This is a genomic window from Alteribacter populi (genome assembly GCF_002352765.1).
Lineage (GTDB): Bacteria > Bacillota > Bacilli > Bacillales > Salisediminibacteriaceae > Alteribacter > Alteribacter populi.
This window is the reverse complement of sequence record NZ_NISR01000004.1, coordinates 1-56,958: the sequence shown is the minus strand read 5'-3', so window position 1 is coordinate 56,958 and position 56,958 is coordinate 1. Positions and strand designations below refer to the sequence as shown.

The window sequence follows — 56,958 nt, the reverse complement described above, 5'->3', positions numbered from 1 at the left end:
GTCACACCCGTTCCCATGCCGAACACGGAAGTTAAGCTCTCCAGCGCCGATGGTAGTTGGGGGCTCTCCCCCTGTGAGAGTAGGACGTCGCTGGGCAATGAAGGTAACACTCGCTTTAGGGCGGGTGTTTTTTGCGTTTTGGTGAAAAAAAGCCAAAGAAAGGAAAAGGACACTACTGGCTATTGAGCCAGTAATTCTCGAATTGATTATTAAATGAAGGGGAGTAAGACCAGCCAGTATGAGACCTATCCTTTTTCGTTTAACTATGAGCTTATGTATCTTGTATATAAGACAGCTAAAATTCTTTTTATCTTGTCTTTTGTAAAATTGGGCACAAGGACGAAGAACCCTGCATATAGTGAACCATCTAATAAAAATTGTGCTGAGTGAATAAATCTACCTTTTTTCGTTGATACTGTGAATGGAGGTGGAGAAACGATGAAGGGAATGTTAGCATCGAATAAAACGGCAACATTACAAGAATGCTTGATTTGTAAAGAAGAAAAGAGGCAAGGTATTCATTTGTTGGAATATTTTATTTGCAAATCGTGTGAACAAGATATTGTAACGACAGATACAGATGATCAGCGATATGATGACTATTTGTATCAACTTCGAAAAATTAGAGATTCATTGTTTCAAAACAAACGCTCTATTCACTAAAAGAGGAAAAAACTGTTTAGACTGACCTTTGTGGCTCTTTTCCACGTACTCTTAATTGAATAATAAACTGATAGGCTCCTTTCTAAAATTTTACGAAAATAGCCAACTGATAAAAGCAGATAACGAGTTGCATAGGCAATCGGTGTCTGCTTTTTCGTTTAGGTTGGATAATATTGAAGTTACTGCTAGTTAAAAAAAAGGGGAAGGTCTTGTATAATGAGGGAAGTGATAAAAAAGGATGACGATATAGATGGATCAGCAAAGAATACCCTTACTTGAAAAACTTATAGAACATGCAAATAACAAAACAGATTCTTTTCATGTACCTGGGCATAAAAATGGTACTTTATTTCACGAAGAGGGATTATCGACATTTAAAGAGGTTCTTGGGATTGATGTAACAGAGCTTCCAGAGCTGGATGACCTTCACGATCCAGTAGGGGTTATTCGTGAAGCGGAACAGTTGGCAGCTCAGCTTTATGGAGTGGATTCGACTTCTTTTTTAGTGGGAGGTTCAACGGTCGGTAATTTGGCGATGCTGATGGGGACGCTTCATGAGGGAGACGTTGTATTAGTTCAGAGAAATAGTCATCAGTCTATCATCCATGGCCTTGAGTTATCCGGGGCACAACCAGTGTTCCTTGAACCGATTTATGATGATGCAACTGGGTTAGCTTTGGGAATTACTGTTGAAACTGTTAAGCATGCAGTCAATCAATTTCCTTGTGCGAAGGCGTTGGTGCTAACAAATCCAACCTACGAAGGTTATGGTCATTCCATAAAGGATCACGTGCAAATAGCCCATGAGTCAGGGATGCAAGTGCTTGTTGACGAGGCACATGGTGCTCACCTAACTTATGACCACCAAGACTGGCCACAGTCAGCGATACGTGCAGGGGCTGATGTTGTTGTGCAGTCTGCTCACAAAATACTTCCGGCGATGACGATGAGCTCATTTTTACATATGCGAGGGAAGCTGTGTGACTTCGAAGCTATTAAAGGCTACTTAAGGATGCTGCAATCGAGCAGTCCTTCGTATCCTTTAATGGCCTCACTGGATGCAGCAAGAGCTTATTTAGCGTTAGTAACAGCAGGGGAAAGGAAACGGCTCATTGAAGTAAATCAAAAACTGCGAGAACAATTAAATGTCATACCGCAGTGGGAAGTGAGTCCCCAGCGTCTTTGTGGTTTTTTACAAGATCCGTTAAAAATTGCTCTGATGACGCGTTGTGAGGCTTCAGGGTTTGAACTGCAGAAAGCTCTTATTAACGAGTCCAGCATTTATCCGGAGCTCGCGACAGAGACACATGTGCTCCTTACGTTACCTCTTTCAAGCAATGTATTGAATATTGAATCCTTCGTTTCCAGAGTAGCCACTGCTGTTTCTTCGTTTAAACCTCAAGTGGGTGGCATAGTGGGTGTGGGCAAGGTTGAAATCAGAAGAAAACTAACTGAACTGGCGTTTACATATAAACAGATGAAAACAAAAGAAATTCGCTTTATGTCATGGAGGTCGTGCAGTGGCTGGGTGTCAGCTGAGGATATTGTTCCCTATCCACCTGGAATTCCGCTTTTGATGAAAGGAGAACGAATTGAGCCTTTTCATATAGATAAGCTTGAGAAAATGATAAATGCAGGAACTCGATTTCAAACAGGTAGAGAGTGGATTGAGCGAGGCATAAAAGTATATAAATAAATGAGAAATTAGAGGAGTTTTGATTGTGAAAGGGATTTTTATAACTTTTGAAGGTGGCGAAGGTGCAGGGAAAACAACTGTTCTTCATGCGATAAAAGATATACTCGAAAAACAGGGTAAAAGAGTGGTTGCTACAAGAGAGCCAGGCGGCAGTGAGATTGCAGAGAAAATTAGAAGAATTATTTTAAACCCTGACCATACAGAGATGGATGCACGAACGGAGGCCTTGCTCTATGCGGCAGCACGCCGGCAGCATCTCGTGGAAACTGTACTTCCCCAGTTAGAGAACGGGGCGCTCGTTTTGTGTGACCGGTTTATTGACAGCAGCCTAGTCTATCAAGGAGTAGGACGAAGCTTAGGTGTTGATGATGTGCTTAAGATGAATTTATTTGCTACAGCGGGACTCATGCCAGCATTGACGTTGTATTTCGATGTAGATCCGGCAATTGGTCTTGCCCGTATTGAAAAAAATAGTGAGCGAGAATTTAATCGATTAGACAAGGAGAAGCTGGACTTTCACTATCAAGTGAGAGAAGCCTATCAGGCACTAGCTAATAAAGAACCAGAACGTATTAAAACAATTTCTGCCGAAAAAGATATTGAATCGGTGATTGAAAGTACGTGGCAGTTGCTGACAGAATATTTAACAGATAGCCCTGAAAAATCAGAGTAATAAAGGATACAGAACGTTTTATTAACTGTTATAATAAAATAAATAAAGTACAGAGAATGATAAACACTTTACGGTTTCGATGTCTAGCTTCAGGCGCCTTGCGTTTTTCTAATAACGTATTCGGTTTACGAGGGGGAAGGTACAAGTGAAATTAATCGTTGCGGTAGTACAGGATAAGGATAGTAATCGATTGTCGGACGCTTTGGTGGAAAAAAAATATCAGGCGACCAAATTAGCAAGTACAGGCGGTTTTTTAAAAGCTGGTAACACCACTTTTATGATCGGTACCGAGAATGAAAATGTTGAAGAAGTTCTTTCCATTATTAAAGACAATTGCAAGTCGAGAGAACAGCTTGTTGCTCCGATTTCTCCAATGGGTGGAAATGCGGACTCTTATGTACCCTATCCTGTTGAGGTTCAAGTCGGGGGAGCTACGGTGTTTGTCCTTCCTGTTGATGAGTTTGAAAAGTTTTAATAGAGGATGTTCAAATAGTCCGGGAAAAATAGCTGCAGCGACGCGATCTCGGCTCTTTTTGTATTGAACAAGCAATAGTAGAGTTACGGAGGCAAGTCAATGAATTGGGAACAATTGTCTAAAACGCAACCGACCATCACGAAGATGCTCACAAATAGTATCAAGAAGCAGCGCCTCGCTCACGCTTACATGTTTGAAGGAGGGAGAGGAACAGGAAAGCGTCAGGTTGCTTTGCAGCTTGCGAAATCGTTTTTTTGCCCGGATAAGAGTGATGCTGAACCCTGCGGAGTTTGTTCTCATTGTAAGAGAATTGAGTCTGGAAATCACCCTGATGTTCATAGGGTCCGCTCTGAGGGGCAAACCATTAAAGTTGATCAAATACGCGATTTAAAAAAAGAATTTAGTTATCGAGGAATGGAATCGAAAAAAAAAGTTTATCTTGTTGAAGAAGCAGAGAAAATGACCCCTAATGCAGCAAATAGTATCCTAAAATTTCTGGAAGAACCTGACGGAGAATCGATGGCTGTGTTAATGACAACCCAATATCACCGGATGCTAAAAACGATTGTATCTCGGTCACAAGTGCTGTCATTTTCTCCTCTTATGCCGGACAAGCTGGTGAAACAACTTACAGAAGAAGAAATTCCGGAGGTTCAGGCCGTGGTTGCAGCTCAATTGACGTCTGATCTAGAGGAAGCTAAAGAGTTATGCGGGGATAATTGGATTGCACAGGCTAGAACCAAAGTGATACAATTAATAGATGAAGTTTCTAAGCGTCCGAGGTACGCATTTTTGATTCTTCAGGGTGGCTGGCTGGACTTTTTTAAAGAAAAAGACGAGATGCAAACCGGTCTTGATCTTTTGATGATTTGGTACCGAGACGTCATCCGCATGCAATTGGATCAGCAGAATCAACTTGTCTATTTTGACCAGGAAGAAAGGTTAAAAGAGGAAGGGTTGAAGCTTTCCCAAAGCAAGCTGGGAAAAAACCTGAAAGCAATCCTTAATGCTAAGCGCCGTCTCGATGCGAATACGAGTCCTCAGCTAGTAATGGAGCAATTGCTCCTTCGGTTACAGGAGGGATAACGTGCATCATGTAGTAGGTGTTCGATTTAAAAAAGCGGGGAAAATCTATTACTTTTCTCCCGGAGATATAGATATACAGCTAGACGATTATGTGATTGTAGAAACGGCAAGAGGAATTGAATTTGGTAAAGCAGTGATTGCTCCTAAGGAAGTTGACGAAAAAGACGTCGTTCTTCCATTAAAGAGCGTTCTTCGTCTTGCTACTGATAAGGACAAGCTTGTTGTTCAGGAAAATCGCGATGAAGCGCAAAAAGCATTCGATGTGTGCTTTACGAAAATTGACGATCACAAGTTGGATATGAAGCTTGTAGATGTGGAATATACGTTTGATCGGAATAAAATCCTTTTTTATTTTACCGCTGACGGTCGTATTGATTTTAGAGAGCTTGTTAAGGATTTAGCTTCCATATTTCGCACACGCATCGAGCTTCGTCAAATCGGTGTAAGAGATGAGGCGAAAATGCTCGGAGGTGTGGGGCCTTGTGGGCGTATGCTCTGTTGTTCTACGTTTTTAGGCGATTTTGAACCTGTGTCGATTAAAATGGCGAAGGATCAAAACTTATCACTAAATCCGACAAAGATTTCCGGATTGTGTGGACGTCTTATGTGTTGTTTGAAATATGAAAACGATATGTATGAAAGCGCCAAGAAAGATTTACCGGATATAAATGAAGAAATTAAAACAAGCTATGGTAAAGGGAAAGTAGTTGGATTGAACATGCTCGAGCGTCTTGTTCAAGTTGAATTGTTCGAAGCTCAGCGTGTCGTAGAATACACCTTGGATGAACTCATGAAAGAAGGAGCAATCGCCAACGAAACCACGAATTAATGAGGTGTGGGACTCGTGAATAAAAAAGAAATTTTTGCACGCGTGAGCCATATGGAAGAACGCATCGGCGGTCTGCATCATGAACTAGGGGAATTAAAGGAGCAATTGGCTTTATTGCTCGAGGAGAATCACCATTTGGCCATTGAGAATGATCATTTAAGAGAACGGATGGACAAGAATTCTGAAGAGCAATCCGAACAGGATAAAGAAGTATCGAAGTCTAATTCGACCGCAAAGCAGAAGAAAGAGACTGTGTTTGGTGAAGGGTATGATAACCTTGCCCGTCTTTATCAAGAAGGCTTCCACATTTGTAATTTACATTATGGAAGCATCCGTAAAGAAGGAGACTGTTTGTTTTGTCTGTCGTTTCTTAACAAAAAATAATCGTTAAAGCGTATTTTAAAGTCTTTCCGTCTCATTTTCGGAAAGACTTTTTTTCCATCGAAAATGATAAGGTAACAACGAGAGTAAAGGGGGAACGCTTATGTGTAAGATGAAAGAGGAAAGAGTCGATTTTTTACCAGGGACAAACTTATCGATATATCAGCGCAAAGATGTTTTTTCGTTTTCAACAGATGCCGTTTTGCTTTCAAAGTTCACGAGTACACCGAAACGTGGTGGAAAAGTGATTGACCTATGCGCTGGAAACGGGGCGATCCCTCTTATGCTGACGGGGAGGACCGATGCGGCTATTGAGGCTGTAGAGATACAAAAAACCTTAGCTGAACTTGCTGTACGAAATATTGAAAACAATCATCTTGAAAAGCAAATACGGGTCATTAATAAAGATATTATGGCTTTAGAGGATGAAGTAACATGGGGGCGGTATGACGTGGTCACTTGCAATCCACCTTATTTCCCCATGACGGTTAATGAAAAAGATCGAAATGCTAATTTGAAAATTTCTCTTGCCAGGCATGAAGTGGCTTGTACGTTAGATGATGTGGTACGAATATCTTCACGTCTTGTTAAATATCGTGGAAAAGTAGCTCTCGTTCACCGACCAGAACGGATTGGGGATATTATGGCAGCATTAAGGAAGTATCAGCTGGAGCCAAAGCGGATACAGTACGTGTACCCTAAACGAGACAAAGAAGCGAACATGGTTTTAATCGAAGGTATGAAAAATGGAAGCCCGGGAGTGAAAACTCTTTTTCCGATTGTCGTTTATGGAAATGATGGTTTTTATACAAAGGAGTTTAAACGACATTATGAGTCTTGGTAATCATTATGTATACATTTTAGAGTGTAAGGGCGGAACGTACTATACCGGTTATACAACGGATGTTGAGCATCGAATGAAAGCTCATGAATCAGGCACTGGTGCAAAGTACACAAGAAGCCGGGGACCTTTTCAACTTTTGTATGAAAAGCATTATTCGACAAAGATGGAAGCGATGAAAGCTGAGTATCAGATTAAACAATTGACTAGACAACAAAAACGAGTACTTATTGCTCGTCAAAGAGGTGTTGAAACTGTTTATCCAAAAGAGCTTTAAACCAACAGACGATAAAGGGTGTCTCTTTTTAGTACCGACGCCAATAGGAAATTTAGATGATATGACGTATCGTGCGATCACAGTCTTAAAAGAAGCTAATCTCATCGCAGCAGAAGACACACGAAACACAAAAAAACTATGTCATGTTTTTGAGATTGATACCCCTTTGATTAGCTATCATGAACATAACATAAAAGAACGAGAAGAGCTCCTAATCGACAAGCTTTTGTCCGGAGAAACCGTCGCTCTGGTGAGTGATGCAGGTATGCCAGCTATCTCTGATCCAGGTCAGGAGCTAGTTGCTCGCTGTGTTGAAGAACAATTGCCTGTTGTCCCTTTACCGGGAGCCAACGCAGGACTTACAGGACTCATTGCTTCAGGATTGTCGACAGATGGATTTACTTTTGTCGGATTTTTGAACAGAAAAAAGAAAATCAAGCGAGAAACATTGGAGAATTGGCGAACGCATCCATCTTCGCTCATTTTTTATGAGTCTCCTCACCGTGTGGTTGCTACATTATCAGAAATGCTAGAGGTCTTGGGGAATCGCCGAGTAGTGTTAAGCCGGGAACTCACAAAGAAGCATGAAGAATTTCTTAGAGGATCGATTGAGGAATTAATCCGTTATTGTGGAGAAAACCCGCTCAAAGGTGAGTGTGTTTTACTTGTCGAAGGAGCAAGTGCAGAAACAATTCAGGAAGATATACAGGAAAGTCAGTGGTGGACAGGTCTTGATGTTTCAGCTCACGTGGAGGGCTACGTGAACGAGGGGCAGTCTTCAAAAGAGGCGATTAAACAAACAGCGAAAGACCGCGGGATGAGTAAACGAGAAGTCTATCAAATTTATCATGTAGGCGAGTAAGAAAAAGGCAAGCAATGAAGGCTGGACATACATATCATAAGAAAAACCGCGTCAGCTCGGATGTTTTAAAGTATCAAGGATGCTTTTCCTTTGAGAAGAGTGGTGTGAAGGTAGCTGTCATTTTATAAATTCTTACCTTAAAAAAAAGAAGCCTGAAACAACTAGGTTCAGGCTTTTATAATAAAGATATTACTTACTTGCTCTGCTTTTCAAGGTAGTTTTGAAGCTCGCTAATGATCTCTTGAGCTCCTTGTGGGCTTAAGATGATTTTACCATCTGCAAGTGATAGATTATCATCAGATACCTCACCAGTAAGTTGGCAAGTCATGTTAGGCTTGTACTTTTTCAAGACAATGCGATCATCGTCAACATAGATCTCCAATGCATCTTTTTCAGCAATATCCAATGTACGACGGAGTTCGATTGGAATAACTACGCGTCCTAGTTCATCGACCTTTCTTACAATACCAGTTGATTTCATGAATCATTCTCCTCCCATAAAGAAAAATTCTTTCTATTCGCATTTGAGAATAGTCAAACTTCGACAAAATCTTTCAAGATTAGAATACCAACTCTTCCAAAAGAAGTCAATAAAAAACGTTTAATTCCAAAGTTTTTATCATTATTATAGATTTACTTCAACCTGCTGAATTCACTAGAATCCTTTATATATCAGTATATAGATAGTATCAGTGATGAATTTGGATGAATCACTGATTGATAGATTTTAAAAGATTAGTAAACAATTTGAAGAAAAAACTAAACGCTTTTGTACTAATCGACATAAAATTCGACAAGAGCTTCCTGTTTCTGTCGGTATTTTACGGCAAATGGAAAAGAAAAGTTTCTCAGATTTGTATGTTACAGTTAGCCGGTTCTAAAACTAACGGCTGTCTACAGGTCAATCAAAACAAAAGCTAACCACCTCACATTTCTTATTTAATCATTCGTAAAGTGTAATAGTCTGCGTTCTCGGTGTCTAGCGCTAGAAAAGCATTACATTCGGTGTGACCTGATGGTCGTATACCCTTATTGGAGAAAATTTACACCTACCGGGGAAAGAAATCTATTTAATTTAGCTTCTGTTCAGATAAAGGGAAAAATCAATGAACGTTTAGAGATCTACTGGGATGTTCATACTTTTAATGAAAAGCTCGATCATTTAGCATGAGTTGGCGTGGACAAAAGTAGTAAAATCCCCCTTTGTAAAAAGGGATGACCTACCTTGACACAATAGGTGCCATTCGGTATATTTTGAAGTACGTAATAGGAAGATATACAATGACGAACGATTATAGTTAATTCCGATGAACGGATGAGTAAAAAGGAATATCCATAACAGAGAGCCGAGATGCTGAAAACCGGTATGGAGGGTACTTTTGAAGATGGTCCAGTGAGGAAATCTGCTTTCGAGTGACGCCCATGGTGCGACATAAGGGAGCAACGTATGCCGGCGTTATCGGCTCAAGTTTTCAGCAGGTGAGCTGTTGTAACTTGGTGAGCCCTGAATCTGCGAGGATCAGGGGAATGTGGGTGGTACCACGTGAGTGTAATGCTCTCGTCCCAAACGATGGGGCGGGAGTTTTTATTATGGAAAAATGGCCCTTTTAACAGAAAAAGGAGGAAGATACGATGACAAAAGAAAACAAGACGTTTTACCTTACGACACCGATTTATTATCCGAGTGGAAAACTTCATATCGGTCATGCTTACACAACAGTGGCAGGAGATGCGATGGCTCGTTATAAGCGACTTAGAGGGTACGACGTAAGATTTTTAACAGGAACCGATGAGCATGGGCAAAAGATTGAGCGTAAAGCTGAAGAAAAGGGAGTGACACCGCAGCAGTTTGTTGATGATGCAGTTGTTGGGATCCGCGACTTGTGGGGCAAACTCGACATTTCATATGATGATTTCATTCGGACGACAGAAACCAGACACAAAAAGGTCGTTGAAAAGATTTTTGATCAGCTTTTAGAGCAGGGTGACATTTACCTTGATGAATACGAGGGGCTCTATTGTACCCCTTGTGAGTCGTTCTTCACAGAGCGTCAAGCGGAAGGTGGAAACTGCCCTGATTGCAGCCGTCCGGTTGAGAAGGTCAGTGAAGAGTCATACTTCTTTAGAATGAGTAAATATGCGGACCGCCTGCTTAAGTATTACGAAGAAAACCCTGAATTCATTCAGCCTGAATCCCGGAAAAAAGAGATGATCAATAACTTTATCAAACCGGGACTTGAAGATTTGGCGGTTTCAAGAACATCCGTAAATTGGGGGGTAAGAGTAAACAAAAATCCAAAACATGTCGTGTATATTTGGATTGATGCGCTCTCAAACTATATTACCTCTCTTGGATACGGAAGTGAAGACGAGCAAAACTATCAAAAATACTGGCCAGCTGATGTGCATCTCGTAGGGAAAGAAATTGTTCGTTTCCATACGATTTACTGGCCGATCATGTTAATGGCGTTAGATTTACCATTGCCGAAAAAAGTTTTCGGGCACGGCTGGCTGTTAATGAAAGACGGAAAAATGTCGAAATCGAAAGGAAACGTTGTCGACCCTGTGCCATTAATTGACCGTTACGGCTTGGATGCACTACGTTACTATTTACTGCGCGAAGTTCCATTTGGCTCGGACGGCGTATTTACACCAGAAGGGTTCGTTGAGCGTGTCAATTACGATTTAGCCAACGACTTAGGCAACTTGTTAAATCGTACCGTTGCGATGATTAATAAATATTTTGACGGAGAAATTCCAAACTATGTGAAGGATGCTACGCCGTATGACAGACCGTTAGTTGAACTTGTCGATGCGACTGTGGAAAAAGTGGAAGCGTCTATGGAGGAAATGGAATTTTCCGTTGCCCTTACAGCGATTTGGCAGCTCGTCAGCCGTACAAATAAATATATTGATGAAACACAACCGTGGTTGCTAGCAAAAGATGAAGAAGCGAGCGAACAGCTTGGCTCTGTAATGTATCATTTAGCAGAATCTTTACGGACGATTTCAATTATGATTCAGCCATTTATGACCAAGACACCAGAAAAAATTTGGACTCAGCTTGGTGTGGTTGAGGAGCAAACGCGCTGGGAAAGTCTTCACCAATTTGGTCAGCTGAAAAACGGCTCCAAAATCGTGAAGAAGGGAGAACCTTTATTCCCTCGTTTAGATGTGAAAGATGAGGTCGCGCATATTGTTGAATCGATGGGCGGCACGGTGCTTACTGAAGAGGAACAAAAGAAAGACGCAGAAAAGCAAGAAAATGATGTACCAGAAGTAGATGAAATTACGATTGATGACTTCACGAAAGTAGACTTACGTGTAGCGGAAGTGGTTGAAGCTGAACCTGTGAAAAAAGCCGATAAACTCCTCAAGCTGCAGTTGGATTTAGGTTATGAAAAGCGCCAAGTGGTTTCTGGAATTGCCAAGCACTATCAGCCAGAAGAGCTTGTCGGTAAAAAAGTCATTTGTGTGACGAACCTGAAGCCGGTGAAGCTTCGAGGTGAACTTTCCCAAGGGATGATCCTAGCCGGTTCTAAAGAAAAAGAATTAAAACTTGCAACGATAGATCAATCATTGCCAAATGGTTCTCAAGTAAAATAAAGGTGTTTCATGAGGGTGTCTCAATAGGTTTTCTTTAGACCTTTTGAGTCGACCTCATTTTTTCTAGAACAATCTTTACGAAAACAGCCTGAGTAAGTAGGGGGTACATCATGTTATTTGACACACATGTCCATTTAAATGCGGACCAATTTGAAGAAGATATTGACGAGGTTATTAGCCGTGCCCGAGTAGCAGGCGTAGAAGAAATGGTTGTCGTCGGGTTTGATGAAAAAACGATAAATAAAGCGATGGAACTTATCGAGAAGTATGAGTTCCTTTATGCAGCAGTAGGGTGGCACCCAGTGGATGCGGTTGATATGAAAGAAGAGCATTTGGAATGGATTGCAGAGCTCTCCAAACACCCTAAAGTAGTGGCTATAGGAGAAATGGGGCTCGATTACCATTGGGATAAGTCGCCGAAAGACGTACAAAAGGATGTTTTTCGCAGGCAAATTCGTTTAGCTAAAAAGCTTCAAATGCCGATTATTATCCATGACAGAGATGCACATCATGACATCGTTGACATTTTAAAAGAAGAAAATGCACAAGAAATCGGTGGAATTATGCATTGTTTTGGAGGAGATTTGGCCATTGCCAAAGAATGTTTAGAGATGAACTTTCATATATCATTTGGAGGCCCTGTTACATTTAAAAATGCGAAAACACCAAAAGAAGTCGCTGCACAGGTACCGCTAGATCGCCTGCTTATTGAAACAGACTGTCCGTTTCTTGCCCCCCACCCTTTTCGCGGTAAACGAAATGAGCCAGCCCATGTCCAACTTGTTGCTGAAAAACTTGCCGAGATAAAAGAGGTAAGTTATGACGAATTAACCGAGAAAACACGAGAAAATGCAAAAAAACTTTTTAGCATTAATTGACAAGTTTTTCTGTCGTAAGCTGCGGGAGCTTGTCTAAGAAAAGGACGAGGAACTAAGGTTCTACATGACTTCTTCCGACCATAGTGTAATTTTGTCGAAAGATACTACTTTCTTTTTTTGTCCGTGTCGATGATAATACTAAGAAATGGTTCTTAAAATAATAATTGACAAGGTAGGTGGAGAGGGGTAAAATGTGGAAACTGAAGGAGGCGTTCTTACTATGATTGATAAGGTGAAGCAGCTATTTTCCAGTTTTATTACGGGGAAAAAGCTAGCCGTATCCGGCGTCGGCCTTACTCTAGTGCTAGGTATACTTGTTTTCACAATCTATGAAATTACGAAAACAAACGTGACGATTATGGCAGAAGAGGAAGTTATTTCTACCTCTACACATGCCGGCACTGTTGGAGAGGCTTTAGAAGAACAAGGGATAGATGTAGGCTTTCATGATGACATTGAACCTTCACTTGAAACAGAGCTAACCGATGAATTAGACATAACAGTGATACATGCAAATCAAATACTTATGCTAGTCGATGGCGAACAGAGTGCCGTCTGGACAACGGCGGAAAATGTTGAAGAACTTTTGAATGAGTATGATATTGAAGTTGGAGAACACGATTTACTAGAACCACCTTTGGAAACGAGACTTACTTCAGATACGTCGATTGTTTATGAACCGGCATTTGAAATTACAGTTCAAAGTGATGGAGAAGAAGAACGTATCTGGACGACTTCGACGACTGTCGCTGACTTTTTAGAGAGAGAGAGCATTACGTTAAACGAATTGGATCGAGTTGAACCAGGAGCCGATGAACGTTTAAATGAAGCTACTGATGTAATAGTAACCCGCGTAGAAAAAGTCACCGATGTTGTGGAAGAGACCGTTGATTTTGCAACGGTATCACAAAATGATTCCTCCTTAGAACAAGGCAACGAAGAGATTCTTCAAAGTGGTAAGGATGGAAAGATTGAAAAGCATTATGAAGTGATAATTGAAGATGGAGAGGAAGTCTCTCGTGAACTAGTACAGGAAGAAGTAGTAGAAGAGAGTGAGGATCAAATTTTAGCAGTAGGGACAAAAGCTCCTGTGACTGAAACGACGACCACATCTCGTAGTGCATCTTCACCTAACTCCAGCTCTTCTTCTGACTCCAACTCCTCATCTGGTTCTAGTTCTTCATCTGACGGCGGAAGTTGGGTAAGCTATACAGCAACAGCTTATTCGGCGAACTGTGCAGGGTGTTCCGGGGTTACAGCAACCGGTATTAATCTGAAAGAAAACCCGGATGCAAACGTCATTGCCGTGGACCCAAGCGTCATCCCTTTAGGTTCGAGAGTTGAAGTGAAAGGGTATGGCACGTTTTTAGCTGCTGATACGGGTGGAGCGATAAGTGGAAAGAAAATTGATATCTTTATGCCGAATGGAGCCGGATCCTTTGGTAGAAAAAACGTTGAAGTTCGCGTGTTAGAATAAGGCTGTTGTCGAAAACGTGAGGAAAGAGCCAAGATAAAACCAAAAAATGATATAATTCAGGCACAGAGATCTCTCTGTGCCTTTTTATGAATTCCATTTGAGGGCACGGAGAATGGATAATGAATGGGTACGGAGGTATCGTGTGAAAATAAATGAGATTATTGTCGTTGAAGGTAAAGAAGACACAAAAGCGTTACACCGGATTGCTGATTGCGATACGATTGAAACGAATGGTTCAGCTGTGAATGAAGAAACGTTAAATAAAGTGCGGCTTGCTTTAGAAAGGCGCGGCGTGATTATTTTTACAGACCCTGACTACCCGGGAGAGAAGATCCGTAAAACGATTGATCGTGCTGTCCCAGGGTGCAAGCATGCCTTTTTACCAAGAGAACAAGCGATTGATCGAAAAAAAGGAAAAATTGGCGTGGAGCATGCCTCAAATGAAGATCTCATCCTTGCTCTTGGAAATATCCGGACACCAGGTATGGAAGCTAGGGAAGAAATATCAAAGGATGATCTGCTATATGCAGGCCTGATTGCAGGACCTGATTCGAAACAGCGAAGAGAAGCAATCGGTCAGTATTTAAAAATCGGGTATGCAAACGGCAAGCAACTCCATAAGCGATTAATTCAATTTCGGATTTCCAAGGCAGAGTTTATTGAGGCCTTAGAATCCATTACAAGGAAAGAAGAGTGACTTATGAACAAAGATATTGCAACACCAAAGCGGACGAAAGACATCCTACAAGCGCATGGGTTTTCTTTTAAGAAAAGTTTGGGACAGAACTTTCTTATTGATACGAATGTTCTCCGGAAGATTGTAGATGCAGCAAATGTTACAGAGGAGACAGCCGCAATCGAAGTAGGCCCTGGAATCGGTGCATTGACAGAACAGCTTGCAAAACGGGCTAAATCAGTAACTGCATTAGAAATTGATCAACGGTTGCTTCCGATATTAAGTGACACACTTGCTGATTACCATCATGTGAACGTCATTCATCAAGATGTACTTAAAGCGGACTTGCACGAAATGATCTCCGAACGCTTTGAAAAAGAAGAGGACTTAGTTGTTGTTGCGAACTTGCCTTATTACGTAACCACTCCGATTTTGATGAAGCTTCTTGAAGAAAAGCTTCCGTTAAGAGCGATTGTTGTGATGATTCAAAAAGAAGTAGCCGAACGAATTGCAGCCAAACCGGGATCAAAGGATTACGGTTCGTTATCGATCGCCTGTCAGTACTACGCTGTGGCCGAGACGGTGTTAACAGTGCCGAAGACGGTTTTTGTTCCTCAACCGAATGTTGACTCTGCGGTTTTACGTTTATCACTGAGGTCAGCCCCACCCGTTGAAGTGAAAGATGAAGCTTTTTTCTTTGAAATGGTGAGGGCAGCTTTTACTCAGCGGAGAAAGACGTTACTTAACAACCTAGTTCAACACTTTAATGCGAAAAAAGAGAAGACAAATGTTGAAGAGAAGTGTTTAGAAGCTGGAATTGATCCAAAACGACGTGGAGAATCGTTGTCTATGGAGGAATTTGCTCGATTGAGTGACATTTTTGTAATGAAATACGGTCGTGAACTTGGGAAATAACATGAACATCGGCACTGATACGCCTTCCCTCGCATAGTTTATCGTGTGAGGAGGCGTTTGTCATGTCAGTGATAAAGGAAGGCCAGATCGTAGGGAGGACATCGTATCAATGTGATATTCTTTTTCGAGTTGTTTCACTGGAGGGAAAGGTCGCTGAGCTTCGTGGAGAAGAAATGCGCCTAATAGCAGATGCTCCCATCGATGACCTTGTCGTTTTAGAAGAGTCGGAACGAAAAAAACATCAGAAAAAATTTAAAGAGAAAGAAGAAAGCTGCTACCAGTTATTTCGTCAAGACCGAAAGCTCAATCGTGAACAATCAGAGTATGAAATTACGTCAGGATACACGGAAAAGCAATCCTTTTTTGAACTGCCTGGCAGAATCCTTCATATTGATGGTGATCCGGTTTACTTAAAAAAATGTACAGCTGTTTACGATCGACTTGGCGTTCCTGTGTACGGGGTCCATCTTCCTGAGAAAGAAATGCCGCTTCAAGTTGCTTCCCTAATTGAGATGGTTCGTCCAGAAGTTTTAGTCGTCACAGGGCACGACGCGTATATGAAAAATAAAGGTCACAAAAATGAAATGAAAGCCTATCGTAATTCAAAATACTTTGTAGATACTGTAAAAGAGGCTCGAAAAATTGTTCCCTACATGGACCACTTGGCAATATTTGCAGGGGCATGTCAATCTTATTTTCAATCGATATTGCGTGCTGGTGCAAATTTTGCAAGCTCGCCTGAAAGAATTAACATTCATGCCCTTGACCCTGTCTATCTCGTTGCAAAAGTAAGTCTCACTCCTTTTATGGAGCGAGTAGCGCTTTGGGATGTGTTGAAACACACCTTAGCAGGGGAAAAGGGCCTCGGGGGGATTGAAAGTAGAGGAACTTTAAGACGAGGAATTCCAGTGGAACAGGAAGAAATTGAAGAGTAATAATGGAGAGGTCGCCGCAATAGGTTACTATTTAACCTATTGCGGCGACCTCTTTTTAAGAGTATGGAAAGGATAAAATCTCTGAGTTTTTCAGGCTCGAATGATCGCAGAGAAGAAAAACATCATTTGCGTCCCGCTATTGATTATATGAAGGAGTAAACGGGTTTACATAAAAATGAGCAGTTATGCACAAACTTATGTTAATAACATTTCCAGGGCAGAACCCGGACTGAAAATAAAGGAGTGAGCCCCTGGAAAATATTATATTGACATACACCATGAGCATTGTTATAATTTAAATTTTATTTAATTTGACAAAATTGTCGAATGGTGTTATTGTATATACAGTGAGGTGTAGTGAATGGGAAAAACGCTGATTGAAATTAAACGTACATTAGATGCAAATGTCGGGAAACGAGTTACGATTAAAGCAAATGGCGGAAGAAGGAAAACGGTCGAACGTTCCGGTCTTTTAGAGGGAACTTATCCTGCAGTGTTTATCATTAAGCTGGACCAGGATGCTAATGCTTTTGAACGTGTATCTTATAGCTATACAGATGTACTAACTGACACAGTCCAACTCTCTCTTCCAGAAGAAGAAACTACAACTGAATCTGTTTAAAAGACGAAGCCTTTTCTAAAAGGCTCACCACCACGCGATTATTCAAAAAAACACCTAAGGAATTAATCTTAGGTTCTTTTTTGGATAATCGTTTTTTATTTAAAGTTGAATGAATTTCATAATTCTGAGCCCAGGCATCTCAACGGTTCTAAGACATGAAAAAAGAAGCCCCTCCCCAAATGTCGAATTTTGTGAGTGATCAAACGAAATGAAATGGGAGGAAACCGTCTATTTAGCACCCTACGTAGTTGGCCGAAACCTGCGAGACTCCTGCGGAAAAACGTGTCAGCCAAGACCGCGCAGGGCGGTTTTCCCCGAGGAGGCTTGGCGGTTCGCCCGCGGAAAGCGAGCAGATGCAGGCCAACGGAGCTGAAATTTTGAAGTAGTGATGATAGTGATTCAGTTAAGTATAAAAATCCACGTTTCGATGTCTAGCTCCTGGCGCCATCGTCTCGTGTCAAATAACTTGCCCGATTAAAAGTGAAAAGCACATTTTATCGGACAGAACATTTGCATGTCGTCGAAAAGCGATAGCGTCTCTTTTTCTGGGCATGATAAAAATGTCGCAGCAATGGAGAGGGAGTGTTGCCGATGGGCAGAAGAAGACGAGGGGTTATGTCAGAATCACTGAAAGAAGAGCTGGCAAAAGAGCTCGGCTTTTATGACACTGTTCAACGTGAAGGATGGGGCGGCATTCGCTCACGAGATGCTGGAAACATGGTAAAGCGTGCTGTGGAGCTTGCTGAACAGCAGCTTGCTAGGCAAAACCAACACAAACAATAAAAATCATTGCAGCGACGAGGAGCCGGAGTTATTCACTTCGGCTTCTTTATCGTCTGGTCTAAAAGTGAGTGGTAAATAGGAGCCAATGAAGATACGACAGCTCGTTATACTTTTACCTCGCCCAAACTGGTACCACTCATAAACTAATGGTAAAATAACGAAAGCAGTAAGTACGGTTAAATAAAAGTAGGTGGATAAGGTGGAACGGATTATTAAAGCGCCAGCAAAGATAAATTTGACATTAGATGTCCTACATAAGCGGCAGGATGGCTATCATGAAGTAGAAATGATTATGACGACGGTTGATTTGGCAGACAGAATTCACTTAACTTTGAAAGATGATAATAAGATCTTTATTGAAGTGGATAAAGGCTTTGTTCCAAGTAATGACCAGAATCTCGCTTATCAAGCTGCGAAATTGTTGAAAGATCGTTTCAAAGTTCAGACCGGTGTGCACATTTTTATTGAAAAAAATATCCCTGTTTCAGCAGGATTAGCAGGGGGAAGCACTGATGCGGCTGCCACGTTAAGGGGCCTAAACGACCTTTGGAACTTGAATCTCTCACTTGATGCATTGGCTGAATTAGGGGCGGAGATTGGTTCAGACGTTCCATTCTGTGTTTATGGCGGAACAGCTATTGCTAGAGGAAGAGGAGAAAAACTCGAACATCTTTCTTCTCCTCCTTCATGCTGGGTAGTGTTAGTAAAGCCTCCTTTAGGTGTATCGACGAAGGATATTTATGAAAAGCTAACCTTAAGTGAGATGAAACACCCTGATACGGGAAAAGTTGTCCAAGCGATTTTTAACCGGGATTTTCACACGATCTGTAACGGCTTAGCAAATGTGATGGAAGAAGTAACGTTCCATTTATATCCACAAGTACGCCACTTAAAAGAACGAATATGGAGCTTTGGCGCGGACGGTGTACTAATGAGTGGAAGCGGCCCGACAGTGTACGCTCTCGTTCAAAATCAATCCCGAGCTGAGCGGATATACAATGGATTAAAGGGTTTTGTTGACCAAGTACATGTTGTTCGGATTTTAGGATCAAGACATAAGGTATAAGTTATACTTGGATTTGTAAAATACGTATGAAAATGTTATATTGATATTTAAATATTCGGTTTTCGTGCGGAGGTACAAGATGAAGTATCGTAGAAGTGGCCGCCTGGTGGACATGACCCATTATTTGATGGGTAATCCTCACCGGCAAGTGCCTTTAACTTATTTTTCAGAGCGGTATCAATCGGCAAAGTCATCCATTAGCGAGGATTTAACGATTGTAAAAGAAATGTTTGAAGCCAAAAAAATTGGTACGTTGGAAACAGCTGCAGGGGCAACTGGTGGTGTGATCTTTATTCCAGCTGTTGATACTGACCAAGCTAAGGAAACGCTTTCGAAGCTTTGTGAACGGCTAGAGGACCCGGAAAGAGTATTACCTGGTGGATACTTATATATGATGGATATTATAGGTGATCCGGCACTTATTCATGTATTAGGGAGGATTTTTGCCTCTCATTACCGTGATGTTCAAGTGGACGCAGTTATGACGATGGCTACAAAAGGGATCCCGTTAGCCTACTCTGTGGCAGGCCAATTGAATGTGCCGGTAAGCATCGTCCGTCATGAGCATCGGATAACGGAAGGTTCAATAGTCAGTATCAACTACGTTTCTGGTTCGAAAAAAAGAATTCAAACGATGTCTCTAGCAAGAAGGAGTCTAAAGCCACAGTCGAACGTTCTCATCATTGATGACTTTATGAAAGCAGGAGGGACGATTCGTGGCATGATGGACCTCGTAAAAGAGTTTCAATCGAACGTAGCCGGTATCGGAGTTCTCACAGAAGCTGTTCATGAGGAAGAGTCATTAGTAGAGGACTATGTTTCATTAACAAAGCTGTCCCAGGTTGATGAAAAAGGTAAAAACATTAAAGTAGAAATCGGTAACATTTTTTAACAATAATCTCCGTTAAGTCGGTAAAAAAGCTAAGAACCATTTTCGAATTGGGCTTGGCTTTTTTCAGTTTAGATTGAAGCAGGTAAAAACAATCTGATCCCCACCACCTACGCTATTAGTTTGTTTTATAATTTTCTTAAGAAAATAGAAGGAATTTTCCTACATATGTTGAATTTATTAATCAAGAAACTATCAAATGGAAAAAGGTGGTGACAGATATGGAAGTAACAGACGTGAGACTACGCCGTGTGAACACGGAGGGTCGTATGCTGGCAATCGCATCTATTACCATCGATGATGAATTTGTTGTTCATGACATTCGTGTAATCGACGGCAATAACGGTATGTTTGTAGCAATGCCAAGCAAGCGTACTCCAGACGGCGAATTTAGAGACATCGCACATCCGATCTCTTCTCGTACAAGAGAAAAGATTCAATCAGCGGTTCTCACTGAGTATGAGCGTGCTGGAAATGAAGAAGTTGAATATGAGGAGGCAGGTGCTTCCTAGTTTGGTAACCCGGCCAAAATGGTCGGGTTATTTCATTTTAGAGGAGGTTCAAAAGTGCGGGAATCATAGGCTGCGAATCTCATCGTCACGTCGCTCCTCAAGTCCTCACGTTGATTCTAAAGTTAGCTAAAAATTGGACACGTAAAATGAGGAAACAGTTCGTAAAATGTTGCTGCTTTATTTAGAAGATGATGGAAAGTCTGAAATTCTACCAAGCTTCCTTGAAATATCGCTAGTTTTAAGATATATTCATTAGTGGAAAACGCACCCTGGAGGTATTTTATGAGCAAACGGTTCGCGGTCATTTTAGCCGCTGGTAAAGGTACACGAATGAAGTCTGATTTGTATAAAGTACTGCATCCTGTATGCGGTAAAGCTATGGTTCAACATGTGGTTGATCAGCTGCAAGGTTGTAACATTGAAAAAACGATTGCCGTGACGGGACATGGAGCAGAACTTGTTAAAGAACGACTAGGGACAGAAGTGGAGTATGTTTTGCAAGAGGAACAACTCGGGACAGGTCATGCCGTCATGCAAGCAGACGCTTTACTTGCCGGTGAAAAAGGAACAACCGTTGTGTTGTGCGGCGATACACCGCTCATTACACAAAATACCATTGATGCACTGCTTGAATATCATGAAACGCAAGGTGCTAAGGTCACTGTATTAACTGCAAAAGCTGATGACCCGACAGGTTACGGTCGTGTAATAAGAGATGAAAACGATGCCGTTAAACGAATTGTCGAGCACAAAGACGCGAATACTGAGGAACGTTACGTTCAAGAAATAAATACAGCCACGTATTGTTTTGATAATGAAGCCTTATTTGAAGCATTAACCCACGTTAATAATGATAATGTTCAAGGTGAATATTATTTACCAGACGTGATTGAGATTTTGCAAAAACAAGGTGAAGCCATTGCGGCGTATCAAACTGCAGACTTTAATGAAACAATGGGTGTGAATGATCGTGTAGCATTAAGTCGCGCAGAAAAAGAAATGCAGCAACGAATAAATGAACAACATATGAGAAATGGTGTTAGTTTTATTGATTCAGATTCCACTTACATCGAAAGTGACGTTAAAATTGGAAAAGACACAGTTGTTTATCCAGGCGTGGTACTGCAAGGTGAAACGTCTATTGGTAACTATTGTGTTATCGGGCCTCATACTGAAATGAAAAATAGCACCATTAACGATGAAACAACGGTCAAACAGTCTGTCGTCCATAACAGCCAAGTCGGCAAGCGGGTTTCGATCGGGCCATTTTCTCACATTCGCCCGCAATCTGACATTTCTGATGATGTCCGGATCGGAAATTTTGTTGAGGTTAAGAAAACGAAAATGGGTAATAAAAGTAAAGCGTCACACCTTAGTTATTTAGGAGACGCGGAGATCGGGGCAGAAGTGAATGTAGGTTGTGGTTCGATTACTGTCAATTACGATGGGAAAAATAAGCACCTTACAAAAATTGAAGATGGCGCATTCATTGGTTGTAATTCCAATTTGATCGCACCAGTGAATGTAGGGGCAGGCGCTTATGTAGCTGCTGGGTCTACGATTACAGAGGATGTTCCAGGTGAAGCTCTAGCCATTGCACGGGAGCGTCAGACGAATAAAGAGAAATACGCGAGCAAGATCAACAAAAAGTAAAATGCTGCTCTAGGTCATAGAAATGAAAAACCAATTATGAATGTATGGAGGTAAGTGCAATAATGGCTCAGTACGGCGATGGAAAACTTAAAGTATTTACACTAAACTCAAACCCGGAACTTGCACATGAAATTACAAAACACATCGGAATTGAAATGGGAAAGAGTTCGGTTTCGCGTTTCAGCGATGGGGAGATCCAAATCAACATTGAAGAAAGTATTCGTGGCTGTGACACATATGTGATTCAGTCCACATCTTCACCAGCAAACGAACACATTATGGAATTGCTGATTATGATTGATGCGTTAAAACGTGCATCTGCAAAAACGATTAATGTGGTGATGCCTTATTACGGATATGCACGTCAAGACCGCAAAGCTCGTTCAAGAGAGCCGATTACTGCAAAATTGGTTGCAAACCTTCTTGAAACTGCAGGGGCAACGAGAGTGATTGCATTAGACTTGCACGCGACACAAATTCAGGGCTTCTTTGATATTCCTGTTGACCAACTTGTAGGTGTTCCTATCTTAGCAGACTATTTTGACAGTAAAAACTTTGAGGATACTGTCATCGTTTCACCTGACCACGGTGGTGTAATTCGTGCAAGAAAAATGGCTGATCGACTGAAAGCTCCCATTGCGATTATTGATAAACGTCGTCCAAAGCCTAACGTTGCTGAAGTGATGAACATTGTCGGTAATGTAGAAGGTAAGACAGCCATTATCATTGATGATATTATTGATACAGCGGGTACGATGACACTTGCTGCGAACGCATTAGTTGAAAATGGAGCGACAGAAGTGTACGCTTGTTGTACACACCCAGTTTTATCTGGTCCTGCAATGGAACGTATTGAAAACTCTAAAATCAAAGAGCTTGTTGTCACGAATACAATCAACCTTCCTGAAGAGAAGAAAACAGGAAAAGTGACGACGTTATCTGTTGGAGAGTTGATGGCTAAAGCGATTATCCACGTACATGAGCAACGCTCTGTAAGTAAGCTCTTCGATTAAGTATTAGCGCCTGTGAAGACGAAACATCTGAGAAAGAACAGCAATTAGGACCAAGTGTTGGTTTCAAATCATTCAAAATTGGGAAAACAAATATAGGTGTGTGTGTTCATAGCAGAGGATTACAAAAGCCTGCAAAGTGTACAACCATCTACTGAAAAGGATGAGGTGACTAGACATGGAAACAGTATTGCGAGCAGTAGACCGAAAGGATTTACGAGGTTCAAGACTCAATAAAATTCGTCATCAAGGAGGCATTCCGGCCATTCTTTACGGTAAGGAAATCGAATCTACTCCGGTTACAGTAGAAGAGATTGAGTTTGTTAAAACATATCGTGAAGTTGGAAAAACAGGCGTTTTTAAACTTGATAAAGACGGTAAAAAGTATGATGTGATGATTTATGATATGCAAGTGGATCGTATGAAAAATGAATTCGTTCATTTGGATTTCTATGCCGTTGATATGAAGAGTGAATTGGATGCTGATATTCCCGTTCACCTTAATGGTGAAGCAAATGGTGCAAAACAAGGTGGTGTCGTTCAATTAGCGGTTTACGAGCTTTCTGTACGAGCACTTCCAAGTGACCTGCCAGATTCGATTCAACTTGACGTGAGTGATTTAGAAATTAATGATTCTATTCAAGTTAAGGACATTAAAGGGCTTGGAAACTATGAGTTCAATAACGATCCTGAAGAGGTCGTTGTTTCTGTGCTACCTCCAACTGAAGAGCCAGAAGAACCGGAAGTTGGTGGCCGTGAAGAAGGCGGCGAGCCGGAGCTTGTGGGAAGTGACGATGAAAGCGAAGAGTCTAAAGAGTAACAGAATACTTGTAAAAGGGAGGTATAACCAAAACGGTTATGCCTCTTTTCACCTTGCATTCAAGGGTGAAATCAGCTCGTTAAGTTGTCATGGCGTAAAAGCAAAAAGGGGGGGTTCAGATGTTTTTAAAGAAGTGGTTTAATCGTTCTGCAGATGAAGAAAGAGAGGAAGTAGCTATGAAACTCATCGTTGGGTTAGGAAACCCCGGCTCCAAATATGATGGCACGAGGCACAATGTCGGCTTTGAAGTGATTGATCAATGCCAAAGTAAGTTTACTATCGAGTTAAATCAAAGTAAATTTAAGGGAGCCTTTGGTTTTTCAAGAGTAGGAGAAGAGAAGCTTTTTTTATTGAAACCGTTAACTTATATGAACTTATCTGGTGAATCAGTTGTACCTTTAATGAAATATTATAAAATCGATATTGATGATTTGCTTGTCGTATATGATGACTTAGACTTAGTTCCTGGAAAAATCCGCCTTCGCCAAAAAGGGGGAGCGGGTGGTCACAATGGCATCAAGTCTCTAATTCAAAATCTTGGCACAGATCAATTTAAACGGATTCGTGTGGGGGTCGGTAGACCAGATCAAGGACAGGCAGTTACTGATCACGTTCTTGGCAGGTATGCACCTGATGAGCGAAAATTAGTCGATGAAGCTGTAGAAAAAGCTGCAAAAGCATGTGAAGCATGGACTAAGTTACCTTTTGACCGGGTAATGAACGAGTATAATAAGTAAAGGGTCTCAAACATATTTACGAAAACACGTAAGTAAAAAGTTTATTGTATCAAAATAATAAGTGAGACGAATAGTGAATATTATCCCTGCTTATACTAGTAATGCAATGACTTGCATAGGCTAAGAGGAGGATATACATGGCTATTCATTATCAATGCCGTCACTGTAGAACAAAGCTCGGGTCACTGAGTGACAGGGCAGCTGACAGTGAGCAACTAGGCTTTCATTCTTTAACAGAGGATGAACAACATAAGATGATACGCTATGATACAAAGGGAGATATTCATGTTGACGTTATATGTGAAGATTGTGAGCAAACGTTAGCAGAAAATCCTGATTATCATCAATACGAATCATTTCTTCAATAAAAAGATTATGAAATAAAGCTTTGGCTTCTCGCCAAAGCGTTTTTCAATGTTTATTATCACCCCATAAATAGGGTATTCTATAATATAAGCGGGCGGCTAACAAGTCCGGGAAAAATAGCTAACGTTTAAAAGCTAAAAGCAACAGTATTTTAGAAAACAGCGTTGAGATAAGATCCTAAATAACATTAAAACAACTTCTTAACTAATAATTTTTAAAGGGGGGGACATCCCATTGAACGGTTTAATAGAATCCTTTTTACAAGGAGATGATGTAGCAAGTGTGGTCGATGGTATTGAAGCCGGTCTATCAGAGCAAATGGTGGCAGGTTTAACTGGTTCATCTCGTTCATTACTTCTGGCGTCAATCTATCAAAAAGCAAATCGATCACAGCTCATCGTGACACATAATTTATACCAAGCGCAAAAGCTTTATGATGACCTTTCGTCTCTAGTAAATGAAGATCATCTGTTTTTATACCCTGTTAATGAATTGATTGCTTCTGAGATTGCTGTTGCATCCCCTGAAATGCGGGGACAGCGGATTGAAGCGTTAAACCAGTGGACATCTGGAAAGCCGGGCATCGTCATTACACCGATGGCTGGCTTAAGAAGATTGTTACCACCAAAGTCGGTCTGGGAAAAGTGCCAGGTCCAAGTGAAATTAGCCGAAGATTTAGAGTTGGATGATTTACTAGGAAGATTTGTATCGATGGGGTTTGTCAGGGTTGACATGGTATCATCTCCCGGTGAATTTAGTGTACGTGGTGGAATTATTGATATATATCCTCTTACAGAAGAGCACCCGATCCGAATTGAACTTTTCGATACAGAAGTGGATTCGATCCGCTATTTTGATGTGGAAACACAACGTTCCCAAAAGCAAGTAAAACAAGTGTGGATTGGTCCGGCAAAAGAAGTTCTATTATTTGATGAGCATTATAAAGCAGGAGTAGAACGTCTCGAACATCAGCTTTCAAAGAGCCTTTCGAGAATGAAAGATGCGGCAACGAAAGAAAAGATGGCTGAAAAAGTGGGTGAAGAGATTGGCTGGCTAAAAGAAAAAACGCCTTTCGATGCCATGTACAAATATATGGCTTATTATTATCAGGAAAAAGCGACCTTGCTAGACTACCTGCCTGAGGGGAGCGCCGTTTTTGTTGATGAAATTGGGCGTGTGCAAGAAATGGCCCAAAGCTTAGAAAAAGAAGAGGCAGAATGGCAAACAACGATGTTAGCTCAAGGTGCGACTGTGTCTGATTTAGTCATTTCTAAGAGTTGGAGTGAATTAATAGAGAGTGCTGAGGTTCCTCGTGTTTATTTAAGCTTGTTTTTACGACACGTTGCTTCAACAGCTCCAAAAAACATCGTAAATTTTCAAGCTAAATCGATGCAAAACTTTCACGGTCAGCTTCATTTGTTAAAAACAGAAGTAAATCGTTGGAAAGAAGCAGAATATAAAATTTTGTTTGCGGCTGGAGACCAGGGTCGTGCAGAAAGGATGAAGCAGGTCCTCTCTGATTATGATATTGAAGCTGCGATAACTTCAGCGGATGCGGTGCCGCACCACGGACAAGCGCTAATAACTGTCGGCCACATGACAGCCGGATTTGAATTACCGTTACAGCGGCTTATTGTTGTGACAGAAGAAGAAGTGTTTACGAAAAAATCACGTCGACCTAAGCGTAGTAGGCAGAAGCTATCGAATGCAGAACGAATTAAAAGCTATTCTGAGTTAAAAGTAGGCGATTGGGTTGTCCATATTAACCACGGTATCGGCAAATATTTAGGTATCGATACACTTGATATTGGTGGCATTCATAAAGATTACTTGCACATCACCTATGCTGGTGATGACAAATTATATGTGCCCGTTGAACAAATTGATCAAGTGCAAAAATACGTAGGTTCCGAAGACAAAGAGCCTAAGCTTTATGCTTTGGGCGGAAGTGAATGGAAAAAAGTGAAACGGAAAGTCCGCTCTTCGGTTGAGGATATTGCTGATGACCTCATTAAATTATATGCAGAACGTGAAGCGAGTAAAGGGCATGCCTTTACAAAAGACGGGTCCGAGCAGCGGGAATTTGAGACATCTTTCCCGTACCAGGAGACGGATGACCAAATTACCGCTATCGAAGAAATTAAACTGGATATGGAACGAGATCGCCCGATGGATCGCCTCCTTTGCGGTGATGTTGGTTATGGAAAAACAGAAGTTGCTTTGCGAGCTGCTTTTAAAGCTATTATGGATGGAAAACAAGTTGCTTTTCTTGTGCCCACGACGATATTAGCTCAGCAGCATTATGAAACGATTCGCGAACGATTCCAGGAGTTTGCGATAAACATTGGGCTGATGAGTCGCTTTCGGTCCCGCAAAGAACAAAAAGAAACGGTCGATGTACTAAGAAAAGGTACGATGGACATTGTCGTTGGCACGCATCGCTTGCTTTCGAAAGATGTTGAATTTAAGAACCTCGGTTTACTAGTCGTTGATGAAGAGCAGAGGTTTGGTGTAACCCACAAGGAAAAAATTAAACAATTAAAAGCGAACGTTGATGTGTTAACGCTCACGGCTACACCAATTCCGCGAACCCTCCATATGTCAATGCTAGGAGTACGTGATTTGTCTGTGATTGAAACACCGCCAGAAAACCGTTTCCCAGTTCAGACTTATGTTGTGGAATTCAATGAAGCACTCACACGAGAAGCTATTGAGAGGGAACTTGCTAGAGGAGGACAAGTATTTTTCCTTTATAACCGTGTGGAAGATATCGAAACAATGGCAGATAAAATATCGATGCTCGTTCCGGATGCATCAGTCCGATTTGCCCATGGGAAAATGACCGAGACAGAGCTTGAAAATGTGATGCTCGATTTTCTTGAAGGAAATGCTGATGTTTTGGTGACGACAACGATTATTGAAACGGGCGTTGATATTCCGAATGTCAATACGCTGATTATTTATGATGCAGATAAGATGGGGCTGTCGCAACTTTATCAATTGCGAGGACGCGTAGGTCGTTCAAACCGAGTCGCGTATGCGTATTTCACTCATCAACGGGATAAGGTGTTAACAGAAGTCGCTGAAAAACGTCTACAATCGATTAAAGAATTTACCGAGCTCGGTTCTGGATTTAAAATCGCGATGCGCGACTTATCGATTCGAGGAGCAGGGAACTTATTAGGTGCTGAACAGCATGGGTTTATTGCCTCTGTTGGTTTTGATCTCTATTCACAAATGCTCAAAGAAGCAATTGATGAGCGTAAAGTTCAGTTCCAAGAAAACAAGCCTCCGAAAAAAGATACACATGAAATGGAATTCGATATTAAAGTTGATGCGTATATTCCTGAATCGTACATACCCGACTCGAAACAAAAGATCGATATGTATAAACGATTTAAAGCGCTCAAAACTCAACGCGATATTCTCGATTTACAAAATGAGATGATTGATCGCTTCGGTGACTTTCCTGAGGAAGTGAAATATTTATTCCAAGTGGCCAAAATTAAAGCCTACTCACAACAAGAGGGCGTACACTCTATTGTAGAAAAAAACAACGAATGCAAGTTGTTGTTAACAGAAGAGGCCACAACAACGATCGATGGATCCAAGCTGTTTTCTCTTGTGAATCAGATTTCACGGAAGATGAATTTATCGATGACAGGCAATTCCATTACAATCCATGTGAAAAGAAAGAACTTAAAAGACGGTCAGTATTTAACGATATTAGAAAATACGCTCTCTGATTTTGATGAGGTAAGAAAAGAAAAAGTAGGATAATCCATTGATAACAGGCCTCTCTAGGGGGGCCTGTTTTTACTGATGAGAAAATTAAAATGATCTAACTCTTAGGAAAGTGACAATTTTATTCTTCAATTGGTGAATAGTTCTACTTTTTAGATGGATAATAAGGACAAGTTTAAGCTACGAACATTGCTTACACGAAACGTACATCAACGTGATTACAACAAGGAAAGTGAGGCAACGTATGTATGAAGGCAACTGGAATTGTTCGTCGAATTGATGATTTAGGCCGGGTCGTCATCCCCAAAGAAATTCGTCGTACCTTAAGGATACGGGAAGGGGACCCATTGGAGATCTTTGTTGACCGCGACGGTGAAGTCATCTTAAAGAAATACTCTCCAATCTCTGAATTGGGGGACTTTGCAAAGGAATATGCTGAAGCTCTGTATGACAGCCTAAGTCATCCTGTATTAATTGCTGATCGAGACACCTATATTGCAGTAGCAGGAGGATCGAAAAAAGACTACGCCAATAAAAGTATTGGCGAACTAGTGGAATCTGCTATGAGTGAACGGAAAACATTGCTCGAATCTAAGTCAGGCGAGTACAACATTGCAGGAGAAGCGAAAGATGAGTTAAACGGCTACGTTATCGCACCCATTATTGCAAGTGGAGATCCGATCGGAGCTGTCGTACTCGTGGCAAAAGAAGCTGCAAAAATGGGAGATGTAGAAAAGAAGCTTGCTGAAACAGCAGCCGGGTTCTTAGCGCGACAAATGGAACAATAAATACTCATAGTGAAGTCGAGGGAGCTATGCCGCTTATTGCATAGCTCTCTTTCGTTTAACGGTAAGAGTTTATTGGTAGACAGCTATCCTCACGCCATGTTTTTAATAAAAGGCCGCTACAGTTCTAGTAGCTTGTGACCAAAGTGCTTGCGCTTTACTTGTAATGCAAGGGCTCGCTCAAAAAGAGATACTACATTGCTGGCATAAAGACTCCTCTAAGCCAGTACCCACCCAAATATGCTATAATAACCAAATAAAAGTTCGGGGGACAGTCCCCTGACAATTTTGTGAACGGATGCACCAGGAGAGGTCGAGAATGAGAGATGTAAGGAAACCAGGGAGAGCTGAAGAAATGAGAAAATCAAAAACGGGGGATTCTTTTATTAAAGGCGCCCTTTACCTCTCTTTGGCCGCGATTGTTGTTAAGTTTCTTAGTGCGGTATACAAGGTACCGTATCAAAACATTACGGGAGACGTCGGATTTTATGTGTACCAGCAGGTTTATCCGTTTTATGGGATTGCCCTTGTGCTGGCTACCTATGGATTCCCGGTTATACTGTCTAAAATGATTTCAGAGGAATATGCTGCACGAGGGCTTCATGGTGTGAAAACCCTTTTTAGAGTTTCGTTATTGACAGTGGGAGCAGTCAACCTTGTTTTAGGAGGAGTTTTATTTGTAGCGGCCCCAGTCCTGGCCAATGCGATTGGTGATGCGAACTTAACATGGCCAATCCGAGCGATGGCAACACCGTTTTTAGCTACCCCTTTTGTCTCCGTTATGCGTGGGTATTTCCAAGGAATGCAACTGATGGCACCTTCCGCCCTGTCTCAAGTAACAGAACAAGTAGTAAGAATCATTGTGATCCTAATTTTTTCAGCTTGGGCAATGAAACACTACGGGCCTTATGCAGCGGGGTCTGCTGCTGCTTTAGGTTCCTTTGCAGGTACTATTGCAGCTCTTATCACTCTAATTATCTTTATAAAAAGAAAATCAAACCAAAGAGCATCACTTACAATAAGGGGACCTGTCCCTGCAGCGCCTATTCATTGGCCAACTCACGTAAAGACCATCCTAGCAGGTGGCTTTTTTGTCTGTTTGAGTGCCATGTCTCTGATTCTCATGCAATTGATTGATGCATTAACGATGGTTCGCTTGTTGGGATTTACAGGGCTCCCGTTGGAATGGATTGCAGTGAATAAAGGGACTTACGACCGTGGTTGGCCAGTTGTTCAGATGGGAACCGTAATTACTACGTCTTTTTCTTTAAGTCTAGTTCCATTAATTGCTCAAGCATCGTTAAATAAAAACACACAAGCTGTCCAACTATACACTAAACGTGCACTAAAGGTGGGAGCTGTGTTTGGAGGAGCTGCTGCAATTGGTCTCGTTATGATAATGCCTTCTTTAAATCCAATGCTATTTACCGATCGTCAAGGGGAATTCGCCTTACAAATCCTTAGCTTTACAGTGCTCCCTGCTTCTTTATTCCTTACAGGTGCTGCAGTCTTGCATGGATTGGGGAAAAGAAGGGCGTTATTTTTGGCTCTTATTACTGGTCTTGTAGTAAAAGTGGCAGCAAACATTTTCTTGGTTCCCCTTTTCCAGATAGAAGGTGCTGCTCTTGCTAGTGTCTTCAGTTTTACGGTGATGTCAGCATTTGTTGTCCGCGCTGTTCTTACTAAAAGCATTGTCGGAGAAAACATGGTATTAGCTACATTTAAATGGATGGCTGTTATCGCTGGAATGGGAGCAGGGGCCTTTGTTTGGCAGTATAGTGGGCTATACATGCTAGATAATATAGCGTCTCGAGCGGCTAGTGCTGGTCTTGCCATATCGTCTGCAGCGGTTGGGGGCGCATTGTTTCTTTACATCGTCATTAAAGGAAATATGCTAGAACGGGCAGAGTGGGAAAACCTGCCCAAAATCAATACACTTTTCGAACGTATGGAGCGTAAAAAAGGAGATGGAAGTCAATGACTCATACCATTACTGTTATCGGGTTAGGTGCAGGAGACTTGAATCAACTACCGCTAGGACTGTACCGTCAAATAAAACAAGCCTCCCCTTTATATGTGAGAACTGCACATCATCCTGTTTTGGTAGAGCTAAAGGAGGAAGGAGTTACGCCAGTTAGCTTTGATCACGTTTATGAACAGCACGATCAATTTATTGATGTATATGAAGCCATTACTGCAAAGCTCGTTGAAGAAGCAAAGCAAAAAGATATCGTCTATGCAGTACCAGGCCATCCTCTTGTAGCTGAGGAAACGGTTCAACGTCTGTTAAATGAAAGTGAGCGCCACGGTCTGAATGTTCACATTGGTGGCGGGCAAAGCTTCTTAGATCCAGTATTCGCTTCGCTGAAAATAGATCCAATTGACGGCTTCCAACTCGTGGACGGCACGGCATTAGAGCGGGATGATTTACAGCTTCGCCAGCACATTGTTATTTGCCAAGTGTATGATGCTTTTGTTGCTTCAGAAGTCAAGCTTACATTAATGGATATTTTGCCCGATGATTATCAAGTTACGGTTGTTACCGCTGCGGGAAGCGATCAAGAAAGCCTTTGTGAAGTCCCACTCTTTGAATTAGATCGGGTAACGCAATTGAATAACCTTACTGCCGTTTACGTACCACCTGTTAAGGACGAATACTTACGTACCCATGAGTTTTCTAAACTTCGTGATGTCATCGCCATCCTCCGAGGTCCAAATGGATGTCCGTGGGATAAAAAGCAAACCCATGAGTCGCTTAAGCCCTATTTATTAGAAGAAGCGTATGAAGTTCTTGAAGCGATTGATGAAGGAGACGTGGACCACCTTGCCGAAGAATTAGGGGACGTTCTTTTGCAAGTAATGTTGCATGCGCAAATTGGTGAAGATGAAGGGTATTTTTCCGTAAGTGATGTCATACAGTCGATTACAGAAAAAATGATCCGCCGCCATCCTCATGTATTTGCAGAAACAGAGGCGAACGATGCAGATGCAGTTGTGACTCAGTGGGAAGAAATAAAGCAAGCTGAAAAAAACGGTCAAGAAGAACCACATCGACTGCTTGATAGTATTCCAAAAGCGATGCCGAGCCTTTTACGAGCATATAAAGTTCAAAAGAAAGCAGCTAAGGTCGGCTTTGATTGGGGAGATGCAGTCCCAATGTATGAGAAGCTCCGCGAAGAAATAGCAGAATGGGAACAGGAGCTTGAAGCAGAAAACAAGGAAGCTTCAGTTGGTGAGTTCGGTGACGTTTTATTTACACTCGTTAACCTTGCCAGGTATCACGAAATTGAGCCTGAAGAAGCACTAAGGCTAACGAATGAAAAATTTATCCGCCGCTTTAGTTACATCGAAGGAGTACTTCAAAATCAAGGACTTGAGTGGAACGAACGGACATTGGATGAACTTGATGCGCTATGGGACGAGGCGAAGCAAAAAGGATTATAAAGACTTCGTGCTTTGAAAGGGGAAGAGACAATGAGAATTGATAAGTTTTTAAAAGTATCACGGCTGATTAAAAGAAGAACACTCGCAAAAGAAGTGGCTGAACAAGGTCGGATTCAGGTAAACGGTCAAACTGCAAAAGCAGGAACGAATGTTAAAGTAGGAGATGAAATGACGATCCGTTTTGGCCAAAAGAGAGTGACGGTAAAAATTGATCGGCTGGAAGAAGCGGCAAAAAAAGACGATGCAGCTACTCTCTACACGCTGATAAAAGAAGAGTCGCTTCGTGAAGAAGATCCGCTACGATAAAGGGATGACATCTTAAAAAAAGAAGGCTTGTTCTAATCCCGACTGCCCACTCATACAATTGAAGCAAAGAGTTTGAGGAGGGTAGTCCAATGAATCAATCATATGACATTATGCCAAGTGGACAAGGGCGTAATCCACGAGATCATAATATTAACATGAAAGGCAGAAAATCTCTTGAAATTACTGGGGTTAAACAAGTTGAAAGCTTTGATAATGAAGAATTTTTACTAGAAACAGAGATGGGGTATCTGTCGATTCGCGGCCAGCATTTGCAAATGAAAAACCTAGATGTGGACGAAGGGAATGTCTCCATAAAAGGAAGAGTGGACGATCTCGTTTATTTAGATCAGCATAATGGTGATAAATCTAAAGGATTCTTCGGGAAGTTATTCAAGTGACGCTTGAAATTCAATTTGAGACGATGCTGGTCATGACAGTGATGGGCATATGGTTAGGGGCAGCCATGGATACGTATCACCGATTCCTTGGCACCCCTCGTCAGTTTAGATGGACCCACCTTGTAAATGATCTGTTTTTTTGGTTTGCACAAGGGTTGCTTTTATTTTACGTTCTTTTACGAGTCAATGAAGGTGAAATGAGATTTTATGTACTCCTTGCATTGCTGCTTGGCTATGCAACGTACCGGGCTCTTTTTCAGCAGACATTTCGAAAAATACTAGAATGGATGATTCAATTTACAATATCTGTTTTTAAATTTTTCGTGAAACTTATAAAAGTCCTGGTTATTGCTCCGATAAAATGGTTCTTGCAAGTTGTACTAGCCTTATGTATGATTATATTATCCACAATTTGGAGAATTGTTTATTTTTTATTAAAAATTATTATTACACCGATTCGTTGGGGGCTAGAAAAGATCGGTGTTCGCTTTGATTTTCTTGTTCGATGGAAAAACATAATGATAAATTGGATCAACCAAATAACGGCTCAGTTCAGGCGATGTATGGATTGGTTTAAAAAGAGAAAGAGGTGAAGATGATGCACGACCATCGCAGAGTAACGTTTGAACGACTCGCTTCTCAGTATGCAGAGGAACAAGAGAAATTAAAAGAACAGAAGAAACGAAGAAGAAAAGGACTTGTCCGTCGAATGTCTGTTTTCGGTATTCTCATGTTTGCGATGTTTATTTTCACTGTCTTCACTTTACATTCTCAACATACAACGATTCAACAACAGGAGCAGCAACAAGAAGAACTGGATGAAACACTCGTTTACCTACAGCAGGAAGAGACCGACCTGAGAGAGGAAATTGAACTCCTCCAGGATTATGATTATATCGCTGAAATCGCAAGAAGAGACTTTTTTCTGACAAAGCCGGGAGAAACACTTTTTCAATTGCCGCGTTCGTCATCGGATTGACACAATTCGGAATACATCGGTATAATGTAAGTATATGAGAATGTTCAACTTTTTGAACTAGAGTTATATGAATTTTTTCAACATTTAAGGAGGAGCATTTTTTACATGTCGATTGAAGTAGGCAGCAAGCTGAAAGGAAAAGTCACTGGAATTACAAACTTTGGAGCATTCGTTGAACTCCCAGGAGGATCCACAGGCCTCGTACACATTAGTGAAGTTGCTGATAATTATGTGAAGGATATTAATGAGCATTTAACTGTCGGTGACGAAGTAGAAGTAAAAGTTTTAAATGTGGAAAGTGATGGCAAGATTGGTTTGTCTATCCGTAAGGCAAAAGACAAACCAGCCGGTCAAGGTTCAAGTCAAGGTCAAGGTCGCCCGCCAAAGCGGGGAGGCAGTGGACCTCGACAACCTCGTCAAAGAACGATGTCATTTGAAGATAAGATGAATCGATTCTTAAAAGACAGTGAAGAGCGTTTATCCACATTAAAGCGACAAACGGAATCAAAGCGTGGGGGTCGAGGAGCTAAAAAATAACTCTTGCTGCTGAATAAATATATTCAAACACTTACCTTCTAGGTAAGTGTTTTTCTTATGAGTTAAGAACGCATAAAAATCTACGTTTCGTGTTTAGCTTTAGGCGCCTTGCGGTTTTCTTGTTATTAAACTTAATTTATTTAGGGTTCCAAGTAGCTCTGTGTAGAATTACTCCTCCTTAAACATTCAAAATCCTCCACGAACGTCAGAAAAGAGTGAACGTTGGAAGATGAGTTGTTCATCCATTATTATTTGTCAGAATTTTCATTATTAAAATATTAAGTCGAATCCGTGTCTGTCTAGGCTTAAGCGTCGTTTTTTAATTCGATAGTGCTTTACTTTCAAAGGACATGTATGGAGAAAAAGAAAAATGCAGTACGAATCTCAATGAAAGTCGTCGAGAATTTTTTTTGCCTTGTTAGGTTCTTTTGACAAAATCTTTAGTACAAGCATGTTTATAATGTTACCACTATTAGGAACAGGTGGTGCTTGCATATGTTAGGACGTCTGACTTATCGTATGACTGGACAAACTTCAGTACTCCCGTTACCAGCGAAACCATTCTCCCGACTTTCTAAAAGAATAGCTGCTTGGTTTGACAAACCGGTTGTAAAAAATGCACAACGTACAGGTTGGATTATTCTAATTGGCTTTCTTCTTGGTCGAGCGGTCATTCTTATGCACCTTTTACCATTTGCTGTCCCCTTTTTAGCTGTTATCCTCCATTGGCAAAAATCTAAAGCGAAATGGGCACTTCTTTCCCTTTGGGTTGGAGCCTCAACTATTTCCATTTCATTTGCAGCTTACGCGATAGGGGCTACGGTTGGCTACCTCATTTTGCACCGGATTGTGACAGCGATCAGGCCACAAAGCAATTTGATTCCAATGACCGTTTTTATGACGGTGGCTGCAGTTCGGTTTTCTGTCCTATCCATTCAAGAAGGGGTGAGTGGATACGCGGCAATGGTGGCAGCCGTTGAAGCGGGACTTGCTTTAGTTGTAACATTGATCTTTTTTCAGAGCATCCCAATTCTTTTTGAAAGAAAAAATAAAATGTCATTACGTCATGAGGAAATTGTAAGTATTGTTATTTTCCTAGCTTCGGTTATGACGGGGACGGTCGGTTGGCTCATTTACAACCTGTCTGTCGAATTCATTATTGCACGGTACCTCGTACTTATGTTTGCTTTTGTAGGAGGAGCTGCTATCGGCTCAACTGTCGGGGTTGTAATCGGGTTGATTTTAAGTCTTGCCAATGTGGCTAACCTCTTTCATATGAGCTTACTTGCTTTTTCAGGACTTCTTGGCGGGCTTTTGAAAGAGGGGAAAAAGGTCGGAGTTTGTCTCGGGCTGCTCATTGGAACGGGGTTAATGGGGATGTACGGTGATAACCAAAGTGCTATGAGTATTTCTCTGCTTGAGAGCTCAGTGGCGATTGCGATCTTTTTAGTGACTCCTAACCGATGGATCGAGCATCTTGCTCGTTATATTCCAGGGACAGCTGAACATTCGCTTGAACAGCAGCAATACTTAAGAAAAATTCGTGATTTAACAGCAGGCAAAGTGGAACAGTTTTCAAGGTTGTTTAACACCTTATCCAATAGCTTTTCAGAAGTGGAGTCGGCAAATAAGGGTAAAGAAACAGGAAAAGATGTGGACATCTTCCTCAGCAAAGTAACAGAGAAAACGTGTCAGACATGTATGAAAAAACACCAGTGTTGGACTCGAAAGTTTTCAGAAACATACAATTTGATGGAGAGGACAATGCATGAAGTTGAACTAAACAAAGATGTTTATGATAGGAGGCTCATGGCTGATTTACATAGCCATTGTATAAAAAATGACAAAGTAATTCGTGCTGTGAAAGACGAAATTGGTCAGTTACACGCAAATAAACAATTGCGCCGGCAAATTAACGAAAGCCGACGTTTAGTGGCTGATCAACTTCGAGGGGTTTCTCGTGTGATGGAAGATTTCGCAAAAGACATCCAGCGGGAGCAAAAAACACATGAGCTTCAGGAAGATCAAATTAGTGAAGCGTTAAAACAAGCAGGAGTTCTTGTGGAACAAGTTGAGGTGTACTCTCTGGATAATGGAAGCGTTGATATTGAAATGATCATTTCACATAATGACTATAACGAAGGAGAAAAAGTGATTGCCCCGCTACTTTCTCATATTTTGAAAGAAACCGTTGTTGTTAAACATACAGAAAAAGCATCTTTAGCTGGAGGGGCAGAAAGACTTGTATTTGGGTCTGCTAAACAGTATGTACTAACGACAGGGGCTTCTCAAACTGCTAAAGGAGGAAAATGGGTGTCAGGAGACAGTTATTCCACGATGGAATTGGGGGCTGGTAAGTACGCACTCGCGATAAGTGACGGGATGGGGAATGGAAGGAGAGCTCATTTAGAGAGTAACGATACCATTGAATTATTGCAAAACATTTTAAGGTCAGGTATTGAAGAGACCGTAGCGATAAAGTCTATTAATTCTGTTTTGGCTCTTCGCTCTGAAGAAGAAATGTTTTCTACTTTAGACTTGGCGATGATTGATATGCAGGATGCTTCGGCGAAATTCTTGAAGGTCGGGTCAATTCCAAGCTTTTTAAAACGCGGGAGGCAGGTGAAGATGATCGAATCTGGCAATTTGCCTATTGGAATGATTACCGATGTTGAGGTTGATGTCGTAAATGAACAGTTAAAATCAGGGGATTTGCTGATCATGATGAGTGATGGCATTTTCGATGGACCTGTGAATATTGAAAACAAAGAAGTGTGGATGAAAAGAGTCATCAATGAGATGAAAACGAATGACCCCCAGGAGGTGGCGGATTTATTGATGGAAAGGGTCATACGTGAAGGGGGAGGAATCCACGATGATATGACAGTCCTTGTCGCAAGGGTAGACCACCATTTACCAAAATGGGCTACAATACCGGTATCCTTTGAAGAAAAAGCGTTTGTGTAAGAAATAAAAGGGGGCGTGCATATTAGAGAATAGTCGGAGGGTACGAGTGAACCCTAACAAAGGTCTCTCCCCTCGCTGATAACTAGTATAATCTCTTTCAATCTTGTAAATGATGATACTAGTTCTATCATTTTGGAGGGAAAGAGATGCGTAAAGGAACGTTGAGACAAATTTTACTGTTGACTGACGGGTGTTCGAATTCAGGTGACGACCCTATTGCAATTGCAACACTCGCAAAAGAAGAAGGGATTACGGTCAATGTTATCGGTATTCTTGAAGAAACGCAGACGAGTGATCATGGATTAAAAGAGGTAGAAGAAATTGCGATGGCTGGAGGTGGGATTAGTCAGATTGTTTATGCACGACAACTCTCGCAAACCGTGCAGATGGTAACGAGAAAAGCGATGACCCAGACGATTCAAGGGGTCGTTAATAAAGAGCTGCAGCAGATTTTAGGAGAAGAACAAGAGCTTGAAGACTTAGCACCTGCAAAGAGAGGCCAAGTGGTGGAAGTTGTCGATGACCTTGGAGAAACGATGAATCTTGAAGTGCTGATCTTAGTGGATACGAGTGCAAGTATGAAAACAAAGCTGCCAATGGTTCAGGAAGCTTTGGTTGATCTGTCCGTCAGCTTGCGTTCAAGAACGGGAGCAAACCAATTTTCTCTTTATTCCTTCCCAGGAAAACGGAAGGACCTTGACAAAAGGTTATATTGGACTCCTGACTTGGAATCGTTGTCCGGTGTGTTCAAAAAACTGTCCCCGGGAGGATTGACCCCAACCGGCCCAGCGTTACAAGAGGCCCTTCGCATTTTTTATAAGCGTATGGAGAAAAGTGAGGGCGAGCGGGATGAAAGAATCGATATCGAAGAAACAGGGATGTAAACTACACTCTGGTCAGAAGGTAGTTGGCAGATGGCAAGGAAATCGCTACCAAATTATTAAGGAGCTAGGATGGGGCGCTACAGGGACCGTTTATTTAACGAGAATGAATAATAATCTAGCTGCTTTAAAAGTTGGTCGTGATGCGATGTCGATTACGTCTGAAGTGAACGTACTTCGTCATTTCTCTAAGGTCCAAGGAAATCACCTTGGGCCTTCTCTTTTCGATGTTGATGATCTTGTTACATCGGCAGGGACCTTTCCGTTTTATGTGATGGAGTATTTGGAAGGGGAAGAGGTCATTCCGTTTTTGAAGAACCGAGGGCAGGAATGGATTGGGATTTTAGTTGTCCAATTGTTGAGTGACTTGGACCGTCTTCATCAAGAAGGGTGGGTATTCGGTGATTTGAAGCCAGAAAACCTTCTTGTTACAGGTCCTCCGGTGCGTATAAGGTGGTTTGATGTTGGAGGAACCACGAGGATGGGGCGTGCGGTTAAAGAGTATACAGAGTTTTTTGATCGAGGGTATTGGGGATTAGGAGGACGAAAGGCAGAAGCTCCTTATGATTTGTTTTCCGTATCAATGCTGATGATTAACAGTGCATATCCTTCCCGATTTGACCGTAATGAAAAAGAAAACCTCTCGTATTTAATGAGCAGAGTGTCAGCTAAACCAGCTTTGAAGCATTATGAGCAGATTATTAAGAATGGACTGTTGGGCCGATATAACGAGGCTTGGGAGATGAGGAAAGCGCTTGTTGATTTAATCGGGCAGACGTCGTTTCGAAAGCCTGCTAAGTCTCAACAATTGGTAAGAGAGAAAAAAGCAGGTCCATTGAAAGGTGAAATACCATCAAAACAGCCACAAAATCGAAAAGCATACAAAAGGAAAAAACGCGTCGAAAAAAAACGCTCATCCGGACTAGTTGAGACCTTTCTTGTAGCCTCTTTCCTTCTTTTAGCATATGTTCTATACTTATTTGTACAAATGATGTAACAAGAAAAGCGAAAGGCGCCTTGGTCATGAGCGCTGGAGCTACATTTGAAACGTAGATTTTTTCACATTCTTATCTCATAAAGAAACCTGTTTTCAAAAAGCAGTAAAAGTGAATTGGACGATAAGGGGGCAAACCATGGGGAAAGCAGACAAGGTGATGGATATATGTCTGTTGGCAGGTGAGATTATGCTCACCTATGGCGCAGAAACCTATCGTGTTGAAGAAACAATAGAGCGGATGGCAAAAGCTGCTTCCTTTATTAACGTTCATTGTTTTGCTACGACAACTGGAATATTTCTCTCCTTTGAAGAAAAGGGCAAGGAAGACTCTATGCAAATGGTCCGGGTAGATGATCGACTTCAGGATTTAAACAAGGTGACAGAGGTCAATCAAGTATCCCGGGAGTTTGTTAATGGAGACCTCACTGTAGAAGAGGCACTCGTAAAGCTTAAGGAAATTGCCAAAGCACCAGTCCCATATCCTTTATCGCTTATACATTTAAGCGCCGGAGTAGCTGGAGGTGGGTTTGCGTTTCTATTTGGTGGTGGTTGGCCGGATTTATTCCCCGCATTTTTAGCGGCTATACTCACGAGTGTCACTGTTGTTGAGTTTGAAAGGTATTTAAAAGTACGTTTTGCAGCTGAATTTGTTGCAGCTTTTCTCGGTGGCTCTTTAGCAATAGCCTTAGTATTTTTCGGGTTGGGGAGTGATGTTAACCAGGTTGTCATCGGCTCTTTAATGCCTTTAGTACCTGGAGTTCCACTTACCAATGCAGTCCGAGATCTTATGTCTGGTGACTTAGTAGCAGGCGTAAGCAGGGGAGCTGAAGCTTTGTTGACTTCTTTATCCATAGCCAGTGGTGTCGCATTTGCTATTTCATTGTTTCTTTAACGAAGGGAGCGAAAGGCTATGTTTATGATTGAGCTTGTGATTTGCTTTTTGGCTACCATTGGGTTTGGTGTCATTTTTAGTGTTCCGAAACGAGCGTTGCTACTCGGTGGTGGCATTGGTGTGATCGCATACTCGATTTTTAGTATCGCTCTTTTTTTTGAGGCATCGCCTGTTTTTTCAACAGCACTTGCTTCTCTTGTTGCAGCTGTAATTTCACATCTTCTTGCTCGTTTAGTTAGAATCCCGGTAACAACACTTGCGATCCCAGGCATTATCCCTTTAGTTCCAGGAAGCCGGGCGTACTTTACGATGCTGTCCTTTGTGGAAGGAGAGTATTTAAAAGGTTTAGAGTATGGGGTGGAAACGATGCTTCGTGCAGGGGCTATTGCTGCTGGCCTAGTCTTTGCTTTAGCTGTATTTTCATTTGGGAAGGGGATTGGTCACCGTTATGAAACAAACCGTTGATCGGTTCATTGATAGAAATGGGTTAATAAAAAAAGGTGATACGGTTTTAGTGGCCACTTCTGGAGGACCAGATTCCATTGGTTTGTTACATTACTTACTTAGCAAAGCAGAAACATGGCACCTTGATGTGTACGCTCTTCATGTTGAGCACGGGTTGCGAGGAGAATCTTCTATAGAAGACATGACCTTTGTAAAACAATTTTGTGTGGAAAATCAGATACCGTACTTTATTGAACAGGTGGATGTTCGCGATTATGCTAAAAAGCATGGGCTTACAACTCAAGCAGCGGCCCGGAAGTGCAGGTATGCTTATTTTGAAAAAAAGATGAAGGAGCTTAATGCTCAAGCGTTGGCGATGGGCCACCATGGGGATGATCAAGTGGAAACGATGGTCATGCGGCAAGTACGCGGAGCAAGAGATGGGCTTCGGGGTATCCCAGTGCGACGTTCGTTTACCCAAGGAAACATTATTCGGCCTTTTCTTTGTATCAGTAAAGATGACATTATCGATTATTGTTCATACAATGGTCTATCTTACCGAGTGGATGAAAGCAATAACGAACTTAACTATACGCGTAATCGTTTCAGACATCATGTACTTCCGTTTTTAAAACAGGAGAACCCAAAAGTCCATGAGCGATTCCAACAGCAAAGTGAGTGGCTGAAGGAAGATGGTGATTATCTTCTGCACCTAACCGAAGAGAAGATAGCGCAAGCGGTTTTAAAAAAACGAAGCGGTGAAATCGTCCTTTCGATTTCGGATTATCTGAATATGCCAATCCCTTTACAAAGGAGGGGCTTTCATCTAATATTAAACTATCTTTCCATAGACGAAAATCAGGTTGAAACATTAAGTGTACATATGAACGCATTTCTTGATTTGCTGCAGCATGAACATCCTTCCGGTAGTCTCAATTTTCCGGGAGATCTTTTTGTCCGAAGGTCATATGATACTTGTGTCTTATCGGTTCGGGAAAAAGAGGAAGGGTCACCTAAAGAAAAAAAAGCCTGGCAATTGTCTGTGCCTGGCATTGTTCCTTTCAATGAGGGTAAGATAACAGCATCTGTTCTTCAGAGTTCGGCTAAAAGAAACGACAACGCCAGTATGTGGAGTTTTGCTGGAAAATTTCATGAGCTACCTTTACCGTTAACTGTACGATCCCGGCAAAAGGGAGACCGAATTTCACCAATAGGAATGAAAGGATCTAAAAAGGTAAAGGACTTGTTTATGGATAAAAAGGTTCCTCGTCACCTTCGTGATCGATGGCCTGTCGTAGTTGATCAAAAAGACCGGATTATTTGGATTCCGGGGCTGGCCCGGTCTTCGGTCGCTCTCGTTACGGATCAAACGCAGGATGTTCTCTTTTTGAAATGTGAGTTAGACGCTGAGTTTTTTGGGGAAGGTAAATAAAGGACAACAGAAATATTTTACAAAAGACTCACTCATACATAATGTTGTCTGTGATGTGGAAAAAAGATCGGACTATACTCTAGGAGGCTTAACGGTACATTATGAGAGACGATATTCAATCAGTTTTAATTTCTGAAGAAGAAATTCAGCAAAAAATTGCCGAATTGGGTAAACAATTAACGGAAGAATACGATAACCGCTTTCCATTAGTCATCGGTGTGTTAAAAGGTTCCCTTCCATTTATGGGAGACTTGATTCAAAAAATCGACACCCACGTAGAACTCGATTTAATGGATGTTTCAAGTTATGGTAATGAAATGGTCTCAACTGGAGAAGTTAAGATTGTAAAGGATTTGAACACTTCTGTAGAAGGACGGGACGTCTTAATCCTTGAAGATATCATTGATAGCGGGCTAACATTAAGCTACCTTGTGAAGTTATTTCATTACCGCAAGGCAAAGTCAGTAAAAATCGTCACCCTTCTAGATAAACCTGAAGGCCGAAAAGTTGATCTTGTACCTGATATCGCAGGGTTTACAGTACCCGATGAGTTTGTTGTTGGGTATGGCTTAGATTTTGCAGAACGTTATCGCAACCTCCCGTTCATCGGCATCTTAAAGCCGGAAATATATGAGAGTTAATTAATTGTGATGAAGGATGGTTGTATGGTACTATATTTTAAGTGTACTTGTACGCGGGAGGAGGTAAAGAATGAATCGGATTTTTCGTAATACGATCTTCTATTTATTAATTTTCTTAGTCATTGTTGGGATTGTGAGCCTCTTTAATGGGGATCAGGACGCAACAGAAGAAATGACGTTTAATGAGTTTCAGGAGTACTTAGAAAATGGTGAAATTAACAACTTGACTGCCCAACCGGGTGGAGAGGTATATATTATACGAGGTAACTTAGTCCCTGGTGCTGGTGATGAGGAAGAAGAGACCGAAGAAGGACAATCTTTCATTGTCAATGTTCCAGACACACCAGAAATGATTGGTCAAATTGTAGCGTTAGTTAACCAGACAGATTCGGTTCAATTTGAAGAGGCAGAAGAGCCAAGTGGATGGGTAACGGTCTTTACCGCGATTATTCCATTTATCATTATCTTTATTTTGTTCTTCTTCTTACTCAGTCAGGCCCAAGGTGGCGGCAGCCGGGTGATGAACTTTGGTAAGAGTAAGGCGAAGCTATACAGTGAAGATAAGAAAAAAGCTCGCTTTAAAGATGTAGCAGGTGCTGAAGAAGAGAAACAGGAACTAGTAGAGGTTGTGGACTTCTTAAAAGATCCGCGAAAATTCTCACAAATTGGTGCTCGAATACCTAAGGGTGTACTCTTAGTCGGACCTCCGGGTACCGGTAAAACACTATTGGCACGTGCAGTAGCAGGAGAAGCTGGAGTTCCATTCTTCTCAATTAGTGGTTCAGACTTTGTCGAAATGTTCGTCGGTGTCGGTGCCTCTCGTGTCCGTGACTTGTTTGAAAATGCGAAAAAGAATTCTCCATGTATCATCTTTATAGACGAGATCGATGCCGTTGGTCGTCGTCGTGGCGCCGGGCTAGGAGGCGGACACGATGAACGTGAACAGACGTTGAATCAGCTTCTCGTTGAAATGGACGGATTTGGTGCAAACGAAGGGATTATCCTCATTGCGGCTACAAACCGTGCGGATATTTTAGACCCTGCTTTACTGCGTCCAGGTCGTTTTGACCGTCAAATTATGGTCGGTCGTCCAGATGTTAAAGGACGTGAAGAAGTACTCGGTGTTCATGCGAAAAATAAACCGTTATCTGATGATGTGGAACTTAAAACGATTGCCTATCGTACACCAGGCTTTTCTGGTGCCGACCTTGAGAATTTATTGAATGAAGCGGCCCTCGTAGCTGCTCGTTCGGATAAAGAAAAGATCGATATGGAATCCGTAGAAGAAGCGATTGATCGTGTAATTGCCGGACCTTCTAAGAAGAGTCGTGTCATCTCTGATAAAGAACGTGGTATTGTAGCACACCACGAAGCCGGACATACCGTAGTTGGTGTAAAGCTTGAGAATGCTGATATGGTTCACAAAGTAACGATCGTTCCTCGTGGTCAAGCAGGCGGCTATGCCATGATGCTGCCAAAAGAAGATCGCTACTTCATGACCAAACCAGAGCTAATCGATAAAATCATCGGTTTATTAGGCGGCCGGGTTGCAGAAGAAGTGATGTTCGGGGAAGTAAGCACTGGAGCTCATAATGACTTCCAGCGTGCAACGGGGATTGCTCGCAAAATGGTTACTGAATATGGTATGAGTGAAAAGCTTGGTCCATTGCAATTTGGTTCACCTCAAGGAGAGGTGTTCCTTGGAAAAGATATTAACAATGAACCAAATTACAGTGATGCGATTGCTCATGAAATTGATACAGAAATTCAACGAATCATTAAAGAATCTTATGAGCGTTGTAAACAGATTCTCGTTGAAAATAAAGATAAGTTAGAGCTCGTAGCAGAAATGCTTCTTGAACATGAGACGCTCGATGCTGAGCAAATTAAGTCCCTCGTTGAAGATGGAAAAATGCCAGAAGGTCATCATATGGCTGACAAACTAAATGGTGACTCAGAGGATGATCTTAAAGTAAACATCCAAGGCAAAAAAGACGAAGCCGATACAACAGAAGAAGCTGACAACAAGGAAGAAAACCGAGGAAGTTACCTCGACAGTCAGATTGAACGACCGTTCGGTGACGACGAAGATAAAGATAACAATAAAAAAGAGTAAACATGCAATAAGGCCTGCTCAAAAGGTCAATTGGAGGGGTGTCTTAAGAGGTCAAAAACCAACCTTTTAAGACACCCTTTTCTTCTGGAGAGATACACAAGTTTAGAGCGACAGCTATCTTCACGCCGCTCGTCTCAAGGGGAAACATCCTTGAAACTTAAAAATATACGGCGAAATCTAACGCTGTTTTCTTATTCTTGGTGAAGGAGGGGCGTAGATGCTTTTAGTTTTAGACATTGGAAATACGAATATTGTAATCGGCGTTTATGATGGTGAACAACTCATGCACCATTGGCGGATTGGAACGGATACGAATAAAACGGAAGATGAGTATGCCATGGTTATAAGAAGTCTCTTTGACCACGCTCGTGTTACTTTCCGTAATATTGATGGTGTAATGATGTCCTCAGTAGCACCATCGATGATGTATGCACTTGTGAAGATGTGTAAAAAATACTTTAATCTCGATCCTCAAGTGATTGGACCGGGAATAAAAACAGGTCTGAATATTACTTCAGAGAATCCTCGAGAAATAGGTTCTGACCGGATTGCCAATGCTGTAGGTGCATTGGAGCTTTACGGTAGTCCCCTCATTATCGTCGACTTCGGAACAGCCACTACATTTTGTTACATCAATGAACGGAGGCAATATATTGGTGGTGCGATCGCTCCAGGAATTAAAATAGCGACAGAGGCACTTTATAATCATGCGTCCAAACTTCCAAGAATTGAAATTACAAAGCCGGATGGAGTGGTAGGTAAAAATACAGTACATGCTATGCAGGCGGGAATTGTTTATGGCTACGTCGGCCAAGTGGAAGGAATCGTAAAAGAAATGAAAAAACAAGCGAAAGAGCCCCCAACGGTAGTTGCTACGGGAGGATTATGTGACCTGATTTCCAATGAAACGAATGTCATTGACCGAGTTGATCCGTTATTGACAATCAAAGGGCTGCAAGTCATTTATGAAAAAAATAAAACACGTTAGTCCTTTAATACAGTGGGATAATAAGTAGTAGTGAAACGAAAGGAGAATTTATTGATATGGCTGATTATTTAGTGAAAGCATTAGCATATGATGGAAAGGTAAGAGCTTATGCCATCCGCTCTACAGACATGGTTCAAGAAGCTGCTCGCCGCCACGATACATGGCGAACAGTGACTGCAGCATTAGGGAGGTCGTTAACTGCAGCGACGATGATGGGAACGATGTTAAAAGGAGAAGAGAAAATAACGGTAAAAATTGAAGCGGATGGTCCGGTAAGTCCGATTATAGTTGACGCAAATGCACAAGGGGAAGCTAGAGGGTATGTGAAAAATCCACATGTTGATCCGGAACGAAATGACGAAGGAAAGCTAAATGTCGCAGAAGCAGTTGGAAGAAATGGTATGCTTTCTGTCGTAAAGTATTTAGGGTTAAAAGATAATTTTACCGGGACTGTCCCAATTGTTTCAGGCGAATTAGGTGAAGATTTTACCTATTATTTTGCTAATTCAGAGCAAACGCCAAGCTCAGTAGGACTTGGTGTCATTATCGAAAAAGATGAGAGTGTATCAGCTGCGGGTGGGTTTATTATTCAACTGATGCCTGGTGTAACTGATGAAGTGATCGATGAAATTGAGAATAAATTAACGGCCATGCCTTCGATTTCTCAACTTATTCAAGATGGGTTAACCCCTGAAGAGCTTCTTCATACGATCTTGGGAGCAGAAAACGTCCAAATTCTTGACCAGGTGGATGTAGCTTTCCAATGCCAATGTTCAAAAGAGCGCATCTCAAATGCGATTATGGGATTAAATGAAGACGACATTGTTGCGATGATTGAGGAAGATGGTGGGGCAGAAACGCAATGTCATTTTTGTAATGCGAAATATACATTTACAAAAGCAGAATTGCAAGAACTGTTAGATGAAAAGCGGGCAGGCGAGCAACCTCAATAAAGGAATACTCATCCATATTTATTGACGGGTGAGAAAGGTTTTGATACGCTAGGTTTTAATATAATAAAACATATAAACATACTCGGGTATCAAACGGGCTGAGGAGGAATTTGGAATGGCAAAGGTTGTTAATTCAATCACTGAATTGATAGGAGAAACACCGTTAGTAAAGTTAAACCGACTTGTCACCGATGAACATGCTGACGTTTATTTGAAATTAGAATTTATGAACCCGGGGAGTAGCGTGAAAGACCGAATTGCGCTGTCGATGATTGAAGATGCTGAAGAAAAAGGCCACTTAAAAGTAGGCGACACGATCATTGAGCCTACGAGTGGAAACACCGGTATTGGTCTTGCGATGGTAGCAGCTGCAAAAGGCTACCAAACGGTCTTGGTTATGCCTGATACAATGAGTATGGAAAGACGGAACTTGCTTCGTGCTTATGGAGCTGAACTTGTCTTAACACCAGGTCCTGAAGGAATGAACGGTGCCATACGAAAAGCGACGGAACTTCAGCGTGAGCATGGATACTTCATGCCGCAGCAATTTCAAAACGAAGCCAACCCAAAAGTACATCGTGAAACAACAGGAAAAGAATTACTCGAACAAGTAGGCGATCAGCTTGACGCCTTTATTTCGGGAATTGGTACAGGAGGTACAATAACCGGCGCGGGTGAAGTGCTGAAGGAGAAATTTCCGAACTTGCATACTGTTGCGCTAGAGCCTCAAGATTCTCCTATATTATCTGGAGGAAGCCCTGGTCCTCATAAAATCCAAGGGATCGGTGCCGGATTTGTACCTGATATTTTAGATACGAAATCGTACGATGAAGTGATGACAGTTTCTACTGAAAATGCTTTTGAATATGCGAGACGTGCTGCTAAGGAGGAAGGTATCCTTGGTGGGATTTCTTCAGGAGCAGCTGTTTATGCCGCGCTTGAAGTGGCAAAGAAACTAGGAAAAGGTAAAAAAGTTGTTGCTGTCATTCCGAGTAATGGCGAACGTTACCTCAGCACACCGCTTTATCAATTTGAAGGAAACGAATAACAAACAGAAGGGCTGGCTTGTATGAGCTAGCCCTTCTGTTTTTCTATACTTTAAGAAAGTTTAACTTTTTTAGCGAATTGGTTTTTGTTAGGGACGATTCTACATAAAACAGGCTTTACTCTACACAAAAGCTGACATATTCTAGAGGCTACTGAATAAGTAGCATACGCCTGAGTGGCAGAGGGTATACTCTTTCTCATGGAGAGAATATGCAAGGAAATAACGCTCCTATTGCCAAAAACCTTGCACCTGATTTTAAGATACACATGGGAATAGCTACGGGGGACTGCTGCAATGGCAGAGACTCCAGCAGGAAAAGCAACAATGGTCTTCTTGCGACGAGGAACCACAGGAGCAGCAGAAGACCCCGCAGTGAGCACCCTTTGTATTTGAGTTCTAAAGCTATTCAGCAATCCCTATTCTACACAACATTGATTTTTTCTACTCGAGGGTTTTTCTTAACTTAAATGATAGAATTAATCTGTTTTTTTTTGTGAGAAAACATCAATACTGGGTAGAAAAAATGTACTTTTGTGTAGAATTATTTTACTTAAATCAACAGGTCCTCTAATAAAACTAACTCTACAAGAATAACGCGAACATTGCAGATATCGGACAGGCTAAGTATAATTAATTTTAAATACACAATTAAAAGTACGCTTTGAAATGGGTGAAGGTAGCACATGAAGCGCTTAGCCGTTGGAAAATCATACAAAATGAGTGAAATCAGCCAAGATTGGTTTGTGACGTTTACGAAGCTTGCAAACAAAAGTAAGCAATATATATTATTAGAAAGTGGCCGAGGGGGACGTTATTCAATGATTGGCGTTTCTCCTTGGGCTGAACTGATTGGGAAAGATAATAAACTGACGATCCACACCAATGAAAAAGAGGAAGTGTTGATGGGGCCATTGCTACAAAGCCTGGAGAAATGGCTCAAAGAATATGAGACTGATAAAGTGGACAGCCTCCCTGACTGTCAAGGAGGTTTGTTTGGATCCGTCAGTTACGATTTAATTCGAGAGATCGAAACATTGCCTGGAAAAGCAGCAGATGATCTGAAAACGAATGACCTTCATTTCCTTGCTTTTGATGACCTTTATGTGATTGATCATCATGAAAAGCTTTTCTGGGTGATCACGCATATACGTGTTGGAGACAGTAATGAAGTTAAAGAAGAAAAGCTGGAAACACTTCACCAAGCATGGCGGAAAGCAGAAGAAAAAACATTAGGAGAGACACAATACTGGTATAAAAGTGAGCAAGAGCAACGTTCTTATACTCGAATACGTAGCTTTTCTCAGCCAGCATTTATGGAAGCGGTAAAACAAGTGCAAAGCTATATAGCTCAAGGGGACGTTTTTCAAGTGAATCTTTCCGTTAGAGAATCTCAGCCATTGTTTACCCACCCACTCCATGTCTATGATTGTGTCCGCCAATTCAACCCATCACCTTATATGGGTTACTTCCACACAAGTGATGTACAGCTTGTAAGTGCTTCACCGGAGTTGTTGGTGAAAGTAAAGGGAGACGAAGTGAGCACACGTCCAATCGCAGGGACGAGATCAAGAGGAAAAGATGAACGAGAAGATCAACAGCTAGCCGATACGTTAATCAATAATGAAAAAGAACGAGCTGAACACGTTATGCTTGTGGACTTGGAGCGAAATGACCTTGGAAGAGTTTCCCGTTATGGCACAGTGGAAGTAGACGAGCTGATGGTCATTGAAAAGTATTCCCATGTGATGCATATCGTCTCCAATGTTCGCGGGAAACTAGCTGATAATCGTTCCGTGGCCGATGTAATCGCAGCGACATTTCCAGGCGGTACTATCACTGGCGCACCAAAAATCCGCACGATGGAGATCATTGAAGAGCTTGAACCCGTCAGAAGAGGTGTTTATACCGGCTCTTTAGGTTGGATTGGCTTTAATGGCGATATGGAATTGAATATATCGATTAGGACGATGATCGTTGAAAATGGCACAGCCCACGTACAAGCCGGCGCAGGAATTGTCATTGATTCTGACCCGGAAGCAGAGTATAAGGAATCTTTAAAAAAAGCGAGAGCGTTATGGAAAGCAAAAGAGATGAGTGAAGATGAGATAAGAAACAAGATGAGGTTGAGCTGAGGAGGGTATTAACATGATTTTAATGATCGATAATTATGATTCATTTACGTACAATTTAGTCCAATATTTGGGTGAGTTGGGAGAGGAGCTTGTCGTCAGACGTAATGATAAAATTTCTGTAGATGAGATTCTTGAAATGAAGCCAAAATTTATTATGATTTCCCCTGGTCCATGTTCCCCGAATGAAGCAGGTGTGAGCATGGAAGTAGTACAACGTTTCGCAGGGGAAATTCCCATCTTCGGAGTGTGTTTAGGACATCAATCGATTGCGCAAGTGTTTGGTGGTAACGTCATCCGTGCCGATCGATTAATGCACGGAAAAACCTCTGAGATCTATCATGACGAAAAGTCTGTCTTTAAAGGACTGCCATCTCCCATGGTGGCTACCCGTTACCATTCTTTGATCGTAGAAAGAGAATCTCTTCCTGATTGCTTTAAGATCAGTGCACAAACGGAGGAAGGAGAAATTATGGCGATTCGTCATAAAACACTGCCTGTCGAAGGGGTACAGTTCCACCCTGAGTCGATTATGACGGCCGAAGGGAAGAGGCTACTAAAAAACTTTATCGAAGAGTTCAGGGAGTTGAATCGACATGCTAATTTACTGTAATGGCAGTATCATTCCACCGCAGGAAGTAAGAATTTCTCCATTTGATCACGGTTTTATGTATGGACTCGGTTTATTTGAAACTTTTCGCACGTATCAAGGTCATCCATTTTTGTTGGATGACCATTTTCAACGATTACATGATGGGCTGAAAAACCTCCGTATAAACGTCAGCCAATATGATCGTAGACAAGTTACCGAGATTATTCAAAAACTTCTCAAAGAAAACGAGCTAACTGATGCCTATTTTAGATGGAATGTCTCAGCAGGAGAGGGGCCGATAGGGCTTTCAACCTCCGCATATTCCTCTCCAAATACGATTGTTTTTATAAAAGAGCTTCCTTCTAAAGCAACTTTAGAGAAAAAGCTCGTTGTTTTAAGTCAGCCACGTAACACACCTGAGGGCAAAGAAAGGTTGAAATCTCATCATTTTTTGAATAATATTTATGGAAAATTAGAAATAGCAGATGAAAGAGACGCGGAAGGTCTTTTTTTAACAGCGGAAGGGTATGTTGCAGAAGGGGTTGTTTCAAATGTGTTCTGGCGCCAAGGGGAAAATGTGTTCACACCAAGTGTAAATTGTGGCATTTTAAACGGAGTCACTAGACAATTTGTGATTCGGTTAATTAAAAGTTTAGGCTACTCGGTCCATGAAGGTTTTTATCCTTTATCTGCATTACTTGAAGCTGAAGAAGTTATGATAACGAACTCTATTCAAGAAATTGTGTCTATTTCAAGCGCTAAAGGTCATCCATTTGCAGGTCACGATGGGTTACTGTATAAAGAGCTGTCCGCGATGTATGCGAACGTGACTGAAACCCAATTGTTGTGGTCGCGCGATGAATTAAGTAAAAGGTGAGTGAATTATGTTAACACAAAAATCGTCAAAGATTACTTGGGATCACCATTCACTGGATTTCTCACAAAAAACCTATATGATGGGTATTTTAAACCTCACACCAGACTCTTTTTCTGATGGAGGTCAACATGATGAATTGCAAAGTGCTGTCCGACACGCTGTCGAGATGGTCGAACATGGAGCAGATATTATTGATATTGGCGGCGAGTCGACGCGACCTGGAGCGATAAAGGTCGATGAAGAAGAGGAATTGCGCCGTATCATTGCACCTATCAAAGAGGTAAAAAAACACGTTGATGTCCCAATTTCCATTGACACTTACAAAGCAAATGTAGCAGAAGCAGCGATTGAAGCAGGTGCAAATATTATCAATGATGTTTGGGGAGCAAAGTATGACCCGCGAATGGCAGAAGTTGCTGCTAAGTACGATGTACCTATTATTCTTATGCATAACAGGGAAGAAGCAGTATATAACGACTTAATGATAGATATTATTGAAGACCTGAAAGAAAGTATCGATATTTGTTGGCAGGCAGGCGTTAAGAGGAATCGAATCATCCTTGACCCAGGCATTGGCTTTGCTAAAACATACGAGGATAACGTACTGGTGATGCGTCATTTAGAGCAAATCACTGCCCTTGGTTTTCCGGTATTACTTGGAACATCAAAGAAATCTTTGATTGCTAAAACCCTTGATTTACCTGTCAACGAGCGAGTTGAAGGAACAGGAGCGACCGTTTGTTTTGGTATTGATAAAGGGTGTGACATCGTGCGTGTTCATGATGTGAAGGAAATTAGCAGAATGGTAAAAATGATGGATGTGATGCTTGGTAAAGGAGGTTACCATGGATAAAGTACATATAAAAGGAATGGAATTTTACGCCTACCACGGAGCTTTTGCTGAAGAAAATAAGCTTGGGCAGCGTTGGTATGTAGATGTTTCTTTGGATATGGACACAAAACCCGCCGGTACAACGGATGATTTAGACAAAACCGTTAATTATGCAGAAGTATATGAGCAAGTAAAAAAAACGATGGAAGCTGAGCCGGTCAAACTCGTTGAAACGTTGTGCGAGCGGATTGCCAAAACCTTGCTCGCTACTTTCTCGGTCGTGGAAGCTTGCACCATTAAAGTGATCAAACCTGATCCGCCAATTCCAGGCCATTACGATAGTGTCGCTGTTGAAATTAGAAGGGACCGTTCATCATGAACCAAAGACAAGATCAACAAGCCTACATTGCACTCGGTTCAAATATAGGTGACCGTGAGAAAACGTTAACGGAAGCCATTGAAAAACTGGAAGTAAACCCATCCATTACCTTGCTAGAAAAATCTTCCGTTTATGAAACGGATCCGGTCGGATTCACGGAACAATCGGCTTTTTTAAATATGGTAATTTACATCAAAACTTCTCTGTCACCTCTTGATTTACTAGATTTTCTTCAACATATTGAATCGACACTTGGGAGAAAGCGCGACCTTCGTTGGGGACCACGGACAATAGACCTTGACATTTTGCTCTATAATAAAGAAAATATAAAGTTGGAACGGTTAGAAATTCCCCACCCAAGAATGTACGAAAGAGGTTTCGTACTCATTCCGTTATCAGAAATTGAACCAAAGCTTCGTTTTCCAAATGGACAACAAATTGATCATTATATAGATGATTTATTCGATAAAGAGGGTGTGTGCGAATGGAAGAACTCATCTGGGCCAGACGAATCCGAGCCTTTCGGAAACTAAAAGGATATACGCAAGAAGGTTTCTCAAAAGAGCTGGGAATCTCTGTGTCTGTTTTAGGAGAGATTGAGCGAGGAAACCGTAAGCCATCTGATGAACTCATTGCTTCCGTCGCCAACACATTGGGCGTGACGGTCGATGATTTAACAACGATTAAATAAAGAAGAGGTGAAACCATGCTTAAAATCGGCGATATTACAATGGATAACCAAGTTGTTTTAGCACCGATGGCCGGCGTTTGTAACCCTGCTTTTCGCTTAATAGCAAAAGACTTTGGGGCTGGACTCGTCTGTGCTGAGATGGTGAGTGATAAAGCGATTCTTCACAAAAATGAACGTTCAATGCAAATGCTATACGTAGATGAGCGTGAGAAACCATTGAGCTTACAAGTTTTCGGTGGAGATAAAGATACTTTGGTTGAAGCGGCAAAAGTCGTGGACAAACAAACGAACGCAGACATTATTGATATTAATATGGGCTGTCCGGTCCCGAAAATAACCAAATGTGATGCAGGTGCGAAATGGCTTCTCGATCCGAATAAGATCTATGACATGGTATCCTATGTTGTAGAAGCAGTCGATAAACCTGTTACAGTTAAAATGCGAATGGGATGGGATGAAGACCACATTTATGCAGTGGATAATGCCCGTTCCATTGAAAGAGCCGGAGGAAAAGCCGTTGCCTTGCACGGAAGAACCCGTGTCCAAATGTATGAAGGCACTGCTAATTGGGATATCATTAAGGATGTAAAGGACTCGGTAAGTATCCCTGTTATCGGAAACGGTGATGTGAAGACTCCTGAAGATGCTAGACGGATGCTTGATACAACAGGTGTTGATGGTGTGATGATAGGAAGAGCGGCATTAGGAAATCCGTGGATGCTTTATCGCACTATTCATTACTTGGAAACAGGAGAAAACATCCCAGAGCCTTCACCAAGGGAAAAGATGGACGTAGCTACTCTTCATATGGATCGTCTCATTGATCTTAAAGGTGAAGAAGTAGCGGTTCGTGAAATGCGCAAACATGCATCCTGGTATATTAAAGGAATGCGAGGGGCTGCTCGTGTACGTGACCGAATTAATCAAGTAACGAAAAGAGACGACCTTGCTGCTGCATTAGATGAAGTAGTAGAAGCCGTCGAGGCAAGAAAAGCTAAAGATGCCTCTTCTGAAGTTGCTGGTTAAGCGACTAAGTTGACAATACAGGAAGAGTCTCCTATAATACCTCTGAGATATAACGGAAACTGCCAGTCTGATACTGGCAGTTTTTCTTCATTTGTCGTTTATAAAAAAGAACATATAATAGCTTTTGAATTTGAAGCATGGGAAAAGCAAATTACGTAAACAGGAGATGGTGAAGTTGAGTCAAGAATTAGAATTAAATGACCAGCTGCAAGTCCGACGCGAAAAAATGAAAGAAATGATCGACTTGGGAATTGACCCATTTGGAGGGCGATTTGAACGTACACATACGGCAACCGAGGTAACAAAGGCCTATGATTCTTTCACAAAAGAGGAACTAGAAGAGAAAAGCTTTCCGATAACACTAGCTGGCCGCATTATGACAAAACGAGGAAAAGGAAAAGCTGGTTTTGCTCATGTTCAGGACCTCTCAGGTCAAATCCAAATCTATGTAAGAAAAGATTCAGTAGGAGACGAACAGTACGATCAATTTAACAAAGTTGACATCGGTGATATTGTGGGTGTCTCTGGACTAGCATTCAAAACAAAAGTAGGCGAGCTTTCTGTGAAAGTAACCAGCTTCCAACTACTTTCAAAGTCTTTGCGCCCGCTTCCTGACAAATATCATGGGCTAAAAGATGTAGAGCAACGCTATCGTCAGCGTTACCTCGACTTAATCGTGAACCCCGAAGTTCGCGAAACTTTTGTATTAAGGAGTCGCATTATCCAATCCATGCGTCGTTATTTAGATAATAATGGATACTTAGAAGTAGAAACACCGATGCTGCACTCCATTGCAGGTGGAGCATCCGCGCGTCCGTTTATTACCCACCATAATGCTTTGGATATGACACTTTACATGCGGATTGCAATCGAGCTTCATTTGAAGAGACTCATTGTCGGTGGTTTAGAAAAAGTATATGAGGTTGGACGAGTGTTCCGAAATGAAGGGGTATCAACAAGGCATAATCCGGAGTTTACAATGATTGAGTTGTATGAAGCTTATGCTGATTATAAAGATATCATGGCACTGACCGAAAACCTTGTAGCTCATATTGCAGAGGATGTACTAGGTTCAACAAAAATCCAGTACGGTGAAGCAGAAATTGAACTGAAGCCAAACTGGAAACGAGTGCATATGGTAGACGCTATTAAAGAATACACCGGTGTGGATTTCTGGAAAGAGATGTCGGACGAAGAAGCGCGTACTTTAGCTAAAGAGCATAACGTACCTATAAAAGATACGATGAAGTACGGCCATGTCGTCAATGAGTTCTTTGAAACATTTGTGGAAGAGAAGTTGATTCAACCTACCTTCATTTATGGACATCCATTGGATATTTCTCCATTAGCAAAAAAGAATGCGGATGACCCACGCTTTACAGACCGCTTTGAACTTTTTATTGTCGGTCGCGAACATGCAAATGCTTTTACGGAACTTAATGATCCGGTTGACCAGCGTGAGCGATTCGAAGCTCAACTTGTTGAACGGGAGCAAGGTGATGACGAAGCGCATATGATGGATGACGACTTCGTAGAATCGTTAGAATATGGAATGCCGCCAACTGGCGGTCTTGGTATTGGGATTGACCGCTTGATTATGCTGTTAACAAATGCACAATCTATTCGAGACGTTTTGTTATTTCCACAAATGCGTCATCGTGAAACATCTGAAGAATAAACTACAATATTCAGTGACGCCCTTGCTGCTTTTAGGTAGCAAGGGCGTTTTGTTTTGCAGGATTTTCATGAAATATTATTGCAAAAGGAAGGGGATTAACTATAATGATCGGTTTTGTGATAGTATGTTGAATGGTAGAAAGAATTTCGGGCAAAATATTTTTTAAGTTTTTTCGTTTTTAGGGTTGCTTTCTTTTGAGAAAGCGTGGTATATTATTATTCGTCGCTGACACGACAACGTTCGATACAGCGCAAAACAAAATTCAACAAAAAAGTTTTTAAAAAGTGTTGACTCGCGGTTGGCTAAATGTTATATTAGTTAAGTCGCCGAAAAACGACACCGAAAAACATTTTGACCTTTGAAAACTAAACAAAAAGCCAAGCGAAACGTGGGATATTGAGAGATATTCCGTCAATGAATTATTTTATGATGTCAGAGACATCGAACTTTCTACGGAGAGTTTGATCCTGGCTC

56 protein-coding genes and 1 rRNA gene are annotated in these 56,958 nt (G+C 41.6%); 56 read left to right on the top strand and 1 reads right to left on the bottom strand.

The window, feature by feature from the left end; genetic code table 11:
* The 11 genes from rrf to rsmI form a co-directional block, all read left to right on the top strand.
* Positions 1-96: ribosomal RNA gene (gene rrf, locus CDZ94_RS20960) — 5S ribosomal RNA — on the top strand; the annotation flags it as partial.
* A gap of 342 nt (positions 97-438) precedes the next feature.
* The gene (locus tag CDZ94_RS20955; RefSeq protein WP_232735671.1) at positions 439-663 is read left to right on the top strand and encodes a sigma factor G inhibitor Gin; all 225 of its coding nucleotides are present in this window, start codon (positions 439-441) and stop codon (positions 661-663) included.
* A 250-nt stretch (positions 664-913) separates the two neighbouring features.
* Entirely contained in the window at positions 914-2,359 is a 1,446-nt protein-coding gene (locus CDZ94_RS20950; protein WP_096441180.1) for an aminotransferase class I/II-fold pyridoxal phosphate-dependent enzyme, read from the top strand.
* 25 nt (positions 2,360-2,384) lie between these two features.
* A complete protein-coding gene (tmk, locus tag CDZ94_RS20945) occupies positions 2,385-3,032 on the top strand; it encodes a dTMP kinase (RefSeq protein WP_096441178.1) in 648 nt (215 codons plus the stop codon).
* 145 nt (positions 3,033-3,177) lie between these two features.
* Complete coding sequence (locus tag CDZ94_RS20940) at positions 3,178-3,507, top strand: cyclic-di-AMP receptor (protein ID WP_096441176.1); 330 nt, start codon at positions 3,178-3,180, stop codon at positions 3,505-3,507.
* Positions 3,508-3,606: 99 nt separating this feature from the next.
* Positions 3,607-4,593: a DNA polymerase III subunit delta' gene (gene holB / locus CDZ94_RS20935; protein ID WP_096441174.1), complete on the top strand. Its 987-nt coding sequence runs from the start codon at positions 3,607-3,609 to the stop codon at positions 4,591-4,593.
* A gap of 1 nt (position 4,594) precedes the next feature.
* Positions 4,595-5,422, top strand: coding sequence for a PSP1 domain-containing protein (locus CDZ94_RS20930; protein ID WP_096441172.1), 828 nt, complete (start codon positions 4,595-4,597; stop codon positions 5,420-5,422).
* A 15-nt stretch (positions 5,423-5,437) separates the two neighbouring features.
* Positions 5,438-5,806 carry a DNA replication initiation control protein YabA gene (gene yabA, locus CDZ94_RS20925; protein WP_157812072.1) on the top strand — a complete coding sequence of 123 codons (369 nt, stop codon included), beginning with the start codon at positions 5,438-5,440 and terminating at the stop codon, positions 5,804-5,806.
* A 100-nt stretch (positions 5,807-5,906) separates the two neighbouring features.
* Positions 5,907-6,647 (top strand): tRNA1(Val) (adenine(37)-N6)-methyltransferase, encoded by a 741-nt coding sequence (locus tag CDZ94_RS20920; RefSeq protein WP_096441170.1) that lies wholly within the window; start codon positions 5,907-5,909, stop codon positions 6,645-6,647.
* Positions 6,634-6,921, top strand: coding sequence for a GIY-YIG nuclease family protein (locus tag CDZ94_RS20915; protein ID WP_096441168.1), 288 nt, complete (start codon positions 6,634-6,636; stop codon positions 6,919-6,921). Before CDZ94_RS20920 ends, CDZ94_RS20915 begins: the two co-directional genes overlap by 14 nt.
* Entirely contained in the window at positions 6,893-7,783 is an 891-nt protein-coding gene (rsmI, locus tag CDZ94_RS20910) for a 16S rRNA (cytidine(1402)-2'-O)-methyltransferase (protein ID WP_321196060.1), read from the top strand. Before CDZ94_RS20915 ends, rsmI begins: the two co-directional genes overlap by 29 nt.
* 193 nt (positions 7,784-7,976) lie before the next feature.
* Here the strand turns inward: rsmI and CDZ94_RS20905 are convergent, their stop codons facing one another.
* Positions 7,977-8,264, bottom strand: coding sequence for a transition state genes transcriptional regulator AbrB (locus tag CDZ94_RS20905; RefSeq protein WP_096441166.1), 288 nt, complete (start codon positions 8,262-8,264; stop codon positions 7,977-7,979).
* Between the two features lie 1,151 nt (positions 8,265-9,415).
* Between CDZ94_RS20905 and metG the strand changes: the two genes are divergently transcribed.
* From metG to lysS, 45 genes are all read left to right on the top strand, one after another.
* A complete protein-coding gene (gene metG / locus CDZ94_RS20895) occupies positions 9,416-11,389 on the top strand; it encodes a methionine--tRNA ligase (RefSeq protein ID WP_096441162.1) in 1,974 nt (657 codons plus the stop codon).
* 110 nt (positions 11,390-11,499) lie between these two features.
* Entirely contained in the window at positions 11,500-12,267 is a 768-nt protein-coding gene (locus CDZ94_RS20890; RefSeq protein ID WP_096441160.1) for a TatD family hydrolase, read from the top strand.
* A 220-nt stretch (positions 12,268-12,487) separates the two neighbouring features.
* Positions 12,488-13,744: a G5 and 3D domain-containing protein gene (locus CDZ94_RS20885; RefSeq protein ID WP_096441158.1), complete on the top strand. Its 1,257-nt coding sequence runs from the start codon at positions 12,488-12,490 to the stop codon at positions 13,742-13,744.
* 112 nt (positions 13,745-13,856) lie between these two features.
* Positions 13,857-14,441, top strand: coding sequence for a ribonuclease M5 (gene rnmV, locus CDZ94_RS20880; RefSeq protein ID WP_096441156.1), 585 nt, complete (start codon positions 13,857-13,859; stop codon positions 14,439-14,441).
* A 3-nt stretch (positions 14,442-14,444) separates the two neighbouring features.
* Entirely contained in the window at positions 14,445-15,335 is an 891-nt protein-coding gene (rsmA, locus tag CDZ94_RS20875) for a 16S rRNA (adenine(1518)-N(6)/adenine(1519)-N(6))-dimethyltransferase RsmA (RefSeq protein WP_096441154.1), read from the top strand.
* Positions 15,336-15,397: 62 nt separating this feature from the next.
* On the top strand, positions 15,398-16,270 hold the full coding sequence (yabG, locus tag CDZ94_RS20870; protein WP_096441152.1) for a sporulation peptidase YabG: 873 nt from the start codon (positions 15,398-15,400) through the stop codon (positions 16,268-16,270).
* A 361-nt stretch (positions 16,271-16,631) separates the two neighbouring features.
* A complete protein-coding gene (gene veg, locus CDZ94_RS20865) occupies positions 16,632-16,892 on the top strand; it encodes a biofilm formation stimulator Veg (protein ID WP_096441150.1) in 261 nt (86 codons plus the stop codon).
* A gap of 591 nt (positions 16,893-17,483) precedes the next feature.
* Positions 17,484-17,675, top strand: a complete 192-nt coding sequence (locus CDZ94_RS20860) for a small, acid-soluble spore protein, alpha/beta type (protein ID WP_096441148.1) — start codon at positions 17,484-17,486, stop codon at positions 17,673-17,675.
* 190 nt (positions 17,676-17,865) lie between these two features.
* On the top strand, positions 17,866-18,741 hold the full coding sequence (ispE, locus tag CDZ94_RS20855; protein ID WP_321196059.1) for a 4-(cytidine 5'-diphospho)-2-C-methyl-D-erythritol kinase: 876 nt from the start codon (positions 17,866-17,868) through the stop codon (positions 18,739-18,741).
* A gap of 79 nt (positions 18,742-18,820) precedes the next feature.
* A complete protein-coding gene (gene purR, locus CDZ94_RS20850; protein ID WP_096441144.1) occupies positions 18,821-19,633 on the top strand; it encodes a pur operon repressor in 813 nt (270 codons plus the stop codon).
* Between the two features lie 218 nt (positions 19,634-19,851).
* The gene (gene spoVG, locus CDZ94_RS20845) at positions 19,852-20,142 is read left to right on the top strand and encodes a septation regulator SpoVG (RefSeq protein ID WP_096441142.1); all 291 of its coding nucleotides are present in this window, start codon (positions 19,852-19,854) and stop codon (positions 20,140-20,142) included.
* A 282-nt stretch (positions 20,143-20,424) separates the two neighbouring features.
* The gene (gene glmU / locus CDZ94_RS20840) at positions 20,425-21,795 is read left to right on the top strand and encodes a bifunctional UDP-N-acetylglucosamine diphosphorylase/glucosamine-1-phosphate N-acetyltransferase GlmU (protein ID WP_096441140.1); all 1,371 of its coding nucleotides are present in this window, start codon (positions 20,425-20,427) and stop codon (positions 21,793-21,795) included.
* 59 nt (positions 21,796-21,854) lie between these two features.
* Positions 21,855-22,808 (top strand): ribose-phosphate diphosphokinase, encoded by a 954-nt coding sequence (locus CDZ94_RS20835; RefSeq protein WP_096441188.1) that lies wholly within the window; start codon positions 21,855-21,857, stop codon positions 22,806-22,808.
* A 175-nt stretch (positions 22,809-22,983) separates the two neighbouring features.
* Positions 22,984-23,625: a 50S ribosomal protein L25/general stress protein Ctc gene (locus CDZ94_RS20830; protein WP_096441138.1), complete on the top strand. Its 642-nt coding sequence runs from the start codon at positions 22,984-22,986 to the stop codon at positions 23,623-23,625.
* Positions 23,626-23,801: 176 nt separating this feature from the next.
* Positions 23,802-24,362 (top strand): aminoacyl-tRNA hydrolase, encoded by a 561-nt coding sequence (gene pth / locus CDZ94_RS20825; RefSeq protein WP_096441186.1) that lies wholly within the window; start codon positions 23,802-23,804, stop codon positions 24,360-24,362.
* A gap of 137 nt (positions 24,363-24,499) precedes the next feature.
* Positions 24,500-24,730 carry an anti-sigma-F factor Fin gene (gene fin, locus CDZ94_RS20820; protein ID WP_096441136.1) on the top strand — a complete coding sequence of 77 codons (231 nt, stop codon included), beginning with the start codon at positions 24,500-24,502 and terminating at the stop codon, positions 24,728-24,730.
* 232 nt (positions 24,731-24,962) lie between these two features.
* Positions 24,963-28,508 (top strand): transcription-repair coupling factor, encoded by a 3,546-nt coding sequence (mfd, locus tag CDZ94_RS20815; RefSeq protein ID WP_245415794.1) that lies wholly within the window; start codon positions 24,963-24,965, stop codon positions 28,506-28,508.
* Positions 28,509-28,720: 212 nt separating this feature from the next.
* Positions 28,721-29,260: a stage V sporulation protein T gene (gene spoVT / locus CDZ94_RS20810; RefSeq protein WP_096441134.1), complete on the top strand. Its 540-nt coding sequence runs from the start codon at positions 28,721-28,723 to the stop codon at positions 29,258-29,260.
* Between the two features lie 316 nt (positions 29,261-29,576).
* The gene (locus tag CDZ94_RS20805) at positions 29,577-31,238 is read left to right on the top strand and encodes a putative polysaccharide biosynthesis protein (protein ID WP_198520782.1); all 1,662 of its coding nucleotides are present in this window, start codon (positions 29,577-29,579) and stop codon (positions 31,236-31,238) included.
* The gene (yabN, locus tag CDZ94_RS20800; RefSeq protein ID WP_096441131.1) at positions 31,235-32,701 is read left to right on the top strand and encodes a bifunctional methyltransferase/pyrophosphohydrolase YabN; all 1,467 of its coding nucleotides are present in this window, start codon (positions 31,235-31,237) and stop codon (positions 32,699-32,701) included. The genes CDZ94_RS20805 and yabN overlap by 4 nt, the downstream gene beginning before the upstream one ends.
* 30 nt (positions 32,702-32,731) lie before the next feature.
* The gene (locus tag CDZ94_RS20795; RefSeq protein WP_096441129.1) at positions 32,732-33,007 is read left to right on the top strand and encodes an RNA-binding S4 domain-containing protein; all 276 of its coding nucleotides are present in this window, start codon (positions 32,732-32,734) and stop codon (positions 33,005-33,007) included.
* A 110-nt stretch (positions 33,008-33,117) separates the two neighbouring features.
* On the top strand, positions 33,118-33,405 hold the full coding sequence (yabP, locus tag CDZ94_RS20790; protein WP_096441182.1) for a sporulation protein YabP: 288 nt from the start codon (positions 33,118-33,120) through the stop codon (positions 33,403-33,405).
* Complete coding sequence (yabQ, locus tag CDZ94_RS20785) at positions 33,402-33,998, top strand: spore cortex biosynthesis protein YabQ (protein WP_096441127.1); 597 nt, start codon at positions 33,402-33,404, stop codon at positions 33,996-33,998. The genes yabP and yabQ overlap by 4 nt, the downstream gene beginning before the upstream one ends.
* Positions 33,999-34,000: 2 nt before the next feature.
* A complete protein-coding gene (locus CDZ94_RS20780) occupies positions 34,001-34,384 on the top strand; it encodes an FtsB family cell division protein (RefSeq protein WP_096441125.1) in 384 nt (127 codons plus the stop codon).
* Between the two features lie 105 nt (positions 34,385-34,489).
* On the top strand, positions 34,490-34,921 hold the full coding sequence (locus tag CDZ94_RS20775; protein WP_096441123.1) for a S1 domain-containing RNA-binding protein: 432 nt from the start codon (positions 34,490-34,492) through the stop codon (positions 34,919-34,921).
* A 495-nt stretch (positions 34,922-35,416) separates the two neighbouring features.
* Complete coding sequence (spoIIE, locus tag CDZ94_RS20770) at positions 35,417-37,888, top strand: stage II sporulation protein E (RefSeq protein ID WP_096441121.1); 2,472 nt, start codon at positions 35,417-35,419, stop codon at positions 37,886-37,888.
* 146 nt (positions 37,889-38,034) lie between these two features.
* Positions 38,035-38,772 (top strand): vWA domain-containing protein, encoded by a 738-nt coding sequence (locus tag CDZ94_RS20765; RefSeq protein ID WP_096441119.1) that lies wholly within the window; start codon positions 38,035-38,037, stop codon positions 38,770-38,772.
* Positions 38,738-39,766, top strand: a complete 1,029-nt coding sequence (locus CDZ94_RS20760; RefSeq protein ID WP_096441117.1) for a protein kinase domain-containing protein — start codon at positions 38,738-38,740, stop codon at positions 39,764-39,766. The genes CDZ94_RS20765 and CDZ94_RS20760 overlap by 35 nt, the downstream gene beginning before the upstream one ends.
* Before the next feature lie 136 nt (positions 39,767-39,902).
* Positions 39,903-40,658, top strand: a complete 756-nt coding sequence (locus tag CDZ94_RS20755; protein ID WP_096441115.1) for a threonine/serine exporter family protein — start codon at positions 39,903-39,905, stop codon at positions 40,656-40,658.
* 18 nt (positions 40,659-40,676) lie between these two features.
* Entirely contained in the window at positions 40,677-41,123 is a 447-nt protein-coding gene (locus CDZ94_RS20750) for a threonine/serine exporter family protein (RefSeq protein ID WP_096441113.1), read from the top strand.
* Positions 41,107-42,534 (top strand): tRNA lysidine(34) synthetase TilS, encoded by a 1,428-nt coding sequence (gene tilS, locus CDZ94_RS20745; protein WP_096441111.1) that lies wholly within the window; start codon positions 41,107-41,109, stop codon positions 42,532-42,534. The genes CDZ94_RS20750 and tilS overlap by 17 nt, the downstream gene beginning before the upstream one ends.
* 101 nt (positions 42,535-42,635) lie before the next feature.
* Positions 42,636-43,175 (top strand): hypoxanthine phosphoribosyltransferase, encoded by a 540-nt coding sequence (gene hpt, locus CDZ94_RS20740; protein WP_096441109.1) that lies wholly within the window; start codon positions 42,636-42,638, stop codon positions 43,173-43,175.
* Between the two features lie 70 nt (positions 43,176-43,245).
* Positions 43,246-45,291, top strand: coding sequence for an ATP-dependent zinc metalloprotease FtsH (gene ftsH, locus CDZ94_RS20735; protein ID WP_096441107.1), 2,046 nt, complete (start codon positions 43,246-43,248; stop codon positions 45,289-45,291).
* A gap of 217 nt (positions 45,292-45,508) precedes the next feature.
* Complete coding sequence (locus tag CDZ94_RS20730; protein WP_096441105.1) at positions 45,509-46,279, top strand: type III pantothenate kinase; 771 nt, start codon at positions 45,509-45,511, stop codon at positions 46,277-46,279.
* Between the two features lie 56 nt (positions 46,280-46,335).
* On the top strand, positions 46,336-47,232 hold the full coding sequence (gene hslO / locus CDZ94_RS20725; protein WP_096441103.1) for an Hsp33 family molecular chaperone HslO: 897 nt from the start codon (positions 46,336-46,338) through the stop codon (positions 47,230-47,232).
* 115 nt (positions 47,233-47,347) lie between these two features.
* Positions 47,348-48,280 carry a cysteine synthase A gene (cysK, locus tag CDZ94_RS20720; protein WP_096441101.1) on the top strand — a complete coding sequence of 311 codons (933 nt, stop codon included), beginning with the start codon at positions 47,348-47,350 and terminating at the stop codon, positions 48,278-48,280.
* 683 nt (positions 48,281-48,963) lie between these two features.
* Positions 48,964-50,412: an anthranilate synthase component I family protein gene (locus CDZ94_RS20715; protein WP_096441099.1), complete on the top strand. Its 1,449-nt coding sequence runs from the start codon at positions 48,964-48,966 to the stop codon at positions 50,410-50,412.
* A 13-nt stretch (positions 50,413-50,425) separates the two neighbouring features.
* Positions 50,426-51,022: an aminodeoxychorismate/anthranilate synthase component II gene (gene pabA, locus CDZ94_RS20710; RefSeq protein WP_096441097.1), complete on the top strand. Its 597-nt coding sequence runs from the start codon at positions 50,426-50,428 to the stop codon at positions 51,020-51,022.
* The gene (gene pabC, locus CDZ94_RS20705) at positions 51,006-51,878 is read left to right on the top strand and encodes an aminodeoxychorismate lyase (protein WP_198546753.1); all 873 of its coding nucleotides are present in this window, start codon (positions 51,006-51,008) and stop codon (positions 51,876-51,878) included. Before pabA ends, pabC begins: the two co-directional genes overlap by 17 nt.
* Positions 51,879-51,885: 7 nt before the next feature.
* A complete protein-coding gene (folP, locus tag CDZ94_RS20700; protein ID WP_096441093.1) occupies positions 51,886-52,731 on the top strand; it encodes a dihydropteroate synthase in 846 nt (281 codons plus the stop codon).
* Positions 52,724-53,089, top strand: a complete 366-nt coding sequence (folB, locus tag CDZ94_RS20695; RefSeq protein ID WP_096441091.1) for a dihydroneopterin aldolase — start codon at positions 52,724-52,726, stop codon at positions 53,087-53,089. The genes folP and folB overlap by 8 nt, the downstream gene beginning before the upstream one ends.
* Positions 53,086-53,622 carry a 2-amino-4-hydroxy-6-hydroxymethyldihydropteridine diphosphokinase gene (gene folK, locus CDZ94_RS20690; protein ID WP_096441089.1) on the top strand — a complete coding sequence of 179 codons (537 nt, stop codon included), beginning with the start codon at positions 53,086-53,088 and terminating at the stop codon, positions 53,620-53,622. Before folB ends, folK begins: the two co-directional genes overlap by 4 nt.
* Positions 53,574-53,780 carry a helix-turn-helix domain-containing protein gene (locus CDZ94_RS20685; RefSeq protein ID WP_096441087.1) on the top strand — a complete coding sequence of 69 codons (207 nt, stop codon included), beginning with the start codon at positions 53,574-53,576 and terminating at the stop codon, positions 53,778-53,780. The genes folK and CDZ94_RS20685 overlap by 49 nt, the downstream gene beginning before the upstream one ends.
* 15 nt (positions 53,781-53,795) lie before the next feature.
* A complete protein-coding gene (gene dusB, locus CDZ94_RS20680) occupies positions 53,796-54,806 on the top strand; it encodes a tRNA dihydrouridine synthase DusB (protein ID WP_096441085.1) in 1,011 nt (336 codons plus the stop codon).
* A 175-nt stretch (positions 54,807-54,981) separates the two neighbouring features.
* Entirely contained in the window at positions 54,982-56,484 is a 1,503-nt protein-coding gene (lysS, locus tag CDZ94_RS20675) for a lysine--tRNA ligase (protein WP_096441083.1), read from the top strand.
* Positions 56,485-56,958 lie beyond the last annotated feature (474 nt).

What these genes read in the sequence shown, in the direction of transcription:
- CDZ94_RS20955 (WP_232735671.1), top strand. Translation starts at nt 439, where the DNA reads ATGAAGGGAATGTTAGCATCGAATAAAACGGCAACATTACAAGAATGC.
- CDZ94_RS20950 (WP_096441180.1), top strand. Translation starts at nt 914, where the DNA reads ATGGATCAGCAAAGAATACCCTTACTTGAAAAACTTATAGAACATGCA.
- holB (WP_096441174.1), top strand. Translation starts at nt 3,607, where the DNA reads ATGAATTGGGAACAATTGTCTAAAACGCAACCGACCATCACGAAGATG.
- CDZ94_RS20920 (WP_096441170.1), top strand. Translation starts at nt 5,907, where the DNA reads ATGTGTAAGATGAAAGAGGAAAGAGTCGATTTTTTACCAGGGACAAAC.
- CDZ94_RS20915 (WP_096441168.1), top strand. Translation starts at nt 6,634, where the DNA reads ATGAGTCTTGGTAATCATTATGTATACATTTTAGAGTGTAAGGGCGGA.
- CDZ94_RS20905 (WP_096441166.1), bottom strand. Translation starts at nt 8,264, where the DNA reads ATGAAATCAACTGGTATTGTAAGAAAGGTCGATGAACTAGGACGCGTA.
- metG (WP_096441162.1), top strand. Translation starts at nt 9,416, where the DNA reads ATGACAAAAGAAAACAAGACGTTTTACCTTACGACACCGATTTATTAT.
- CDZ94_RS20890 (WP_096441160.1), top strand. Translation starts at nt 11,500, where the DNA reads ATGTTATTTGACACACATGTCCATTTAAATGCGGACCAATTTGAAGAA.
- CDZ94_RS20885 (WP_096441158.1), top strand. Translation starts at nt 12,488, where the DNA reads ATGATTGATAAGGTGAAGCAGCTATTTTCCAGTTTTATTACGGGGAAA.
- rnmV (WP_096441156.1), top strand. Translation starts at nt 13,857, where the DNA reads ATGGATAATGAATGGGTACGGAGGTATCGTGTGAAAATAAATGAGATT.
- rsmA (WP_096441154.1), top strand. Translation starts at nt 14,445, where the DNA reads ATGAACAAAGATATTGCAACACCAAAGCGGACGAAAGACATCCTACAA.
- yabG (WP_096441152.1), top strand. Translation starts at nt 15,398, where the DNA reads ATGTCAGTGATAAAGGAAGGCCAGATCGTAGGGAGGACATCGTATCAA.
- veg (WP_096441150.1), top strand. Translation starts at nt 16,632, where the DNA reads ATGGGAAAAACGCTGATTGAAATTAAACGTACATTAGATGCAAATGTC.
- CDZ94_RS20860 (WP_096441148.1), top strand. Translation starts at nt 17,484, where the DNA reads ATGGGCAGAAGAAGACGAGGGGTTATGTCAGAATCACTGAAAGAAGAG.
- purR (WP_096441144.1), top strand. Translation starts at nt 18,821, where the DNA reads ATGAAGTATCGTAGAAGTGGCCGCCTGGTGGACATGACCCATTATTTG.
- spoVG (WP_096441142.1), top strand. Translation starts at nt 19,852, where the DNA reads ATGGAAGTAACAGACGTGAGACTACGCCGTGTGAACACGGAGGGTCGT.
- glmU (WP_096441140.1), top strand. Translation starts at nt 20,425, where the DNA reads ATGAGCAAACGGTTCGCGGTCATTTTAGCCGCTGGTAAAGGTACACGA.
- CDZ94_RS20830 (WP_096441138.1), top strand. Translation starts at nt 22,984, where the DNA reads ATGGAAACAGTATTGCGAGCAGTAGACCGAAAGGATTTACGAGGTTCA.
- pth (WP_096441186.1), top strand. Translation starts at nt 23,802, where the DNA reads ATGAAACTCATCGTTGGGTTAGGAAACCCCGGCTCCAAATATGATGGC.
- fin (WP_096441136.1), top strand. Translation starts at nt 24,500, where the DNA reads ATGGCTATTCATTATCAATGCCGTCACTGTAGAACAAAGCTCGGGTCA.
- spoVT (WP_096441134.1), top strand. Translation starts at nt 28,721, where the DNA reads ATGAAGGCAACTGGAATTGTTCGTCGAATTGATGATTTAGGCCGGGTC.
- CDZ94_RS20805 (WP_198520782.1), top strand. Translation starts at nt 29,577, where the DNA reads ATGAGAGATGTAAGGAAACCAGGGAGAGCTGAAGAAATGAGAAAATCA.
- yabN (WP_096441131.1), top strand. Translation starts at nt 31,235, where the DNA reads ATGACTCATACCATTACTGTTATCGGGTTAGGTGCAGGAGACTTGAAT.
- CDZ94_RS20795 (WP_096441129.1), top strand. Translation starts at nt 32,732, where the DNA reads ATGAGAATTGATAAGTTTTTAAAAGTATCACGGCTGATTAAAAGAAGA.
- yabP (WP_096441182.1), top strand. Translation starts at nt 33,118, where the DNA reads ATGCCAAGTGGACAAGGGCGTAATCCACGAGATCATAATATTAACATG.
- CDZ94_RS20780 (WP_096441125.1), top strand. Translation starts at nt 34,001, where the DNA reads ATGATGCACGACCATCGCAGAGTAACGTTTGAACGACTCGCTTCTCAG.
- CDZ94_RS20775 (WP_096441123.1), top strand. Translation starts at nt 34,490, where the DNA reads ATGTCGATTGAAGTAGGCAGCAAGCTGAAAGGAAAAGTCACTGGAATT.
- spoIIE (WP_096441121.1), top strand. Translation starts at nt 35,417, where the DNA reads ATGTTAGGACGTCTGACTTATCGTATGACTGGACAAACTTCAGTACTC.
- CDZ94_RS20765 (WP_096441119.1), top strand. Translation starts at nt 38,035, where the DNA reads ATGCGTAAAGGAACGTTGAGACAAATTTTACTGTTGACTGACGGGTGT.
- CDZ94_RS20760 (WP_096441117.1), top strand. Translation starts at nt 38,738, where the DNA reads ATGAAAGAATCGATATCGAAGAAACAGGGATGTAAACTACACTCTGGT.
- CDZ94_RS20755 (WP_096441115.1), top strand. Translation starts at nt 39,903, where the DNA reads ATGGGGAAAGCAGACAAGGTGATGGATATATGTCTGTTGGCAGGTGAG.
- CDZ94_RS20750 (WP_096441113.1), top strand. Translation starts at nt 40,677, where the DNA reads ATGTTTATGATTGAGCTTGTGATTTGCTTTTTGGCTACCATTGGGTTT.
- tilS (WP_096441111.1), top strand. Translation starts at nt 41,107, where the DNA reads ATGAAACAAACCGTTGATCGGTTCATTGATAGAAATGGGTTAATAAAA.
- hpt (WP_096441109.1), top strand. Translation starts at nt 42,636, where the DNA reads ATGAGAGACGATATTCAATCAGTTTTAATTTCTGAAGAAGAAATTCAG.
- ftsH (WP_096441107.1), top strand. Translation starts at nt 43,246, where the DNA reads ATGAATCGGATTTTTCGTAATACGATCTTCTATTTATTAATTTTCTTA.
- CDZ94_RS20730 (WP_096441105.1), top strand. Translation starts at nt 45,509, where the DNA reads ATGCTTTTAGTTTTAGACATTGGAAATACGAATATTGTAATCGGCGTT.
- hslO (WP_096441103.1), top strand. Translation starts at nt 46,336, where the DNA reads ATGGCTGATTATTTAGTGAAAGCATTAGCATATGATGGAAAGGTAAGA.
- cysK (WP_096441101.1), top strand. Translation starts at nt 47,348, where the DNA reads ATGGCAAAGGTTGTTAATTCAATCACTGAATTGATAGGAGAAACACCG.
- CDZ94_RS20715 (WP_096441099.1), top strand. Translation starts at nt 48,964, where the DNA reads ATGAAGCGCTTAGCCGTTGGAAAATCATACAAAATGAGTGAAATCAGC.
- pabA (WP_096441097.1), top strand. Translation starts at nt 50,426, where the DNA reads ATGATTTTAATGATCGATAATTATGATTCATTTACGTACAATTTAGTC.
- pabC (WP_198546753.1), top strand. Translation starts at nt 51,006, where the DNA reads ATGCTAATTTACTGTAATGGCAGTATCATTCCACCGCAGGAAGTAAGA.
- folP (WP_096441093.1), top strand. Translation starts at nt 51,886, where the DNA reads ATGTTAACACAAAAATCGTCAAAGATTACTTGGGATCACCATTCACTG.
- folB (WP_096441091.1), top strand. Translation starts at nt 52,724, where the DNA reads ATGGATAAAGTACATATAAAAGGAATGGAATTTTACGCCTACCACGGA.
- folK (WP_096441089.1), top strand. Translation starts at nt 53,086, where the DNA reads ATGAACCAAAGACAAGATCAACAAGCCTACATTGCACTCGGTTCAAAT.
- CDZ94_RS20685 (WP_096441087.1), top strand. Translation starts at nt 53,574, where the DNA reads ATGGAAGAACTCATCTGGGCCAGACGAATCCGAGCCTTTCGGAAACTA.
- dusB (WP_096441085.1), top strand. Translation starts at nt 53,796, where the DNA reads ATGCTTAAAATCGGCGATATTACAATGGATAACCAAGTTGTTTTAGCA.